This window comes from Methylobacterium sp. J-048 (assembly GCF_022829515.1).
Taxonomy (GTDB): Bacteria; Pseudomonadota; Alphaproteobacteria; order Rhizobiales; family Beijerinckiaceae; genus Methylobacterium.
Genome location: NZ_JAKSYL010000294.1, coordinates 1 through 54,682, shown reverse-complemented (window position 1 = coordinate 54,682; position 54,682 = coordinate 1). Strand labels below are relative to the sequence as shown.

The 54,682-nt window shown below is 68.1% G+C and carries 60 protein-coding genes (1 of these 60 cut by a window edge); 32 read left to right on the top strand and 28 right to left on the bottom strand.

The features are described from left to right. Positions 1 to 625, top strand: partial view of a GntR family transcriptional regulator gene (locus tag MKL09_RS30015; RefSeq protein ID WP_244025606.1) — the 3' portion only. The gene continues 47 nt to the left of window position 1, outside the view; only the last 625 of its 672 coding nucleotides appear in the window; its start codon lies beyond the left edge, outside the window; its stop codon occupies positions 623 to 625. A gap of 130 nt (positions 626 to 755) precedes the next feature. Beyond that, positions 756 to 3,731 carry a TrlF family AAA-like ATPase gene (locus MKL09_RS30010; RefSeq protein WP_244025605.1) on the top strand — a complete coding sequence of 992 codons (2,976 nt, stop codon included), beginning with the start codon at positions 756 to 758 and terminating at the stop codon, positions 3,729 to 3,731. Positions 3,732 to 3,760: 29 nt separating this feature from the next. Here the strand turns inward: MKL09_RS30010 and MKL09_RS30005 are convergent, their stop codons facing one another. After that, positions 3,761 to 4,156, bottom strand: a complete 396-nt coding sequence (locus tag MKL09_RS30005) for a cell division protein ZapA (protein WP_244025604.1) — start codon at positions 4,154 to 4,156, stop codon at positions 3,761 to 3,763. A 39-nt stretch (positions 4,157 to 4,195) separates the two neighbouring features. Then, complete coding sequence (locus tag MKL09_RS30000; RefSeq protein WP_244025603.1) at positions 4,196 to 4,483, bottom strand: DUF4164 family protein; 288 nt, start codon at positions 4,481 to 4,483, stop codon at positions 4,196 to 4,198. A gap of 502 nt (positions 4,484 to 4,985) precedes the next feature. On the opposite strand from MKL09_RS30000, the gene gap reads away from it, so the two are divergent. The 7 genes from gap to MKL09_RS29965 all read left to right on the top strand — a co-directional run bounded on the left by gap (position 4,986) and on the right by MKL09_RS29965 (position 11,043). After that, positions 4,986 to 5,990 (top strand): type I glyceraldehyde-3-phosphate dehydrogenase, encoded by a 1,005-nt coding sequence (gap, locus tag MKL09_RS29995; RefSeq protein WP_244025602.1) that lies wholly within the window; start codon positions 4,986 to 4,988, stop codon positions 5,988 to 5,990. Between the two features lie 88 nt (positions 5,991 to 6,078). Further along, a complete protein-coding gene (locus MKL09_RS29990) occupies positions 6,079 to 6,537 on the top strand; it encodes a hypothetical protein (protein ID WP_244025601.1) in 459 nt (152 codons plus the stop codon). 15 nt (positions 6,538 to 6,552) lie between these two features. Beyond that, positions 6,553 to 7,755 carry a phosphoglycerate kinase gene (locus MKL09_RS29985; RefSeq protein WP_244025600.1) on the top strand — a complete coding sequence of 401 codons (1,203 nt, stop codon included), beginning with the start codon at positions 6,553 to 6,555 and terminating at the stop codon, positions 7,753 to 7,755. Between the two features lie 115 nt (positions 7,756 to 7,870). Beyond that, positions 7,871 to 8,137 carry a hypothetical protein gene (locus tag MKL09_RS29980; RefSeq protein ID WP_244025599.1) on the top strand — a complete coding sequence of 89 codons (267 nt, stop codon included), beginning with the start codon at positions 7,871 to 7,873 and terminating at the stop codon, positions 8,135 to 8,137. A 151-nt stretch (positions 8,138 to 8,288) separates the two neighbouring features. Beyond that, positions 8,289 to 9,359, top strand: coding sequence for a class II fructose-bisphosphate aldolase (gene fba / locus MKL09_RS29975; RefSeq protein WP_244025598.1), 1,071 nt, complete (start codon positions 8,289 to 8,291; stop codon positions 9,357 to 9,359). Positions 9,360 to 9,379: 20 nt separating this feature from the next. Beyond that, positions 9,380 to 10,024, top strand: a complete 645-nt coding sequence (locus MKL09_RS29970; RefSeq protein ID WP_244025597.1) for a thiamine phosphate synthase — start codon at positions 9,380 to 9,382, stop codon at positions 10,022 to 10,024. Continuing rightward, the gene (locus tag MKL09_RS29965) at positions 10,021 to 11,043 is read left to right on the top strand and encodes a tetratricopeptide repeat protein (RefSeq protein WP_313901218.1); all 1,023 of its coding nucleotides are present in this window, start codon (positions 10,021 to 10,023) and stop codon (positions 11,041 to 11,043) included. The genes MKL09_RS29970 and MKL09_RS29965 overlap by 4 nt, the downstream gene beginning before the upstream one ends. Before the next feature lie 247 nt (positions 11,044 to 11,290). On the opposite strand, the gene MKL09_RS29960 is transcribed toward MKL09_RS29965, so the two are convergent. The 9 genes from MKL09_RS29960 to MKL09_RS32160 form a co-directional block, all read right to left on the bottom strand. Next, positions 11,291 to 11,731 carry a cupin domain-containing protein gene (locus MKL09_RS29960; RefSeq protein ID WP_279606194.1) on the bottom strand — a complete coding sequence of 147 codons (441 nt, stop codon included), beginning with the start codon at positions 11,729 to 11,731 and terminating at the stop codon, positions 11,291 to 11,293. Next, positions 11,728 to 12,138, bottom strand: a complete 411-nt coding sequence (locus MKL09_RS29955; RefSeq protein ID WP_244025596.1) for a carboxymuconolactone decarboxylase family protein — start codon at positions 12,136 to 12,138, stop codon at positions 11,728 to 11,730. The genes MKL09_RS29960 and MKL09_RS29955 overlap by 4 nt, the downstream gene beginning before the upstream one ends. A 16-nt stretch (positions 12,139 to 12,154) precedes the next feature. Further along, positions 12,155 to 12,580, bottom strand: a complete 426-nt coding sequence (locus tag MKL09_RS29950) for a DUF779 domain-containing protein (RefSeq protein WP_244025595.1) — start codon at positions 12,578 to 12,580, stop codon at positions 12,155 to 12,157. 343 nt (positions 12,581 to 12,923) lie between these two features. Next, positions 12,924 to 14,447 (bottom strand): aldehyde dehydrogenase, encoded by a 1,524-nt coding sequence (gene adh / locus MKL09_RS29945; RefSeq protein WP_244025594.1) that lies wholly within the window; start codon positions 14,445 to 14,447, stop codon positions 12,924 to 12,926. 347 nt (positions 14,448 to 14,794) lie between these two features. Next, positions 14,795 to 15,142, bottom strand: coding sequence for a DUF3325 domain-containing protein (locus MKL09_RS29940; RefSeq protein WP_244025593.1), 348 nt, complete (start codon positions 15,140 to 15,142; stop codon positions 14,795 to 14,797). Next, positions 15,139 to 16,662, bottom strand: coding sequence for a PepSY-associated TM helix domain-containing protein (locus tag MKL09_RS29935; protein ID WP_244025592.1), 1,524 nt, complete (start codon positions 16,660 to 16,662; stop codon positions 15,139 to 15,141). The genes MKL09_RS29940 and MKL09_RS29935 overlap by 4 nt, the downstream gene beginning before the upstream one ends. Next, a complete protein-coding gene (locus MKL09_RS29930) occupies positions 16,659 to 16,970 on the bottom strand; it encodes an iron transporter (RefSeq protein ID WP_244025591.1) in 312 nt (103 codons plus the stop codon). Before MKL09_RS29930 ends, MKL09_RS29935 begins: the two co-directional genes overlap by 4 nt. 275 nt (positions 16,971 to 17,245) lie before the next feature. Further along, entirely contained in the window at positions 17,246 to 17,557 is a 312-nt protein-coding gene (locus MKL09_RS29925; RefSeq protein WP_244025590.1) for a hypothetical protein, read from the bottom strand. Between the two features lie 42 nt (positions 17,558 to 17,599). Beyond that, entirely contained in the window at positions 17,600 to 18,412 is an 813-nt protein-coding gene (locus tag MKL09_RS32160; RefSeq protein WP_279606192.1) for a cold shock domain-containing protein, read from the bottom strand. A gap of 333 nt (positions 18,413 to 18,745) precedes the next feature. On the opposite strand from MKL09_RS32160, the gene MKL09_RS29910 reads away from it, so the two are divergent. The 4 genes from MKL09_RS29910 (at position 18,746) to MKL09_RS29895 (ending at position 21,936) form a co-directional block, all read left to right on the top strand. Continuing rightward, positions 18,746 to 19,219, top strand: coding sequence for a response regulator (locus tag MKL09_RS29910; RefSeq protein WP_244025589.1), 474 nt, complete (start codon positions 18,746 to 18,748; stop codon positions 19,217 to 19,219). 124 nt (positions 19,220 to 19,343) lie between these two features. Beyond that, on the top strand, positions 19,344 to 20,426 hold the full coding sequence (locus tag MKL09_RS29905) for a Ppx/GppA phosphatase family protein (protein WP_244025588.1): 1,083 nt from the start codon (positions 19,344 to 19,346) through the stop codon (positions 20,424 to 20,426). Positions 20,427 to 20,436: 10 nt separating this feature from the next. Next, positions 20,437 to 21,171 carry an RlmE family RNA methyltransferase gene (locus MKL09_RS29900; protein ID WP_244025587.1) on the top strand — a complete coding sequence of 245 codons (735 nt, stop codon included), beginning with the start codon at positions 20,437 to 20,439 and terminating at the stop codon, positions 21,169 to 21,171. A gap of 9 nt (positions 21,172 to 21,180) precedes the next feature. After that, on the top strand, positions 21,181 to 21,936 hold the full coding sequence (locus tag MKL09_RS29895) for a hypothetical protein (protein ID WP_244025586.1): 756 nt from the start codon (positions 21,181 to 21,183) through the stop codon (positions 21,934 to 21,936). Positions 21,937 to 21,998: 62 nt separating this feature from the next. Here the strand turns inward: MKL09_RS29895 and MKL09_RS29890 are convergent, their stop codons facing one another. From MKL09_RS29890 to MKL09_RS29870, 5 genes are all read right to left on the bottom strand, one after another. Beyond that, positions 21,999 to 23,165: a DUF4167 domain-containing protein gene (locus MKL09_RS29890; RefSeq protein ID WP_244025585.1), complete on the bottom strand. Its 1,167-nt coding sequence runs from the start codon at positions 23,163 to 23,165 to the stop codon at positions 21,999 to 22,001. Between the two features lie 420 nt (positions 23,166 to 23,585). Then, on the bottom strand, positions 23,586 to 24,491 hold the full coding sequence (gene prmC / locus MKL09_RS29885) for a peptide chain release factor N(5)-glutamine methyltransferase (protein ID WP_244025584.1): 906 nt from the start codon (positions 24,489 to 24,491) through the stop codon (positions 23,586 to 23,588). 8 nt (positions 24,492 to 24,499) lie between these two features. Beyond that, a complete protein-coding gene (prfA, locus tag MKL09_RS29880) occupies positions 24,500 to 25,585 on the bottom strand; it encodes a peptide chain release factor 1 (RefSeq protein WP_243962403.1) in 1,086 nt (361 codons plus the stop codon). 225 nt (positions 25,586 to 25,810) lie between these two features. Continuing rightward, positions 25,811 to 28,072: a phosphoenolpyruvate--protein phosphotransferase gene (gene ptsP / locus MKL09_RS29875; RefSeq protein ID WP_244025583.1), complete on the bottom strand. Its 2,262-nt coding sequence runs from the start codon at positions 28,070 to 28,072 to the stop codon at positions 25,811 to 25,813. A gap of 303 nt (positions 28,073 to 28,375) precedes the next feature. Further along, positions 28,376 to 29,611 (bottom strand): aspartate kinase, encoded by a 1,236-nt coding sequence (locus tag MKL09_RS29870; protein WP_244025582.1) that lies wholly within the window; start codon positions 29,609 to 29,611, stop codon positions 28,376 to 28,378. Between the two features lie 254 nt (positions 29,612 to 29,865). On the opposite strand from MKL09_RS29870, the gene ubiG reads away from it, so the two are divergent. From ubiG to MKL09_RS29840, 6 genes are all read left to right on the top strand, one after another. Next, positions 29,866 to 30,627, top strand: a complete 762-nt coding sequence (gene ubiG / locus MKL09_RS29865) for a bifunctional 2-polyprenyl-6-hydroxyphenol methylase/3-demethylubiquinol 3-O-methyltransferase UbiG (RefSeq protein ID WP_244025581.1) — start codon at positions 29,866 to 29,868, stop codon at positions 30,625 to 30,627. 47 nt (positions 30,628 to 30,674) lie between these two features. After that, entirely contained in the window at positions 30,675 to 31,247 is a 573-nt protein-coding gene (locus MKL09_RS29860) for a YbhB/YbcL family Raf kinase inhibitor-like protein (protein ID WP_244025580.1), read from the top strand. Between the two features lie 138 nt (positions 31,248 to 31,385). Continuing rightward, the gene (locus MKL09_RS29855) at positions 31,386 to 32,000 is read left to right on the top strand and encodes a PAS domain-containing protein (RefSeq protein WP_244025579.1); all 615 of its coding nucleotides are present in this window, start codon (positions 31,386 to 31,388) and stop codon (positions 31,998 to 32,000) included. Between the two features lie 166 nt (positions 32,001 to 32,166). Beyond that, entirely contained in the window at positions 32,167 to 32,292 is a 126-nt protein-coding gene (gene ykgO / locus MKL09_RS29850; protein ID WP_003601867.1) for a type B 50S ribosomal protein L36, read from the top strand. 130 nt (positions 32,293 to 32,422) lie between these two features. Next, a complete protein-coding gene (locus MKL09_RS29845) occupies positions 32,423 to 33,025 on the top strand; it encodes a tetratricopeptide repeat protein (protein ID WP_244025578.1) in 603 nt (200 codons plus the stop codon). Then, positions 33,022 to 34,032: an alpha/beta fold hydrolase gene (locus tag MKL09_RS29840; protein WP_244025577.1), complete on the top strand. Its 1,011-nt coding sequence runs from the start codon at positions 33,022 to 33,024 to the stop codon at positions 34,030 to 34,032. The genes MKL09_RS29845 and MKL09_RS29840 overlap by 4 nt, the downstream gene beginning before the upstream one ends. A gap of 3 nt (positions 34,033 to 34,035) precedes the next feature. Here the strand turns inward: MKL09_RS29840 and pyk are convergent, their stop codons facing one another. The 3 genes from pyk to MKL09_RS29825 form a co-directional block, all read right to left on the bottom strand. Then, positions 34,036 to 35,472: a pyruvate kinase gene (pyk, locus tag MKL09_RS29835; protein ID WP_244025576.1), complete on the bottom strand. Its 1,437-nt coding sequence runs from the start codon at positions 35,470 to 35,472 to the stop codon at positions 34,036 to 34,038. A 123-nt stretch (positions 35,473 to 35,595) separates the two neighbouring features. After that, complete coding sequence (locus MKL09_RS29830) at positions 35,596 to 36,021, bottom strand: DUF1036 domain-containing protein (protein ID WP_244025575.1); 426 nt, start codon at positions 36,019 to 36,021, stop codon at positions 35,596 to 35,598. A 31-nt stretch (positions 36,022 to 36,052) separates the two neighbouring features. Beyond that, positions 36,053 to 37,372 (bottom strand): glycerate kinase, encoded by a 1,320-nt coding sequence (locus tag MKL09_RS29825; protein WP_244025574.1) that lies wholly within the window; start codon positions 37,370 to 37,372, stop codon positions 36,053 to 36,055. 194 nt (positions 37,373 to 37,566) lie between these two features. On the opposite strand from MKL09_RS29825, the gene MKL09_RS29820 reads away from it, so the two are divergent. The 3 genes from MKL09_RS29820 (at position 37,567) to MKL09_RS29810 (ending at position 39,101) form a co-directional block, all read left to right on the top strand. Then, positions 37,567 to 38,331, top strand: a complete 765-nt coding sequence (locus MKL09_RS29820; RefSeq protein ID WP_244025573.1) for an N-formylglutamate amidohydrolase — start codon at positions 37,567 to 37,569, stop codon at positions 38,329 to 38,331. Positions 38,332 to 38,394: 63 nt separating this feature from the next. Continuing rightward, positions 38,395 to 38,703, top strand: a complete 309-nt coding sequence (locus MKL09_RS29815; protein ID WP_244025572.1) for a DUF1244 domain-containing protein — start codon at positions 38,395 to 38,397, stop codon at positions 38,701 to 38,703. A 101-nt stretch (positions 38,704 to 38,804) separates the two neighbouring features. Beyond that, positions 38,805 to 39,101: a DUF2312 domain-containing protein gene (locus MKL09_RS29810; protein ID WP_092039624.1), complete on the top strand. Its 297-nt coding sequence runs from the start codon at positions 38,805 to 38,807 to the stop codon at positions 39,099 to 39,101. A gap of 119 nt (positions 39,102 to 39,220) precedes the next feature. On the opposite strand, the gene MKL09_RS29805 is transcribed toward MKL09_RS29810, so the two are convergent. After that, positions 39,221 to 41,047 (bottom strand): alkaline phosphatase family protein, encoded by a 1,827-nt coding sequence (locus tag MKL09_RS29805; protein WP_244025571.1) that lies wholly within the window; start codon positions 41,045 to 41,047, stop codon positions 39,221 to 39,223. A 644-nt stretch (positions 41,048 to 41,691) separates the two neighbouring features. Next, the gene (locus MKL09_RS29800; RefSeq protein WP_244025570.1) at positions 41,692 to 42,732 is read right to left on the bottom strand and encodes an aspartate-semialdehyde dehydrogenase; all 1,041 of its coding nucleotides are present in this window, start codon (positions 42,730 to 42,732) and stop codon (positions 41,692 to 41,694) included. Between the two features lie 316 nt (positions 42,733 to 43,048). Here MKL09_RS29800 and MKL09_RS29795 point away from each other — a divergent pair, with 316 nt between their 5' ends. Together MKL09_RS29795 and MKL09_RS29790 are read left to right on the top strand one after the other, a co-directional pair. Next, positions 43,049 to 43,951 (top strand): hypothetical protein, encoded by a 903-nt coding sequence (locus MKL09_RS29795; protein WP_244025569.1) that lies wholly within the window; start codon positions 43,049 to 43,051, stop codon positions 43,949 to 43,951. Positions 43,952 to 43,994: 43 nt separating this feature from the next. Beyond that, complete coding sequence (locus MKL09_RS29790; protein WP_244025568.1) at positions 43,995 to 44,417, top strand: hypothetical protein; 423 nt, start codon at positions 43,995 to 43,997, stop codon at positions 44,415 to 44,417. A gap of 257 nt (positions 44,418 to 44,674) precedes the next feature. On the opposite strand, the gene MKL09_RS29785 is transcribed toward MKL09_RS29790, so the two are convergent. The 7 genes from MKL09_RS29785 to ruvA form a co-directional block, all read right to left on the bottom strand. Beyond that, positions 44,675 to 45,643: a hypothetical protein gene (locus MKL09_RS29785; RefSeq protein WP_244025567.1), complete on the bottom strand. Its 969-nt coding sequence runs from the start codon at positions 45,641 to 45,643 to the stop codon at positions 44,675 to 44,677. A gap of 122 nt (positions 45,644 to 45,765) precedes the next feature. Then, on the bottom strand, positions 45,766 to 46,410 hold the full coding sequence (locus tag MKL09_RS29780; RefSeq protein WP_244025566.1) for an alpha-ketoglutarate-dependent dioxygenase AlkB: 645 nt from the start codon (positions 46,408 to 46,410) through the stop codon (positions 45,766 to 45,768). Next, entirely contained in the window at positions 46,411 to 47,049 is a 639-nt protein-coding gene (locus MKL09_RS29775; protein ID WP_244025565.1) for a 2,3-bisphosphoglycerate-dependent phosphoglycerate mutase, read from the bottom strand. A 27-nt stretch (positions 47,050 to 47,076) separates the two neighbouring features. Further along, positions 47,077 to 47,874: a 4-hydroxy-tetrahydrodipicolinate reductase gene (gene dapB / locus MKL09_RS29770; RefSeq protein WP_244025564.1), complete on the bottom strand. Its 798-nt coding sequence runs from the start codon at positions 47,872 to 47,874 to the stop codon at positions 47,077 to 47,079. A 149-nt stretch (positions 47,875 to 48,023) separates the two neighbouring features. After that, complete coding sequence (bfr, locus tag MKL09_RS29765; protein ID WP_244025563.1) at positions 48,024 to 48,521, bottom strand: bacterioferritin; 498 nt, start codon at positions 48,519 to 48,521, stop codon at positions 48,024 to 48,026. A gap of 45 nt (positions 48,522 to 48,566) precedes the next feature. After that, on the bottom strand, positions 48,567 to 48,839 hold the full coding sequence (locus tag MKL09_RS29760) for a bacterioferritin-associated ferredoxin (RefSeq protein WP_244025562.1): 273 nt from the start codon (positions 48,837 to 48,839) through the stop codon (positions 48,567 to 48,569). 243 nt (positions 48,840 to 49,082) lie between these two features. Further along, positions 49,083 to 49,700 (bottom strand): Holliday junction branch migration protein RuvA, encoded by a 618-nt coding sequence (gene ruvA, locus MKL09_RS29755; RefSeq protein ID WP_244025561.1) that lies wholly within the window; start codon positions 49,698 to 49,700, stop codon positions 49,083 to 49,085. Positions 49,701 to 49,850: 150 nt separating this feature from the next. Between ruvA and MKL09_RS29750 the strand changes: the two genes are divergently transcribed. The 8 genes from MKL09_RS29750 (at position 49,851) to MKL09_RS29715 (ending at position 54,589) form a co-directional block, all read left to right on the top strand. Next, the gene (locus tag MKL09_RS29750) at positions 49,851 to 50,471 is read left to right on the top strand and encodes a YceI family protein (RefSeq protein WP_244025560.1); all 621 of its coding nucleotides are present in this window, start codon (positions 49,851 to 49,853) and stop codon (positions 50,469 to 50,471) included. A 208-nt stretch (positions 50,472 to 50,679) separates the two neighbouring features. Then, a complete protein-coding gene (locus MKL09_RS29745; protein ID WP_244025559.1) occupies positions 50,680 to 51,033 on the top strand; it encodes a hypothetical protein in 354 nt (117 codons plus the stop codon). Positions 51,034 to 51,210: 177 nt separating this feature from the next. After that, positions 51,211 to 51,525, top strand: a complete 315-nt coding sequence (rplU, locus tag MKL09_RS29740) for a 50S ribosomal protein L21 (RefSeq protein ID WP_007568206.1) — start codon at positions 51,211 to 51,213, stop codon at positions 51,523 to 51,525. A gap of 64 nt (positions 51,526 to 51,589) precedes the next feature. Continuing rightward, on the top strand, positions 51,590 to 51,856 hold the full coding sequence (gene rpmA, locus MKL09_RS29735) for a 50S ribosomal protein L27 (RefSeq protein WP_058190190.1): 267 nt from the start codon (positions 51,590 to 51,592) through the stop codon (positions 51,854 to 51,856). 185 nt (positions 51,857 to 52,041) lie between these two features. Next, a complete protein-coding gene (locus tag MKL09_RS29730; RefSeq protein WP_244025558.1) occupies positions 52,042 to 52,647 on the top strand; it encodes a GNAT family N-acetyltransferase in 606 nt (201 codons plus the stop codon). A 121-nt stretch (positions 52,648 to 52,768) separates the two neighbouring features. Continuing rightward, a complete protein-coding gene (obgE, locus tag MKL09_RS29725; protein ID WP_244025557.1) occupies positions 52,769 to 53,803 on the top strand; it encodes a GTPase ObgE in 1,035 nt (344 codons plus the stop codon). Between the two features lie 62 nt (positions 53,804 to 53,865). Then, a complete protein-coding gene (locus tag MKL09_RS29720) occupies positions 53,866 to 54,174 on the top strand; it encodes a type II toxin-antitoxin system VapB family antitoxin (protein ID WP_244025556.1) in 309 nt (102 codons plus the stop codon). Between the two features lie 10 nt (positions 54,175 to 54,184). Then, on the top strand, positions 54,185 to 54,589 hold the full coding sequence (locus tag MKL09_RS29715) for a type II toxin-antitoxin system VapC family toxin (RefSeq protein ID WP_244025555.1): 405 nt from the start codon (positions 54,185 to 54,187) through the stop codon (positions 54,587 to 54,589). Positions 54,590 to 54,682: the final 93 nt, after the last annotated feature.

The window sequence follows — 54,682 nt, the reverse complement described above, 5'->3', positions numbered from 1 at the left end:
GATCCGCAACGCGCTCACCGACGCGATCACCTCGGGCGAACTCCCGGCCGGGACGGCGCTCGACGAGCAGAACCTCGCCCAGCGCTACGGCGCCTCGCGCACCCCGGTGCGGGAGGCCCTGCGCCAGCTCGCGGCCTCGGGGCTGGTCGAGGTCCGGCCCCGCCGGGGCGTGGTGGTGGCCCGGCTGACGCCGGAGCGCATCGCCGACATGTTCGAGACCACCGCGGAAATCGAGGCGCTCTGCGCCCGGCTCGCGACCTACCGGATGACGCCGCTGGAGCGGGGCCGGCTGATGGACCTCCACGCGGATTCCGCCGCCGCCGTGGAAGCCGGGGACGTGGACGCCTACGACCGGCTCAACCGCGCCTTCCACGAGTCGCTCTACGCAGCGACCCATAACGGCTTCATGGCCGAGCAGGCCCTGGCGATCCGCGAGCGCCTGGCCGCCTTCCGCCGGACCCAGCTCCGCCACGCCGACCGGATCCGCCGGTCTTGGGACGAGCACGGCGAGATCCTTTCGGCGATTGCCGAGGGCGACGGCGAGCTGGCCGCCCGGCGGATGCGCGCGCACATGCTGCGGGCCGCGGCGGCGTTGGGGCGGTTTATTGCGGATACGGTTTCCTGAGGGGGTAATATTCTTGGCGCATGCGCCAGTTACAAGCGATACGCAAAGCGAATTTTTTCTTGCAAGTCGCGGTGCCGGCCATACAGCCGTCAAGCTTGGCGAACGTGAGGTAGTCAGGTACGCCTTGTGAATGCACCCTGCTCAAGCTCAGAATCTAAATCCTGGATCACGGTGGCAGCGGTGGGACCCGCATATTCATGCGCCCGGAACCGTACTCAATGACCAGTTCCGTGGCGACTGGAACGCATATCTCACGGCTTTAGAAAATGCCGATCCACCAATCGTTGCCATCGGCGCAACCGATTACTATTTAACTAGGACCTACAAACAAGTTGCAGACGCGAAGAAATCTGGGCGCCTTCAGTATTGTAAATTAATATTTCCTAATGTTGAGATGCGTTTGGCAGTCGGAACGGTTAAGGGCAACTGGGCAAACATTCACCTTCTTGTTAGTCCGGAAAAGGAAGATCACTTAACCGAATTGCATCGCTTTCTCGCGCGACTCACTTTTGAAGCTTTCGGAACCACATTCCCATGCACGCCTGATGAACTAATACGGCTTGGGAAGCGATCAGACTCAGCTATCAAGGATGACGAGGCCGCACTCAAAAAGGGCTGCGAACAATTTAAAGTCAATTTTACACAGTTGAAGACCGAATATAAAAAAGACAGGTGGGCTGAAGAAAATATTTTAGTGGCTGTTGCTGGTGGCGCGGATGGCACGTCTGGTATTCGAGATGCGGCGGATCAAACTCTTCGTCAAGAGATAGAGACATTTGCACATATAGTATTCTCTAGCACCCCAAGCCAACGTCCTTTTTGGCTCGGTGAGGGTATTTTGTCAGCGGATGACGTTCGCGCTCGTTATGGTTGCTTGAAGCCGTGCTTACACGGTTTGGATGCGCACACTGCAAGTAAAGTCGGCGTCCCATTTGAGGAGCGATATTCTTGGATTAAAGGCGAAGCTACCTTCGACGCCCTGCGCCATGCCTGTATTGACCCCAGCAGTCGTGCGTTTGTAGGAGCATTTCCTCCCGAGTCTGCATCTCCATCTCAAGTAATATATAGTATTGAGTTGCTTGGAGCTCCCTGGGCAAAATCGCCAGTACTGTTGTTGAACCCAGGTCTCGTCGCCATTATCGGCGCACGAGGTTCTGGAAAGACTGCCTTAGCCGATATGATCGCGGCCGGCTGCCATGCCGTTGGCGAACCTCTTAATCCGCAATCATTTTTAGTGCGCGCACGCGAAGAGTTGTCTGATACTATAGTAAAAATTACATGGGGAAACGGCAGTCAGACAACATGCAAGCTTGATGATTGCATCAGTTCAGAAGAGCTTCAATTTCCCAGAGCGAGATACCTATCCCAGCAGTTTGTCGAAGATTTATGCTCGGCAACTGGAATGACCGATGCTTTGCTTAGGGAAATTGAACGTGTAGTTTTTGAAGCCCACGATTTGTCTTCTAAGGAAAATACGGTAAGTTTTTCAGAACTTCTGGAACTAAAAGCTTCAAGATATAGGATTGCTCGTGAACGGGAGGAAGCGGCTCTAACTCTGTTATCTGGGCGCATAGGGTCTGAGCTAGAGAAGGATCGCATATGCCCTGAAGTCGATAGGCAAGCAGTCCGCGCAAGAGCGATTCTTGATTCGTATAAAAAGGATCGTGATCAATTAGTCGTCAAAGGTAGCGAAATACGAATGAAGCGCCTTGGAGAATTGACGGTTGCGGCTGAAAAAGTGCGTGGCTATTTACGCGCATTTCGGAATCGGGAGCAAGCGTTGCTAGCTCTCCGAGACGAAGTAGGCGATTTGCGACGCAATCAGGCACCAGAAAAGCTGCGCCTCTCTCAAGAGCGGTTCCGTGCGACAGGTATAGAAGGGGACGAGTGGCAGGCATTTCTGCTAGATTATAAAGGAGATGTAGATACCTCATTGGTTGAGCATATTAAAAAAGTTGAAGAACAAGTGGAAAGTTGGCGTGGAAAACCCCATGTTGCGCGAATAGATTTAGATCACCCTCTTCTGTCTGATGAGGCTGATCTCAATAGGCAGTCACTGTCTTCTCTCGAAGCAGAAATTGCGAGACTGGAAAAACTGATCAACATTGACAAAGTCGCCGCACAGAAATTTGCCGCAATATCAAGAAAGATATCAGAAGAAAACGTATCACTTCAGCGCGTCGAAGAAAAATTGAAGGATTGTCAGCAAGCTAAGGAACGTGCAGAATCCCTGATTGAAGAACGAAATTATACATATCTCCGAGTTTTTGAGGCAATTCTGAGTGAGCAAACAGTACTAGAAGAACTATATGCGCCTTTAATGGAACGTCTTGATGGCGCGACTGGTACTCTGTCCAAACTTTCTTTTTCCGTAAAGCGGGTTGCAGATGTAGCTCGCTGGGCTGAATACGCGCAGAATGAACTGTTAGATTTGAGACGTACAGGTCCATTCAGAGGAAAAGGTTCCTTACAGCAGATCGCAGAAGAATTGCTTAAGCCAGCATGGGAGACGGGTAGCGCGGAAGATATTAGAGAGGCGATGAAGCGCTTTAGATCGGAAAATCAAAACGAGTTATTATCACATTCGCGCGTCTCAAAGGCAAGCCAAGAAGATTTTCGCGCATGGCTCAAGAAATTTGCGCATTGGATATTTGATACCTCGCACATATCGATTCAGTACAGCATTGACTACGACGGGCTAGATATTCGCAAATTATCTCCAGGGACACGCGGAGTAGTCTTACTTTTACTTTATCTGGTTTTGGACAACCGTGATGATCGTCCATTGATTATCGATCAGCCGGAAGAAAATCTCGATCCTTTGTCAATCTATCAAGAGCTCGTTGGACTATTCGTGGACGCGAAGGTAAAGCGTCAGGTTATTATGGTAACGCATAATGCAAATTTGGTTATCAACACGGACGCCGACCAAATTATTGTTGCTACATCAGGGCCTCAGCCAGGTCGAGGCTTGCCATCAATTCGCTACAAGCCGGGCGGACTCGAGAATGCTGATATAAGGAAGGCCGTTTGCGATATCCTAGAAGGTGGTGACGTGGCTTTTCAGGAGCGTGCCCGACGTTTGCGTGTGACGTTGAGGCGTTGAGACGCTCCTGCTGAAACCACCACTCTGCCTCACACCACCTCCCGAGCCACCCCACTCTTCCCCACTCCGCTCCCACCAAGCGAATCCGCCAGCTTCCCAATCCGCTCGGCCGCCCGCCCGATCCCATCGGCGGCGCGCGCGGCGTCCTCGGCGCGGCTGCGCTCGGCGGCCTCGGCGGTCTTGCGCAGCGCGGCCGTCTCGGCCTCCAGGGCGGCGTGGCGGGCGCGCAGCTCGGCCAGCTCGTCGGCGATGGTCAGGGCGGCCATCACCTGCAGGCGCATGTCGCCGATCTCGCCAAAACTCTTGCGCATCTCGCCGATGCGCGTCCCAAAGCCCTCGGCCAGGCCGGTGAGATGGGCCTCCTCGCCGGCGCCGCAGGCCATGCGGTAGAGCTTTCCGTCGATGGTCACGTTGATCTGGGGCAAGGCTCGCTCCGGTGGGCGGCAGCGCGGGGAAGGGACCGGTCAGGCGCGGCCGAGCACGCCCTGGACCGTCTGGATCGCGCGGTCGAGCCGTTGGCCGACCACGCCGGTCGTGGCCTCGACATCGGCCAGATGCGCGCTCGCCGCGTCGAGGGCGGCGGCGAGCCGGGCCCGGTCCTCGTCCATCAGCGCCAACTCGGCATCCCGGTCGTCGGGCGCGGCCTCGGCCTCCAGGCGGCGGGCCACCACCGCGTCCAGGCGGGCCAGCGCGGCGTCGAGCCGGGCGAAGGCGTCGTCGATCGGGCTCGGGTCTGTGGTGTCGTCGGCCATGGGGCTCCGCGTGCCGCGCGCATCGTCCCGAACCGGGGTGGACGGCGTTCGGGATAGGGCGATGCGTCAGGGGTGCAAGTTTCGGCCGGATGCCCCCGGAATGCCAGTCCGAAATGTCGGTCCGCTTCCGCACCCGCGCGGCTCAGCAATCGCCGCCGCGCAAGCCTGTTTATTGGATGTGGGAGACGCCCGTGTTTGTCACAGGCGTGCGTTTGACAGGTCGAGGTGCCATGTTAGACAGCCGCGCGCCCTCGAAAGAGACCGCAAGAGACATGCCGGATGGCCGGTCCGTGACAGTCCCGAGACCCCTGCCGCCACCGTCGGAGCCGACGCGTGAGGGAAGCGGAGCCCGGCCTTTCCCGGCCCAGTTCATCGCAGGTTCAAATCCGCCCGCCCAGATCCGCCCCGCCCGGTCGGCCTGGACCCGGGCTGCCGAGACCGCGCCGAGGATCGTCCCCGCCGGTCCGGCGCGCGGTGAGCCGCATCAGGAAGGAGTGACGCCGTGACGAAGGTTGCCATCAACGGGTTCGGACGCATCGGCCGCAACGTCCTGCGCGCCATCGCGGAAGCCGGCCGGACCGACATCGAGGTCGTGGCGATCAACGATCTCGGCCCGGTTGAGACCAACGCCCACCTGCTCCGCTTCGATTCCGTGCACGGCCGGTTCCCCGGCGAGGTCGCGGTGGACGGCGAGTTCCTGGTGGTCAACGGCAAGCGCATCAAGGTCACGGCCGTGCGCAACCCGGCCGAGCTGCCGCACCGCGATCTCGGCGTCGACATCGCCCTGGAATGCACCGGCATCTTCACCTCGAAGGACAAGGCCAAGGCCCATCTCGACGCCGGCGCCAAGCGCGTCCTGGTCTCGGCCCCGGCCGACGGCGCCGACCTGACCGTGGTCTACGGCGTCAACCACGACAAGCTGACCGCCGAGCACCTCGTGGTCTCGAACGCCTCCTGCACCACCAACTGCCTGGCGCCGGTCGCCCAGGTGCTGGACGCGGCGGCGGGCATCGAGCGCGGCTTCATGACCACGATCCACTCCTACACCAACGACCAGCCGTCGCTGGACCAGATGCACAAGGATCTCTACCGGGGCCGCGCCGCCGCGCTGTCGATGATCCCGACCTCCACGGGCGCCGCCAAGGCGGTGGGCCTGGTCCTGCCGGAGCTGAAGGGCAAGCTCGACGGCACCGCGATCCGCGTGCCGACCCCGAACGTCTCGGCGGTGGACCTGGTGTTCACGGCCAAGCGCGCCACCTCGGTCCAGGAGATCAACGACGCGATCAAGGCCGCCGCCGCGGGCCCGCTCAAGGGCGTGCTCGGCGTGACCGACCGGCCGAACGTGTCGATCGACTTCAACCACGACCCGCATTCCTCGACCTTCCACCTCGACCAGACCAAGGTCATGGACGGCACCTTCGTGCGGATCCTGTCCTGGTACGACAACGAGTGGGGCTTCTCGAACCGCATGGCCGACACGGCCGTGGCGATGGCCAAGCTCCTCTGAAGAAACCTGCCGCCCGCCGGCCCGGAGAAGGGCGGCGGGCGTTTTGTCGAACCGAACGGCCTCACCTCGAACCAGGGATCATCCCGGGATGACCGACGCTTCGCAGGGCACGTCGAGCGGACAGGGCGCTGTCGTGACACCCGTGCCGAAACCCACCGCGCCCCCCGTGGCGGCCGCTCCGGTCTCCGCGACGCCGTCGCAGGGGCTGCCGGCCAGCCACCTGATCGACCAGCTCGCGCGCATCGAGGACAAGTGCTCGCGGATCGAGGACAAGTACGCGCGCTCCGAGGCGCTGCTGTCGCGGGTCGAGGACAAGGTCGAGAATGCCGCCAGCCGGATGAATGAATCCGCCCGGCAATCGGACCTCGCCGCCCTGCGCACCGAGATGCGCGGGCTCGCCGACCGCACCCGGCGGCTGCCCGGCACCGGCGCCCTGGTGCTCACCGCCGTGATCACCGCGGTCCTCACCGTCGTGCTGATGATCGCGGTGCAGCGCCTGAACCTCGACCGCCTGATCCCGGCGCCGGCCGCCACCACCGCCCAGTAATCGCAACAGGACCGCATGAGCGCCTTCCGCACCCTCGACGACGCCGGCGCCCTGACGGGCAAGCGCGTGCTGATGCGCGTCGATCTCAACGTGCCGATGGAGAGCGGCCGCGTCACCGACGCGACCCGCATTGAACGCGTCGTTCCGACCATCCGGGAGGTCGCCGACAAGGGCGCCAGGGTGATCCTGCTGGCTCATTTCGGCCGCCCCAAGGGCAAGCGCGAGCCGAAGGATTCTTTGGAGCCGGTGGTGCCGGCGCTGAGCCAGGCGCTCGGCCGCCCGGTCGCGTTCGCGGCCGATTGCGTCGGTGACGACGCGGCCCGGGCGGTGGCGGCCCTGAAGGACGGCGATGTTCTGCTCCTGGAGAACACACGCTACCACGCGGGCGAGGAGAAGAACGACCCGGCCTTCGCGGACGCCCTCGCGGCCAACGGCGACATCTACGTCAACGAGGCGTTCTCGGCCGCTCACCGCGCCCACGCCTCGACCGAGGGCCTGGCCCATCGCCTGCCGGCCTTCGCCGGTCGCGAGATGCAGGCCGAGCTGGAGGCCCTGACCAAGGGCCTGGAAGCGCCGCAGCGCCCGGTAATCGCGCTGGTCGGTGGCGCCAAGGTGTCGTCCAAGATCGACCTTCTGGAAAATCTCGTCGCCAAGGTCGATGCGCTGGTGATCGGCGGCGGCATGGCCAACACCTTCCTGCACGCGCAGGGAAAATCGGTCGGCAAGTCCCTCTGCGAGAAGGACCTTGCCGAGACCGCCACCCGCATCCTGGCCGCGGCGGACAAAGCCGGCTGCCGGATCATCCTGCCGGTGGACGCGGTGGCGGCGACCGAATTCAAGGCCCAGGCCCCGCATGAGACCGTGCCGGTGGATTCCGTGCCCGAGGGCAGCATGATCCTCGATGCCGGCCCGCGCTCGGTGGCCGAGATCAACGCCGCCATCGACGGCGCCAGGACCCTGGTCTGGAACGGTCCGCTCGGCGCCTTCGAGCTCGCCCCGTTCGACGCTGCCACGGTTGCCGCCGCGAAGCACGCGGCCGGGCGCACCAAGGCCGGCCAACTGGTCTCGGTGGCCGGCGGCGGCGACACCGTGGCCGCCCTCAACCACGCGGGCGTGGCCGCCGACTTCACCTACGTCTCGACTGCGGGGGGCGCCTTCCTCGAATGGCTCGAGGGCAAGGCCCTGCCGGGCGTCGAGGCGTTGCGGGCCAAGGGCTGACCAGCGCGCCGAAAACCGCGCGGCGGAGCCTCGCGTGCGCTCCTCCCGCGACTGCACGCACCTATCTATACTCCCGGCGTCGGACGGCGGGGGGCCTGAGTCGATGAGTGACAATGTGGAGAACGCGACGATCGAGATCCTGAAGGGCATTCAGGGCAGCATCGCGCAGTTGCGCAGCGAGACGCTCGCGCGCTTCGACAAGCTCGAGACGCGCATGGATCGCTTCGAAGCGCAGATCGAACGGCTTGATACGAGCATGCGCAAGGACCGGCGCAACGCTGCCGGCATGCTGGTGATGATGCGCGCGACCGCAGGCGACTTCGATGCCCGCGTCAGCGAGGTCGAAGAGCGGGTCGCGGTCCTTGAGAACAGGGCGAGCTAAGCGTCATTCACCGAACGGATAATCTGGTCGGCGTTTGACATGATGTACAGGTAAAAACCTCGGCAGACTTGCCTGTGCAAGTCCACTGAGGTTTCCGTCGCCGCGGGCGATCGGGCGGACCACCAGACGGCAAGCGGGAAGACAGACGACGATGGCACGGATCACCCTGAGGCAGCTCCTCGACCACGCGGCCGAGCACGAGTACGGCGTGCCGGCGTTCAACCTGAACAACATGGAACAGGGCCTGGCCATCATGGCGGCGGCCGATGCCACCGACTCGCCGGTGATCCTGCAGGCGAGCCGCGGCGCCCGCGCCTACGCCAACGACGTGGTGCTGGCCAAGCTGATCGACGGCCTGGTCGAGATCTACCCGCACATCCCGGTCTGCATGCATCTCGACCACGGGAACAACGAGGCGACCTGCGCCACCGCGATCCAATACGGCTTCACCTCGGTGATGATGGATGGATCGCTCAAAGCCGACGGCAAGACCCCCGCGGATTACACTTACAACGTCGAGATCACCCGCAACGTCACGAAGATGGCCCATTGGGCCGGCGTCTCGGTGGAAGGCGAGCTCGGCGTGCTCGGCTCGCTGGAGAGCGGCCAGGGCGAGGCCGAAGACGGCCACGGCGCCGAGGGCACGCTGAGCCACGACCAGCTGCTCACTGACCCGGATGAGGCGGTGAAGTTCGTGGAGGCCACTAAGGTCGACGCCCTCGCGGTCGCCATGGGCACCAGCCACGGCGCCTACAAGTTCACCCGTCAGCCCGACGGCGAGGTGCTGGCGATGAACGTGATCGAGGAGATCCACCGTCGCCTGCCGACCACCCACCTGGTGATGCACGGCTCCTCGTCGGTGCCGCAGGACCTTCAGGACATCATCAACCAGTATGGCGGCCAGATGAAGCCGACCTGGGGCGTGCCGGTGGAGGAAATCCAGCGCGGCATCAAGCACGGTGTGCGCAAGATCAACATCGACACCGACAACCGCATGGCGATGACCGGCCAGATCCGGAAGGTGCTCACCGAGAACCCGTCCGAGTTCGACCCGCGCAAGTACCTGAAGCCCGCCATGGACGCGATGACCAAGCTGTGCAAGCAGCGCTTCGAGGAGTTCGGCACCGCCGGCAAGGGCTCGAAGATCCGTCCGATCTCCGTCTCCGAGATGGCCAAGCGCTACGCCAGCGGCTCGCTCGACCCGAAGATCGGCGCGCGCTGACACGCCGGGCACCCGATCCGATGAGCAGCAAGCAGCGCCTCGCCCTCCTGGGGCCCCACGGCCTGGATGCCGATGGCATCGACGCCTTCGCGGCCGCGCTCGGCGCGGCCTGCGCGGTCGGCGATGTCGCGGCCGTGATCCTGCGGCTTGCCGCCACCGACGAGCGCGGGCTCACCGCCCGCGTGAAGCAGATCGCGCCGATCACGCAGGAGACCGGCGCGGCCCTGGTGGTGGCCTGCCCCGGCTTCACCGGCGACCTCGTCTCCGTGGCGACCCGGGGCGGCGCCGACGGCGTCCATGTCGACAAGCCGCGCGACCTGAAGGACCTGCGCGACCGCCTCCGGGACGGGCGTATCCTCGGAGCCGGCGGTCTGGAGACCAAGCACGGCGCCATGGAGGCGGGCGAGGCCGGCATCGACTACCTGATGTTCGGCGGCCTCTACCCGGACGGCGTCGCCCCCGAGGCCGAGACCGTGCTGGCGCGGGCCGAATGGTGGGCCGAGATTTTCGAGACACCCTGCATCGCTGTCGCTGCGGCCTGGGACGAGATCGGTCCGCTCGCAGCCACCGGCACCGAGTTCATCGGCTTGGAAAGCGGCGTCTGGCTGACCGAGCCCGCCGCCGTCGCGCGGGCGCAAGCCCTGCTCGAAGGGCAGGCCGCGTGAACCTCCATGTCGTGCGTTTCGCGGCTCTTCTTGTCGCGGCACTGCCGCTGCTGGCGCTCGCCGCGCCCGGGCCGCTAGACCCGGCGAAGACCGCCGCCCCGCCCGATCGGAAGACGACGCCGGAGCTTCCGAGCCCTTACACGCCGAATTATTCCCGGGGCGCCGTGCCGCCCAATACCGGCCAGCCGCCGGACCTCGCCTACGGGGCCTACCAGCGCGGCCAGTACGTCACCGCCTTCCGGGAGGCGACCAAGCGCATCGAGGCCAATCCCGAGGATGCGGCGGCGATGACGCTACTGGGCGAGCTGTACAATCAGGGTCTCGGGGTCAAGCAGAACCCGGTGAAGGCGGCCGAATGGTACCGCCTCGCCGCCGCCCAGAACGATGCCGCCGCGATGTCGTCGCTCGGCCTGATGGCGCTCGACGGCCGCGGCATGCCCAAGGACCCCAAGGCCGGCCGGCGCTGGCTGGAGCAGGCCACCGCCAACGGCTCGGCCACGGCGGCCTACAATCTCGGCCTGATCCTGATCGGCACCGGCGCAACCGCCGACGAGGCCGCCGCCGCCGCGCAGTTCCGCAAGGCGGCCGAGGCCGAGATCGGCCCGGCCCAGCACGATCTGGGCGTGCTCTACCTCCAGGGCCGCGGCGTCCCCAAGGATGCCAGCAAGGCGGCCCAATGGTTCCGGCGCGGGGCCGATAACGGCGATCTCGCCAGCGAGGTCGAGTACGCGATCCTGCTGTTCAACGGCAACGGCGTGACCAAGGACGAGCGCTCGGCCGCCCGCTACTTCCTGCACGCGGCCTCCCGCGGCAATGCGATCGCGCAGAACCGGGTCGCCCGGCTCTACGCGGTCGGCCGCGGCGTCGCAAAGAACCCGATCGAGGCCGCGGCCTGGAACCTCGCCGCCGCCGCGCAGGGCCTGTCCGACGCTTGGCTCGACCAGTCCCTGTCGGGGCTCAGCGGCGACGAGCGCACCCGCGCCGAGCGGCTGGCCAATGAGCGGAGCGAGCAGCGGTAGCTTGCAGGCGGGAAGCGTCGGGCTGGGCTTGGAGATCGGTCTCCCCCGCCCGCGCCCTCATCCTGAGGTGCCCGGCGATCGAAGATCGCTGGGCCTGGAAGGAGCCCTCCAGATGCCTCAGTGATCTCTGAAGGGCTCCTTCGAGGCCTCCGCTTTGCTTCGGCACCTCAGGATGAGGGGGGAGGTTTGGAAAACTGTTCGTGTCGACAGAAGTTGGCTCAGTTCCACCGGGCGAACAGACCTGAAGTTAACCCTCCGCCTTCGACCAATCGACCCCGGCTTCGAGCTCCGGCAGGAGCACCACGCTCTCCTGCTCGTTCGGGTCGGTCCGGGCGATCAGCGCGGTGACCGGCTCGGTCTGGCTGCGGTTGTAGGGCAGGTGCGGCACGTCTGCGGCGATGTAGACGAACTCGCCGGCCCCGGCGATCACGTGGTGCTCCAGGTGATCGCCCCAGAAGCATCCCGAGACCCCGGACAGGACGTGGATCGCGGTCTCGTGCGATTCGTGCTTGTGGGCGTGGGCGCGCTCGCCGGGCGGGATCTCCAGGAGCTGCATGTGCAGCGCCTTGGCGCCCACCGCCTCGGCCGAGATGGCCGGGCGATAGATATGCCCCTGCTTGCCGCGGAACGGGGCGCTCTCGCGCAGGACCGCCAGGCCGGGCCGTGATGTCTCGGATATGGCGCTCATGACTCCCCCACCTTGAACGCGGCATCCACCGGGATTTGCATGCCGTTGACCAGGGCGTTCGTCTGGTTGGCCATGCCGACCACCGCCAGGAACTCGCCGTGCTGCTCCGGGGTCAGGCCCTTCGCGCCCGCCGCGGCGGTGTGCGAGTGGATGCAGTAGGGGCAGCCGTTGGTGATCGAGACCGCGATGTAGACCAGTTCCTTGGTCAGCGGATCGAGGCTGCCCGGCCCCATCACGACCTTGAGGCTGGCCCAGGTCCGCTCCAGAAGGCCTGGGTCGTTGGCGAGGCCGCGCCAGAAATTGTTGATGAAGTCCGCGTTTCGGGTCGCCCGGATGTCGGCGAACACCGCCCGCACCCGCGGGTCGGCCTCCGCCTCGGCATCGCTCCAAAGCTTCACGGTCGCCATTGATCCCCTCCCCGCCTCAGAGCTTGCACGCCCCGTCGAGGGCCCGATTCTCGGCCTCGCTGAACAGGCGCGAGCGGATATGGAAGCGCTTCTCGCGGCCGTTTTCCAGCGAGAACATGCCGCCGCGCCCGGGCACCACGTCGAGGATCAGGTGGGTGTGCTTCCAGACCCCGAACTGCGACCGGCTGATGAAGAAGTCGGCGCCGCCGACGGTGCCGAGGTGGACGTCGCCGTCGCTCACAAGGAAGTCGCCGACCGGGTAGCACATCGGCGAGGACCCGTCGCAGCAGCCGCCGGACTGGTGGAACATCACCGGGCCGTACTCGCCGCGCAACTCATCGATCAGCGCAAGCGCCGTCGGGGTGGCGGTGACCCGCAGCGGCGTGCCGTCGGCGCCGACTTGCTCGGCGGTGGTGGATTCTTGCGTTGAGACCGCACTCATACTGCCCTCCCCTTCTGGTTGGTGGATATGCGTGCTGAGATCCTAATTTCTACGGCGGATCTCATTGGGGAGGCCCGTGTGCCTCCGGCTCTCCCACTCTCCCCCTCATCCTGAGGTGCGAGCGCAGCGAGCCTCGAAGGAGCCTTCCAGAAGGCTTTGCGATCCCTGGAGGGCTCCTTCGAGGCCTCCGCTTCGCTTCGGCACCTCAGGATGAGGGGGGGATTGGACGGGCGTGGCGCCCAGGATGGTGTCGCGAACCGCATCGACCCACCCCTCCCCAAACAAAAAACCCCGGCCGTGAGGCCGGGGCGAAGTCGGCTCGGAGGATGACCCGGACCGGAGCTCAGAAGAAGCCGAGCTTCTTGGCCGAGTAGCTGACCAGCATGTTCTTGGTCTGCTGGTAGTGATCGAGCATCATCTTGTGGGTCTCGCGGCCGATGCCGGACTGCTTGTAGCCGCCGAAGGCCGCGTGGGCCGGGTAGGCGTGGTAGCAGTTGGTCCAGACGCGGCCGGCCTGGATCGCCCGGCCGAAGCGATAGGCGCGGGTCCCGTCGCGGGTCCAGATGCCGGCGCCGAGGCCGTACAGGGTGTCGTTGGCGATCGCCAGCGCGTCGGCATCGTCCTTGAAGGTCGTGACCGACAGGACCGGCCCGAAGATCTCCTCCTGGAAGATCCGCATCTTGTTGTGGCCGCGGAACACCGTCGGCTGCACGTAGAAGCCCTCGGCCAGCTCGCCGTCCTTGACGTTGCGCTCGCCGCCGGTGAGCAGCTGCGCGCCTTCCTGGCGGCCGATATCGATGTAGCTGAGGATCTTCTCCATCTGCTCGCCCGAGGCCTGGGCGCCGATCATCGTGGCCGGATCCAGCGGCGAGCCCTGGGTAATCGCCTCGACCCGCTTGATCGCCCGCTCCATGAAGCGGTCGTAGATCGACTCGTGCACCAGTGCGCGGCTCGGGCAGGTGCAGACCTCGCCCTGGTTGAGGGCGAACATCGTCAGGCCTTCGAGAGCCTTGTCGAAGAAGTCGTCGTCCTCGTTGGCCACGTCGGCGAAGAAGATGTTCGGCGACTTGCCGCCCAGCTCCAGCGTCACCGGGATCAGGTTCTGCGAGGCGTATTGCATGATCAGGCGGCCGGTGGTGGTCTCACCGGTGAACGCGATCTTGGCGATGCGCGGCGAGGAGGCCAGCGGCTTGCCGGCCTCGAGGCCGAAGCCGTTGACGATGTTGATCACGCCCGGGGGCAGCAGGTCAGCCAGCAGCTCCATCACCACCAGGATCGAGGCGGGGGTCTGCTCGGCGGGCTTGAGCACCACGCAATTGCCGGCGGCGATCGCCGGGGCGAGCTTCCAGACCGCCATCAGGATCGGGAAGTTCCACGGGATGATCTGGCCGACGACGCCGAGCGGCTCGTGGAAGTGGTAGGCCACCGTGTCGTGGTCGATCTCGGAGATCGAGCCTTCCTGCGCGCGGATGCAGCCGGCGAAGTAGCGGAAATGGTCGATCGCCAGGGGGATGTCGGCGTTGGTCGTCTCGCGGATCGGCTTGCCGTTGTCCCAGGTCTCGGCGAGCGCGATCAGATCGAGGTTTTCCTCCATCCGGTCGGCCAGCTTGTTGAGGATGCGGGCGCGCTCGGCCGGGGCGGTGCGGCCCCAGGATTCCTTGGCCGCGTGGGCGGCGTCGAGGGCCTTGTCGACGTCGGAGGCGTCGGAGCGGGCGACCTCGCAGATCACTTTGCCGGTGATCGGCGACGTGTTCTCGAAATAGCGGCCGGCAGTCGGGGCGACCCACTGGCCGCCGATGAAGTTGTCGTAGCGGGCCGAGAAGGGCGACTTTGTGCGGGCGTCGCCAAGGAATTCCGGCTTGTTCATGGCTGTGTTCCCTCCATAGGCCCCGGCCTCGCGAACCGCGGCTCTTGGGCTGAAGCTGGTACACGGACCGCCGGTTGTTTCGACTTGGTCCGGTTCGTCTCGGATGGCAGCCAATGGCTTTTGGCCTGCCGAATCAAGGTGGACTTTTGGCCAGTGCGCGAGTGACGCGATCCTACGCCCTCCCGATCAGGATCGCGAGGGGACAATTCTGGGACGCTCCGAAAACGGCCGCTGCCGGCGCAAGTACGACCGGAATGCCGCGGGTGGCCAGCGGGGGCTCGACCAACACTTTTGCATTGTTCTGATTGCAAGGCGCTGACCTTGACGGTTAGCTTCGCGGCCGATTCTCAGGAGCCCATCGCGAACGGCAGGGCGATCATCGCCAGCGGCAGCGCCGCGATGGCGGCCGCCCGCAGCCAGGCCGGCCGGTAGGACATCACGGCGACTACCAGCAGCGCCGCCCCGGTCAGGCCCCCGATCCATTGCACCGGCCCGAAATTCCAGCCGCTGCAGGCGATCGAGGCGGCCAGCGACACGGCGAGCCCCGACCAACCAGCCGCGCGCAGGCTCCGGAAGCGGCTGCGCGGCGCGGGTACGCGGAACACCGCGCGGTGATGCCGGTCCATGCTGAGCGCCAGGGCGGCGAAGCTGGAAAAGCTGAGGGTGAGGCTCAGCGCCAACGCGGCGGAGGTCACGCTTCGACCGCCCCGGCCAGGTTCGGATGGCTCGCCCGCACACGGCTCGGCCGCTTGGCCGCCAGGCGCGCGCCGAGGGCAAGCAGGACGGCCACCGCCAGCATCGCCGCATCGAACCCAAGGAACCGGGCCTGAGCGACGGTCAGCGCGTCGATGATCGGGATCGCCAGGAAGGCGACCGCCGCCACCGCGAGGGAAGTCGGCCACGCCCTGGCCCGCGGATACAGGGCCGCCGCGATGGCGGCGAGGATCCAGGCCGCGAAGAAGCCGCGCACCTCCCAATCCGCCCGAGCCGCGAGATCGTGCGGCAGCAGGCGGTTGGCCAGGAAATAGGCCGCCAGCCCCGTCGGGAGCCCGGCGATCGTGCCGAGGTTCAGCACGCGCACCAGACGCAGGCCGAAGCCCGCCGGGTCGGCGCCCTTCGGCGCCCGCGCGACGGTCCAGAGCACGAGGCCGGAGGCGATGGTCGCCGCGCCCATGAGGCCGCACAGGAAGAACAGCACCCGCAGGGGCGCGGCGGCGAAATGCGCCTCGTGCAGCCCGACCATCACGGCGCCGGTGCGGGTCGCCGCTCCGACATCGCCGCTGCGCGAGAGTTCGGCGCCGGTATCGCCGGCATAGAGGATCTGCGGATGAAGATGCGCGAGACCGGGCGGCTCCTCGAAGAACGCCGTGACGCTCGATGCCGCGTCGCCCGGCATCGTCACCAGGACCACCTCGGGGGCCTCGCCGTGAGCGGCGATCGCGCGCGCCACGATGTCGCCGAGCGGCATCAGGGCTCCCGGCTGGCCCGCAGCCTCGCGCGCCGCCATCATGATCCCGGCTTCGGTATAGTAGGCCTGGACATCATGCTGATAGGCCGCCTGCACGCCCCAGGGCATCAGCAGCGGCCCGAGCTCGATCAGGCCGGTATAGACGATCATCAGGTGGAACGGCAGCGCCAGCACGCCGACGACGTTGTGGGCATCGAGCCAACCGCGCTGCGCGGACTTGTCCCGCCGGAAGGTGAAAAAGTCCGCGAAGATGCGCCGATGGGTGACGATCCCGGTGATCAGCGAGATCAGCAGGATCATCGCGCAGATCCCCACGATCCAACGGCCCCAGACCGGCGGCAGGCTCAGCTCGAAATGGAAGCGGTAGAGGAAGTCGCCCCCCTTGGTGTCGCGCGCCTGCGACCGCTCGCCGGTGGCGGGATCGAGGAGCGCGTGGTGATACGGCCCGGCCGGGTTGTTCCACCAATACACCTCGGTGGCGGGATTCTCCGCTGTCGGGAGTCTGACTGACCAGCCCAGCGCATCCGGCATCTGCCGCCCGAGATAGGCGGCGGCGCGGGTGGCCGCGGCGGCCGGATCGGCCGTGGGCTCGGTCAGTTCGGGCCGCATCCATTCCGAGATCTGGGGACGGTAATAGGTCGCCGTCCCGGTGACGAAGATCGCAAACAGCACCCAGCCGACCACGAGGCCGGACCAGGTGTGCAGCCACGCCATCGATTGCCGGACGCTTTTCCCGGGCCGGCTCATGGAGCCATCGCCGTGGTGAATGCCCCGGCCAGCCACAGGCCTGTCCCCAGAAGCACCGCAATCAGCCCGAGGACCAGCGCCGCATGCAACAGGGTCCGCGCCGCGAACACCCAGATCACCGCGCCGGCCATGATCGCGAAGCTCGCCAGCGTTCCGGTCGAGACCGCCTCTGAGCGCGGCATCGGCAGGATCAGCGCCAGCAGGGCGGCCGACAACGCCGCGACCCCGTAACCGCCGACAGAAGCCAGCACCACCCGCCCGGCAACCGCAAGGCGGTAGGTCAATCCCGGCATGGAGCGGGCGCTCATGGCGCGATCTCCCGGATTCGTGATCTCATAGGGCGGCCTAGCAGCGGCCGACGGGACCTCGCAACGGCTATGTTTGGGAATGATTCCAGTGTGGCGAGAGCCGCTTAAGGGTTGTCGCCGTGCCGCGCCCCGGCCGGATCGCAGCCTCGCCAGCTCGTGTCACAACCACAGATCTCAATGCGCAGCGGCCCCCCGGACGGAGGCGTCCGGACACCCCAGAATTTCCGGGCCAGCATAGCGAGCCGGGATGGCTTCGCTGCCTGTCAGCCCAGATCTCAGCGTTTGTCCGCGGTGCCGGGGCCGCGCCGGTCGGACCGCCGCAGGGCCAGCGCGGCATCGCGCGCGCTCGGGGGCAGGTCGGGATTGGCATCGGTTCGGATGGGATCCGGTGCATGCGCACCCTCCCGCCGGCCGCGATCCCGGCCCCAGGCGTAGCCGGCATTGGGCCCGGCATAGAAGCCCGTGAAATCTTCGGCCCGCGCGGCGGTGCTCGCGAGGACGAGCAGGAGCATCGGCATCGATACGCGGCGCATGACGGTTCCGAAACGCGAGAAGGCGGCGGCTCCGATCGGAGCCGCCGCCTTCAAGAATCCTCAGGGATCGCGGCAGGAAGACGGCCGCGGAACCGATCAATCTTCGACGTTGATGCTCGAAGCCTCACGGCCCTTCTGACCCTCGACGACGCCGAGGGTGACCTGCTGGCCTTCGGCCAGTGATTCGAGACCGGCGCGAGACAGGGCCGAGCGGTGGACGAACACGTCCTTGCCGCCGTCATTGACCGAGACGAAGCCGAAGCCCTTCGCGGGATCGTACCACTTCACGGTGCCGCTCATCTCGACCGAGGGGCCAGAGGCGGCACGGCCGCCGCCACCGCCACCCGCACCATAGCCGCCGCCGGCACCGCCGCCGTAGCCGCCGCCACCACCACCGTAGCCGCCTGCGCCACCGCCACCGCCACCGAAGCGGTCGCCGCCGAAGCCGCCGGTGCGCGGACGCAGCTCGCGCCGGGGCGCGGGCGCTTCAGCCGTGGAGGTGTCGACGCTGGTGACGCTCGTGACCTGCGGGCCCTTCTGACCCTGCGCCGTGGTGACCGTCAGCCGGGTACCCGGCATCAGGTCGGCGTGGCCGGCAGCCTCGACGGCACGGATGTGGAGGAAGGCATCGCCCGAGCCATCGCCGAGTTCGACGAAGCCGAAGCCCTTCTCCTTGTTGAACCATTTGACCGTCGCGTCACGCTCCGGCCCGGTTGCCACCGGTGCAGCGCTTGGGCCGCCGCGGGGCGGACCACGGTCGAAACCGCCGCCGCCGAAACCGCCACCACCGCCACCGAAACCACCACCGCCGTATCCGCCGCTGGGGGGAGCCTGATCAGGCCATCTCGGCTCGCCAGCCTCGTCGAAGCCGCGCTTCTGCGGCCCCCTGAAATCACGACCACGTCCCATCGAAAGCTCGCAAAAACCGTCCGCCGCCCTGGTCTCGAATACCGCGTGCGCGCCATCCCAGACAGCCCACGCCCCGCACTATCATTACCCCCGGTCGCGGTAACCAAGAATAACGCCCCAGTCCTGACGCAATCGGGCCTTGACCGCAAGGACCTTCTTGGCCAACACGCGCCGGTTTCGTTACTTTCTTGCGGCAAACAACGCAGAACGACGATCCGGCTCGATCTGCCATTCGCCCTGCGGGCACCGGCATCGGCGCATCCCCGAGGGCGTTAGCGAAACGCAAAGGCTGTTCGGCTAGACTCGCGGCGCGCCCCGCAACGGCACCCGGCCATGATCGCGACCCCGACATTCCCCGATCTCTCGGCCCTCGTGGTCGACGAGAGTCTCTACATTCGGCGAATCGTGCGCGACATGCTCATGCGCGTCGGCATCAAGCGCGTGCTGGAAGCGCCGGACGGCGCCGAGGCGCTGGGCGTGCTGGCCGAGAGCAAGCCCGACATCAGCATCATCGACTGGGACCTGTCGATCCTGTCGGGGGAAGAGTTCATCCGGCTCGCGCGCACGCCGTCGACCTCGCCCTGCCCAACCATCCCGATCATCCTGATGCTCGCCCAGCCGCGCCGGAACGTGGTCGACCGCGCGGTGGCGCTCGGGGTCAACGAGATCATCGCCAAGCCGTTCTCGCCCAAAACCCTGTGGTCGCGCCTCGACGAGGTGATCAACCGGCCCCGCCCCTATTCCCAGGTCAAGAGCCTGCTGCGGCCGATCCCGCGCCGGACCAGCGCCATGAAAGCCGTCGCTTGAAGGCCGTCGCCTGAGTACGGTCTCGATCCGACGTTGCAGTTCCCGACCGACCCTGTAGGGTCTCTCGTCAAGAATGGCCGAGCGCAACGCTCCAGGCCGACACGAAGGACCGACGGCCGCGCCGATGAGGGACGAGACCGCCGCGGCCGCGCCGTTCCGCCCGTCGACCGGCGCAGCGCCGCTCCAGAGTCCGGCCCCGCTGCCGGGCCGTGACCGTCGTCGCGTCGCCTATGCGGCGCTGGACCTCGGCACCAACAATTGCCGCCTGCTGATCGCCGAGCCGACCTTCAGCGGCTTCCGGGTGATCGACGCCTTCTCGCGCATCGTCCGGCTCGGCGAGGGTCTGGGCACCTCCGACCGGCTCAACGACGCGGCGATCGAGCGGACCGTCGAGGCCCTGCGCATCTGCCGGACCAAGATGCAGACCCGGGGCGTCAGGCGGGCCAAGGTGATCGCCACGGAGGCCTGCCGCCTGGCGGTGAACGGGGCCGCCTTCGTCGAGCGCGTCCGCCGCGGCGTCGGCCTGGATCTCGAGATCGTCGATCGGCAGACGGAGGCCTATCTGGCGGTGACCGGCTGCGCGGCGCTCGCCGACCCGGATGCCGAATCCGTCGTGATCTTCGATATCGGCGGCGGCTCCACCGAGATCGCCTGGCTCGACGGCGAGGCCGCCAACCCGTCCACAGATCCGACCCTGCGGATCCGCGCCTGGGACTCCCTGCCCGTCGGCGTGGTCACCCTGGCCGAGCGCCATGGCGGCGCCGAGGTGACCCGACGGATGTTCGAGGGCATGGTCGAGGAGGTGGCGGAAAAACTGTCCGCCTTTGCGATCCGCGCGGCGGCGGCGGCCACCGCCCCGCATTTCCACCTGCTCGGCACCTCCGGCACGGTGACGACGATCGCCGCCATGCACCTGCGGCTGGTCCGCTACGAGCGGCGGCGGGTGGACGGCCTGTGGATGAGCGACCACGAAGTCTCGACCGCCATCGACGACCTGCTCGATACCCGCCTGGAGCAGCGGGCCGACAATCCCTGCATCGGACGCGACCGCGCCGATCTGGTACTGGCGGGCTGCGCGATCCTGGAGGCGATCCGGCGGGCCTTCCCGTCCGAGCGCCTGCGCATCGCCGACCGGGGCCTGCGCGAAGGATTGCTGATGAACATGATGCGGGAGGACGGCGTCTGGAACCGGAAGGCCGTTCGATGAGGATCCGGCGATGACCGACCGGCGCGGCGGCGCGGGCTCCACCGGGGGCGTGCGCGGCGAACTGAAACAGCGGGTGAAAACCGGCCGCGGGCGGACCCTGTCGCAGAAGCGCTGGCTGGAGCGTCAGCTCAACGATCCGTACGTGGCTCGGGCCAAGCGCGAGGGCTACCGCTCCCGGGCGGCCTACAAGCTCATCGAGATCGACGAGCGCTACAAGCTGCTGAAGCCGGGCCAGCGGGTGGTCGATCTGGGTGCGGCGCCCGGCGGCTGGTCGCAGGTGGCCGCGCGGATCGTCGGAGCCACCGGCCGCGTCGTGGGCATCGACCTGCTCGAGATCGAGCCCATGGCGGGAGTCGAGTTCATCACCTTGGACTTCCTCGATCCCGAGGCGCCGACGCAGCTCACCACGCTGCTCGGCGGCCCGGCCGACCTCGTCCTGTCCGACATGGCCGCCAACGCCACCGGCCACAAGAAGACCGACCACCTGCGGATCATCGGGCTGGCCGAGACCGCGGCCGAGTTCGCCCGCGAGATCCTGGGCCCGGGCGGCGCCTATCTGGCCAAGGTGCTGCAGGGCGGCACCGAGAACGCGCTGCTGGCCGACCTGAAGCGCGACTTCACGGCCGTCCGCCACGTGAAGCCCGCGGCGAGCCGCTCCGATTCGAGCGAACTCTACGTGCTGGCCACCGGCTATCGCAGTGCCGCAGCCCGGGCCGCCGCGGCGGCGGCGGCTGACGAGGCCTGAGCCCCTGCGGTGCTGGTCGCGTGGGCGCTGTCGCTGGTCAATCCCGCGCCGTTGCGCCTGCGCCGCCGCGGCTATGTCCGCCAGAGCGGCTTGCTCCATGCCCGGTCCCGCCGCTGCCGCGCGGCCTGGGCGCCGCACTTGACGCGGGCGCGCGGCGCGATCGTCGCCGCCGCGGAGGCGACCGCCAAGCGCGGCTCGGTGGTGGTGCTCGGCTCCGGCCTCCTCGACGACGTGCCGCTCGACGCGCTGGCAAACCTGTTCGACCGGGTGATTCTGGTCGATGCCGTGCATCCCTGGCCGGCGCGGCTCGCCGCGCGGCGGTACGGCAACGTCGCCTGCGTGACCGCCGAGATCAGCGCCGGCCTGACCGGTGGCGATCTCCCGGACATCTGCACGGATGCCGACCTGATCGTCTCGGCCAATCTCCTGTCGCAACTGCCGATCGTGCCGATCGACGCCTACGAGGCCAAGGGCCGCGAGGCGCCGCTGCGGCTCGGCACGCAGATCGTCGAGACCCATCTCGCCGCCCTCGATCGGCTGGCAGCCGGGACCGGGCGGATCTGCCTGATCACCGATACGGTGCAGCGCGAGGAGGACCGGGCCGGCCGGGTCACCGACCGCCTCGACCTGATCTTCGGCGTGGCGCTGCCGCCGCCGGCCGAGGCCTGGGATTGGGAGATCGCCCCCTTCGGTGAGATCGACCGGCGCCGGCGGCTGATCCATCGGGTCCATGCCTATCCGGATTGGCGGGCCGCCCGGCGTTAAAAAAAACCGCCCCGGCTTCCCGGGGCGGCTTGATCACTTTCATCGGACCGTGACGCGCCCGATCACTCGGTCGGCGCGTCCTCGGCGGACGAGCGTGCCTCGCCCTCTTCCGGGGCGATGCCCTCGAAGCGCGGCCGGCGACGGCGACGCGGCTTGACGGGCGTCTCCTCGGCGGCGGCCTCGGGCGCCGGTGCCGCCGGCTGCTCAACGGGCGTCGTCGCGGCCACGGGGCGGGGCGGCGTCATCAGGAAGGCCGGCAAGCTCGCCGGATCCTCGGCGGTGACCGGGGCTGGGACCGCCTCACGACGGCGCTCGCGACGAGGCGCAGGCTCGGCCTGCCGCGGCGTCTCGGTGCGGGGGGCCACCTCACTCCGGGGCTCGGCCCGACGCGGCTGGCGCTGCTGCTCGTCCGACCGAACCTCCTGCCGGCTGTCCTGCTGCCGGGGCTCCTGCTGGCGAGCCTCCGGCCGCGCGTTGTCGGAACGCCCGGACTCGTAGCGGTTCTGGTCGCCGCGGGAATCCTGCCGGCTGTCCTGCCGGTAATCCTGGCGGCCGTAATCCTGGCGCCCATCCTGACGGCCGTCTTGCCGACTATCTTGCCGGTTTTCCTGACGGTTGTCCTGGCGATCCTGCCGGTAGTCCGGCCGCTGATAGTCCTGGCGCGGGGAATCCTGCCGCTGCCCATCCTGGCGGGACGAGTCCTGCCGCTGGTAGTCCTGCCGGGGCTGGTCCTGGCGCCGGTAATCCTGCCGGCCGTTGTTGTCGAAGCGGCGCTGGTCCCGGTTCTGGTTCTGGAACCTGTCGCGGCCCTGCTGCTGACGGCCGTCCTGCTGGTTCAGGTCCTGGCGCATCTCGTAGGGCTGAGGCTGCTGGCCGGGATCGCCGTCGTCGTAGCCGTTATAGGCGTGGCCGTTCTGTCCCGAGCCGTTGCCCTGGCCCTCGTCGTCACCCTCGTCCATGTCGTCGTCGTAGGCACGGCTGGCATATCCGCCGGTATTGGCCGGTCGGGTCTGCTCCTGGGCGCCGGAGACGATCCGGAAGTAGTGTTCACCGTGCTGGAAATAGTTCTCCGCCGCCACGGGGTCGCCGGCCGCCTGCGCATCGCGGGCGAGCTGGGCGTACTTGTCGGCGATGTGCTGCGCGGTGCCGCGGATTTTGACGTCTGGGCCGTTGGATTCGTACGAGCGCGTCAGCGGGTTCGGACCTTTCGGCCGGTTGCGGCCGCGCATCCGTCGATTCTGGTTTGGTCTCATCGGTCTTCAGTGACCCTCGTTCACGCAAACGACAGTTCTTCGGGGCGTCCGGCGTCGATCTTGAGACGCGCTCCGGCCAAATGCACCCGGTGAAGCCGCGCGTCCGACCGCTCCGCGGTCCGCGCGCCTGCCTGACCATCCCTCGCACCGCGCGTCCGGGCCAGACGCCAGAAACCAGTCGATTGTCAGGTTCGAGTGCTGTCGGACCGCCGCGCAATCGCACGCGCGCTCCAGTCCAACGGTACGGGGGATCAGCGAACCAACCGGCGACCAGAGATCATCGCCGACCTTATAGGAGTCCGTCTTAACGAACCGTTCGCGATCTTCAAGCGGACTCTAGCGTTCCCAAAGAGATGCAACAAGCATTTTCTCGACGCACCGATCGTCGGTCCCGAGTTAGGCATCCGTGTGGCCCGAAGAAAGATCGGGCGAAAGACTGAATCGGAGCACCCGGTCGTGTCCAGCAAGGTCTTGGGTTAGGCCGCGATCCGCGAAGCCGGCGGCGTGCGCGAGGCTGCGGACGGGCGCCGCCTGATCGTAGCCGATCTCGAACAGGAGCGTCCCGCCCGGTGCGAGCAGGGCATTGGTGCGTACGCCCTCCAGGATCCGCCGGTAGGCAGCGAGCCCGTCCGGGCCGCCGGCGAGGGCCGCGCGCGGGTCATGCGCACGCACGTCCCGGTCGAGGTGCTGGATCAGTCCATCCGCGATGTAGGGTGGGTTCGAGACCACGAGGTCGAAGCTGTCGGCGAGGGGATCGCACCAATCCCCCGCCACGAAGGCGGACCGGCTATCGACCGCGTTCGTCACCGCGTTGTGCCGGGCCATGCGCAGGGCGCCCGGCGCGCGGTCGAGCCCGACTCCGAAGGCGTGCGGAAGCTCGCTCAGGAGCGCCACCAGGATGCAGCCGGAGCCGGTGCCGAGGTCGAGGCAGCGCAATGGCGCCGCCCGGTCCGGTACGGCGGCGAGTGCCGCCTCCACCAGGATTTCCGTGTCGGGGCGCGGGACCAGCGTCTCCGGCGCCAGACGGAACGGCAACCCCCAGAACTCCCAGGCACCGAGAATGCGGGCCACCGGCTCGCCCGACAGCCGCCGCGTCAGGGCCGCATCGAGGCCGGCCGCTTCGTCCGCGCCGAGAATTTTTTCGCCGTCGAGCAGGAGGTCGCGGGTCTCCAAGCCGAGGAGGCCCAGCATCAGGAAGCGCGCGTCGCCCGCGGCCTCCGCGATGCCGCCCGCGCTCAGCAGGGTCGTGCACCGGCGCATGGCCGCCCGGCGCGACAGGCCCTGACTGGTTTCTGCCGTCACGGCGCTGCTCAGGCCATACCCTCCGAGGCCAGGAGCTCGGCCTGGTGCTCGGTGATCAGGGCATCGACGACCTCATCCAGTGCCGTGCCGGCCATCACTTCTTCCAGCTTGTACAGGGTCAGGTTGATGCGGTGGTCGGTCACCCGGCCCTGCGGGAAGTTGTAGGTGCGGATCCGCTCGCTGCGGTCGCCGGACCCGACCTGCGCCCGCCGGTCGGCGGCCCGCGCCGAATCCTTGGCGGTCCGCTCGGCATCGTAGAGCCGGGCGCGCAGCAGCGACATGGCGCGGGCGCGGTTCTTATGCTGCGAGCGCTCCTCCTGGACGAACACCACGATGCCGGTGGGCAGGTGGGTGATGCGGATCGCCGACTCGGTTTTGTTGACGTGCTGGCCGCCGGCGCCCTGGGCGCGCATCGTATCGATCTTCAGGTCAGCATCGTTGACCACGATATCGACCTCCTCGGCCTCCGGCAGCACCGCCACGGTGGCCGCCGAGGTGTGGATGCGCCCCTGCGTCTCGGTGTTCGGCACCCGCTGCACCCGATGGGCGCCGCTCTCGAACTTGAGGCGCGCGAACACGCCCTTGCCCTTCACCTCGGCCACGACCTCGCGGAAGCCGCCGACCGTGCCCTCGCTCTCGGAGATCACCTCGACCCGCCAGCCCTTCGACTCGGCGTATTTCGCGTACATCCGGAACAGGTCGCCGGCGAACAGGGCCGCCTCGTCGCCGCCGGTGCCGGCGCGGACTTCCAGGATCGCGCTCTTCTCGTCGGCGGCATCCTTGGGCAGCAGCATCAGCTGGAGCGCCCGGTGGGCCTCCTCGAGCCGCTCCTGGGCCTCCGGCTTCTCGTCGGCCGCGAGCGCGCGCATCTCCGAGTCGGTGCCCGGCTCGTCGATCATCGCCTCGAGGTCCGCGAGATTCGCGAGCGCCGCCCGGTAGACGCGGATCGCGTCCACCACGGGATCGAGGTCGGACAGCTCGCGGGAGAGCTGGATCACGGTCTCGGATTCACCCTCGCCGGTGGCGAGCTGCGCGGTGACGAATTCGTGCCGCGCCAGGATGGCGTCGAGGCGCTCGGTGGGAAAGGGGATCATTGCCCGTGTTTCTGCAGGTTTTTGCGCGCGGCGTTCCGGGCCGGGCGGGGTCTCGTTTCAGGGGTCGGAGCGCGGGATCGGAAGGCTGACCGACGCTTCAAGAAAGCTCCCCCTACCGCGACCCGGCTTCGCTTCGAGAGCCGAAGCCACGGCGCATCGACCTAAAATCGTCGCGGCCTTGCCGTACAACCCCGGCCGAACCTTCGGCAAGGGTCGCCTCGCCGGTTAGATAGGTATGCCGTGGGCATGTGCGAAGGCGGTGAGCGCCGGGCGCAGGGAATCGCCGTCATGCATCCGGGCCATCTCGGCGTCGATCAGCTCGGTGATGGCGCCGGCATCGAGGCTCAGCACCATCGCCTTGACCGGACCGATCGCGGCCGGCGACATCGACAGGCTGCGGTAGCCCAGCCCGATCAGCGCCATCGCGTCGAGCGGCCGGCCGCCGATCTCGCCGCAGACCGTCACCGGGCAGCCGGCGGCGTTGGCCCGCTCGGCGATCAGGCGGAACGCCCGCAGCGCCGCGACGCAGAGCGGATCGAACCGGTCGGCGACCCGGCGGTTCTCCCGATCGACCGCGAACAGGAACTGCATCAGGTCGTTCGAGCCCACCGACAGGAAGTCCGCCTCCCGGGCGATCTCGTCGATCTGGAACAGCAGCGAGGGCACCTCGACCATCGCGCCGAGACGGCACTCGGTGGGAAGCTGGTAGCCGTGGCGGCGCAGATAGGCCTTCTCGCGCTCGACGATGCCGCGGGCGCGCACGAACTCGTCCACGGTGGCGACCATCGGGAACATGATCTTGAGCGGGTCGCCGTCGGCGGCCTTCAGGAGGGCGCGCAGCTGCATCCGCAGCAAGGCCGGGCGGTCGAGGCCGATCCGGATCGCCCGCCAGCCGAGGGCCGGGTTCTCCTCCTCGAGCTTGGCCATGTAGGGCAGGATCTTGTCGCCGCCGATGTCGAGGGTCCGGACCGTCACGGGCTTGCCGGCCGAGGCCGCGAACACCTTGCGGTAGAGCTCCTGCTGCTCCGCCGCCGACGGCATGCGCTGGGCGACCATGAACTGCAATTCGGTGCGGAACAGGCCGACGCCCTCGGCACCGGTCTCGTGCAGGTGGCTGAAATCGACCAGCAGGCCGGCATTGAGGTTCAGGCCGACCCGCACCCCGTCCCGGGTCTGGGCCGGGACGTCGCGCAGGGCCCGGTACTGCTCCTGCCGGCGGGCGCGCAGCCGCACCATCTCGGCATAGGCCGCCTCGACCTCGGGACCCGGCCGGACATGGATCTCGCCGGCCACGCCATCGACGATGATCGCGTCCCCGGCATCGCACAGGGCCGAGGCGTTCTCGACCTCGCCCACCGCCGGGATGCCGAGCGCCCGGGCGACGATGGCGACGTGGCTGGTCGGACCGCCCTCCTCCAGGACGATGCCGCGCAGGGTCGAGGAATCGTAGTCGAGCAGCGCCGCTGGGCCCATGGTCCGCGCCACCAGGATGGCGTTCTCCGGCAGGACGACGGTGCCGCCCGCCTCCGGCCCGGTCAACGTGCGCAGCAGCCGGTTGGCGAGGTCGTCGAGATCGTGCAGGCGCTCGCGCAGATACGGATCGGACTGGCGCATCATCCGGGCGCGGTTGTCCGACTGCACCCGCTCCACTGCCGCCTCGGCGGTCAACCCGGAGGCCACGGCCTCGCGCATCCGTCGGAGCCAGCCCTTGTCGTGGGCGAACATCCGGACGGTCTCCAGCACCTCACGCGATTCGGCGGTGCCGATCCGGTCGCCGCGCTCGACCAGCGCGTCGATGGCCGAGCGGACCTCCTCGATCGCCGCGTCGAGCCGCTCGACCTCGCGCTCGACATTCTCGGCGATCAGCGTCTTCACCACGACGCGGGGCTCGTGGAGTACGACGTGCCCCAGCCCGATGCCGTCGGCCAGCGCGATACCCCGGACGACCACCGGGCGGCGGGCAGCGGTGCCGGCATCGGGGGCCAGGCCCTCCAGTTCGCCGGAGGCGATCATCTCCGAGAGCACCATCGCGGTGGTCTGGAGCGCCTCGATCTCCTCCTCGGAATAGACCCGGTAGGTCTGGTTCTGGACGGTGAGGACGCCGAGCGTGTTGCCGGCCCGCAGCAGCGGCACGCCCAGGAAGGCGTGATAGGCCTCTTCCCCCGTCTCCGGCCGGTAGGAGAAGGCCGGATGGTTCTGGGCGTCCGACAGGGACAGCGGCTCGGCAGTCCGGGCGATCAGGCCGACGAGGCCCTCGTCGGCGTGCATCCGCGTCAGGTGCACCGCCTCGCGGTTCAGACCTTCCGTGGCGAACAATTCGAGGGTGTTGTCGTCCCGCAGGACGTAGACCGAGCAGACCTCGGCCACCACGTTGGCGGCGATCAGGACGACGATGCGGTCGAGGCGCGCCTGGGGACTGACCGGCTCCGCCATCGCTTCGCGGAGGCGGCGCAGCAGCAGGCGCGGGCCTCCGGGCGCAGCGGGCATCGGTTCGTCGTTCCAACGTCGGCGAGTGGCCTTGGCGTCGACCACCCTGCAACCTTGGCGCCACCATCGCAACGGCCGGCGCCCGATGGACCGTGCCGCATGCCCCAGAGCACCTCTGGGATCGGCGGAAAGGCCCGTGACTGTTCTAGTTCAAGACACCCGATCCGCTCCCGGAACCCCGCCCGATCACCCTGCGATCGGACACGATTCCAGGCCCTTAGCCAAGCCCTTGTTTCAGCGCGCTCGACCGCCGAACCGGTCGCCGTCCGGGCCGCAAGCGCTCTAAACTGGACCCTTTCAGGCTCAGGCCTGATCCAGGCCGTATAGCGAGTGAAGCGTGCGCACGGCAAGCTCCGTATAAGCCGCGTCGATCAGCACGGAGAACTTGATCTCCGAGGTGGTGATCGCGCGGATGTTGATGCCCTTCTCGGCCAGAGCCCGGAACGCCTTGGCGGCGACACCCGCGTGGCTGCGCATCCCGACGCCGATCGCCGAGACCTTGACCACGTCGGTGGCCCCCTCGATCTGCGCATAGCCGATCTGCGGGCTGGCCTGGTCGAGGATCGCGCGGGTGCGCTCGTACTCGGCCGCCGGCACCGTGAAGGTCATGTCGGTGGTGGACTGGTCGCCCGACACGGTCTGGATGATCATGTCGACGTTGATGTTCGCGTCCGCCAGCGGCCCGAAGATGGCGGCGGCCACGCCGGGGCTGTCCTTGACCCGGCGCAGGGTGATCTGCGCCTCGTCCCGGGAGAACGCGATCCCGGTGATGATCTGCTGTTCCACGATGTCGTCCTCGTCGCAGATGAGGGTGCCAGGACGCGCGGCGTCCGGCGGATCGAAGGAGGACCGGACCGTGGTCGGCACCCGGTGGACCATGGCGAGTTCCACCGAGCGGACCTGCAGCACCTTGGCGCCGAGCGACGCCATCTCCAGCATTTCCTCGAAGGTCACGCGCTCCATGCGTCGGGCCTTCGGCACGATGCGCGGATCGGTGGTGTAGACCCCGTCCACGTCCGTGTAGATGTCGCAGCGCTCGGCCTGGATCGCGGCCGCCACGGCCACCGCCGAGGTGTCCGAGCCGCCGCGCCCGAGGGTGGTCACCCGGCCGGTCTCGGCATGGATGCCCTGGAAGCCGGCGATCACCGCGACCTCGCCCTTGGCGAAGCCCGCTTCGAGGTTCTTCGGGTTGATCTCGGCGATGCGGGCCGAGCCGTGCGCGTCCGAGGTGACCACGGGGATCTGCCAGCCCTGCCAGGAGCGGGCCTTGATCCCGTCCTTCTGCAGGGCGACCGCCAGGAGGCCCGCGGTCACCAGCTCGCCCGAGGCGACGACCGCGTCGTACTCGCGCGGGTCGTAGAGTGGGTTGGCGTCCTTGACCCAATCGACCAGCTCGTTGGTCTTGCCGGACATGGCCGACACGATCACGGCGACCTCGTAGCCGGCCGCGACCTCGCGGGCGACGTGGCGCGCCACGTTGCGGATGCGCTCGACATTGGCGACGGAGGTGCCGCCGAATTTCATCACCAGACGGGGCATGATGGTACTTCGCGGGTTCCCGGCGCCTGGAGAGGGACCGCCCTGGCGGGTCCCGGACAGTGCCCGGCGGGTACAAGCGGCTCGGCAGGGTGTCAACAACCGGCCAAGCATGGCGCGGGCGCGCCGCGGCGACGGCCGTAGGGGAGGCGTGCTATGGCGGCCCCGACAGGTCCCGCCGACAGCCCCGACCCGGATCGCTCGTCGAGCGCCGGGCATTGCCCGGGCTTGGACGGCCTCTTCTGAACGGAACGCGCATGGACAGGGCAGCCACGAACCTCGGAACGGATGGTTTCGTCGATCGCGGCGAAGTCGCGCGGTTCGACGCGCTCGCCGCCACCTGGTGGGACGATGCCGGACCGATGCGGGTGCTGCACCGCTTCAACCCGGTGCGGCTGACCTATATCCGTGACGCGCTGTGCCGGCGTTTCGGCCGGGATCCGCAGACGCCGTTTCCCCTCGACGGGCTGACGATCTGCGATGTCGGCTGCGGCGGCGGCGTCCTGTCGGAGCCCTTGGCCCGGCTCGGCGCCAAGGTGACCGGCCTGGATCCCGCGGAGCAGAACATCGCGGTCGCCCGTGCCCATGCCAAGGCTGCCGGCGTGCCGGTGGAGTACCGCGGCGAGACCATCGAGACGGTGGTCGCGTCCGGCCAGAGCTTCGACGCCGTGCTGATCATGGAGGTGGTCGAGCACGTCTCGGACATGCCGGCCTTCGTGCGCACCGCCTGCGCGGCGGTGAAGCCCGGCGGGATGCTGTTCGGGGCGACCCTCAACCGGACGCTGCGCTCCTTCGGGCTGGCCATCGTCGGCGCCGAGTACGTGCTCGGCTGGCTGCCGCGGGGCACGCACGATTGGGAGAAGTTCGTGACGCCGGACGAGTTCGGCCGCGCCATCCGGATCGGCGGGCTCGACGTCACCGATACGATCGGCGTCGCCTACAATCCCCTGACCGACGGCTGGCGAACCAGCCGCGACAAGGCGGTGAACTACATGGTCGCGGCCGAGCGCCACGCCTGAACCGGAGCCTCCCCGCGCGGTTGAGACCGCAGCGGAGATTCTGAACGATGCTCGAAAAGATTCCCCACGCGGTCGGCGAGGCCCTGTCCGGCCTCAAGGCCGGGATCGAGAAGACCGCCTATGATGCGGACTTCGCGGACGTCCCGGAGACGCTGGTTCTGACAAGCCCCGCCTTCGCGGATGGGACCGACATTCCGGCGCGCTTCACCGCGGACGGGCCCGGGACCTCGCCGCCCCTAGCCTGGAGCGGCCTGCCGGACGGGACGGCCGCCCTGGTCCTCCTGGTCGAAGATGCCGGCAGCCCGACGCCGCAACCGCTCGTTCACCTCATCGTGTGGAACTTGTCGATCGCCACCGTCGCGCTCGACGAGGGGGCGTTGCCAAGTCCGGACTCGCCGGTGGATAGGACAGGGCTGGGCAAGAACAGCTTCCTGCGTGCCGCATGGCTTCCGCCCGATCCGCCCAGCGGTCACGGCCGCCATGCCTACGTTTTCCAGCTCTACGCCCTCGGCAAGGCTCTCACCTTGCCCGACAACCCCGGCCGGGGTGCCCTCCTCGCAGCGATGCAGGGGCAGGTGGTGGGCAAGGGCCGGCTCATCGGCACGTATGCTCGTGCCTGAAGCCGGCGCGGCCCGGCAGAACGATCGGCCGGCGACCAAGGGGTGTCGTGTTGTACGGTCGTTCGCCTCGCGTTACCGTGCTGAATACATGCGGTATCCGCGGGTAAACACTTTCACTGAGTTTCGGAGACAGAAACCGTGGGCGTCGATGGGCGGCTGAAGCGGCGAGACACCAAAAGCGTCGCGCGCGCACTCGCAGCCTCGAATGTCGGGACCTGGGAGTGGCGGATCGCCGACGACGTCGTGCGCTGCGACTCCGTTGCCGCGACGATGCTGGGCATTCCCCGGGCGGCGACCGGACGCGGCACGACCTACGCCCTGTTCTTCGAGCGGATCCATCCGCAGGACCGGCCGCGCATCGCAGCGATCGTGCAGAACCTCCAACGCCAAGGCGGCCTGTACATCGCGCAGTACCGTACCGTGCTCGCGCCCGACGACGTCCGCTGGGTCCTGGCCCGCGGCCGCTTCGTCATGGGCTCGGACGGGCTGGTGACTGAGGCGCACGGCATCGTCATCGACGTGACCGAGAGCAGCCGGGACGGTTTTCTCGACGAGGCGACCTTCTGCGCGATCGATCCCCCCGGGGGCATCGATCGCGTGGCCGAACTGGCCCTCGCGCTGTTCACCGTGGCCGAGGGCCTGGGGGAAGCGGATTTCGCGCGGCTGAAACCGCTCATGGATGCGCTGTTGCACGAGATCGGGCGGCAGCTGGTGGGAAGCCCCGCGGTGCCGGCTGCCGACAGCATCCATTGAGGTCCCGCGCCTGCGACGCCTTGCCTTGCGGTGGCGAATCCTGATATGGCGGCGCCATCCCGCGATGCGTGTGCCGTGATCGCTGGACGCGACCTTCGCGTCCTGCCTCGTGACCACGTTCCCGATCCCCCGTGAATGGACGGCCCCACCCGGGCTCGAGAAACCGATGAAGATCCGTAATTCCCTCAAGTCCCTGCGCGGCCGTCACCGCGACAACCAGCTCGTGCGCCGCAAGGGCCGGGTCTACGTGATCAACAAGACCCAGAAGCGCTTCAAGGCCCGCCAGGGCTGAAGCCTGCGGCCCGGCTTCGGTCGGGCTCAGCGCCGCGAAAGCAGCCGCACCCGTTCGGGTCGCGGCTGCTTTCGCGTGCGCGGCACAGCGGCACGTTGACGAGGCCCGTACCCGCGCACACTCTGGCGCGATGATGCCGACCCGCCTCCGCGCCGCCTTGATCTGCCTGCCAGTCCTCGTGTCGGCCGCCGCGGCGGCTCCGGATGCGGGCCGGTCCGGCCGCCCGGCACCCGAGGCGAAACCGGCGCCGAAACCCGTGAGCCTCGACGACCTGTTCGCGCGTCTGCGTGCCAGCGAGGATCCGGCCGAGGCGAAAGGCATCGCCAAGCTGATCGAGCGCCGCCTCGACGCTTCCGGCAGCCCGACCGCGGATCTGCTCACCGACCGCGCCCGGCAGGCCGTCGCGTCTCACGACTTCCCCCTGGCGGCCGAGTTGATGGATCGGGTCACCGCCCTGGAGCCCAACTGGTCCGAGGGCTGGAACCGCCGCGCCACCGTGTTCTGGCTGCTGACCGACAAGGACGACGCCCTGGCCGACCTGCGCCGGGCCTTGGTGCTGGAGCCGCGCCACTTCGAGGCCTGGGCCGCCATGGGGCGGATCTACGAATCCCTGGAGGACAAGGCCCGGGCGCTCGCGGCCTTCCGGCGGGCCCAGGCGCTCTATCCCAAGATGGAAAAGATCGGCGAGGCGGTCGACCGCCTCGCTCCGGAGGTTGACGGCCGCGACCTGTGAGCCGCGTGGCCGGACTCCTCCTCACGCTCCTCGCCCTCCCCTTCGCGATTCTGGGTCTGGTCCTCGCGCTCGGCGCGGTGGCGAGCCTCGTCATCGCCCTGCGGGTTGGGGCAGAGAATCCGCCGGCCGGGCCCTTCGTCGAGGTCGCCGGAGGTCGCGTCGCGACGATCCAGGCCGGGCCGGCCGACGGCCCCCCGGTGATCCTGCTGCACGGGGCCTCGGCCAACGCCTCGGACCCGATGGAAGGCTTCGGGCGCCGTCTCGCCGAGAAGGGCTTCCACGTCATTGCCTTCGACCGGCCGGGCTTCGGCTGGAGCGACCGCATCGACGGGAGTGAGGCCGCCGCGCCGGCCGTCCAGGCCCGGATCATCGCCGAGGCGCTGGAGACGATGGGCGTCGGGCCGGCGATCGTGTTTGGCCATTCCTGGGCCGGCGCCCTGGCGCTCGCGCTCGCCCTCGATCATCCGGAGCGGGTCTCGGGGCTGGTCCTGGCGGCCCCCGTCGCCATGCCGATGCCGGCGCGGATGCTGGTGCTGCCGTGGTACTGGCGCCTCGCGCTCAAGCCGCCGGTGACGTGGCTGCTGAGCCGCACCATCGGTCCGCCGCTCGCCCAATATTATCTGCCCGAGACGGCCAAGCGGGTCTTCCTGCCCCAGCAGGCCACCCCCGGATACGTGCAGGCCGTCCGCGCCGCCCTGGTGCTACGCCCCGGAACCCTGCTCGCCAACGTGCAGGATCTCGTCGGCCTGCCCGCCGCTCTGGCGGCGCAGAGCCCGCGCTACGGCGCCCTCCGCGTCCCGACCCTGGTGATTGCGGGCGAGGCCGATCCGATCGTCCGCAGCGAGAACCAGGCGATCCCGCTGGCAAAGGCGATCCCCGGTGCCCGGCTGGTGCTCCTGCCGGGAATTGGCCACATGCTCCACTTCGTGGCCGCGGAGCGCCTGACCGACGAGATCGCTCGGTTCGCCGGCGAGCGGCGCGAGGCCGCGCCGCTCGTGAAAGAGTAGCTTTTATGCCTTCTCGGCGTGTTCCCGGGTGATGAAGGTGAGCCGCACGAGGTTCGTCGCCCCGGGCGTCCCGAAGGGCAGGCCCGCCACCACGATCACCCGGTCGCCCACCGCGGCGAACTTTTCACGGACCGCGAACTTGGCGGCGCGGAACGACATGTCGTCCACGTCGCTGGCATCCTTGGTGACGATCGGGTGCGTGCCCCAGGCGAGCGCGAGGCGCCGGGCGGTCTCGCGCCGCGGCGTCAGGGCGATCACCGTGGCGTTCGGGCGCTCGCGCGACAGGCGCAGGGCGGTCGAGCCCGAGTTGGTCCAAGCCATGATCGCATCGAGGTTCAGGGCGTCGACCATTTGGTGCGCGGCGGCCGCGATGGCGTCGGCGGCGGTCTCGTCCGGGGTCGCGCTCTGCGCCCGGATGATCGACCAGTAGACCGCGTCGCGTTCCACCTGCTCGGCGATGCGGTTCATGGTCTCGACCGCGCCGACCGGGAAGGCACCAGAGGCGCTCTCGGCGGAGAGCATCACGGCGTCCGCACCCTCGTAGACGGCGGTCGCCACGTCCGAGACCTCGGCGCGGGTCGGGACCGGCGCCGTGATCATCGATTCGAGCATCTGGGTCGCCACCACCACCGGCTTGCCGAAGCGACGGGCGCTGCGGGTGATCCGCTTCTGCACGCCGGGCACCTGCTCCAGCGGCATCTCCACGCCGAGATCGCCGCGGGCGACCATCAGGCCGTCCGAGATCTCGATGATCTCGTCGAGCCGGGTCAGGGCCTGCGGCTTCTCGATCTTGGCCATCACCAGGGCGCGGCCGGCGCAGACTTTCTTGACCTCGGCGACGTCCTCGGGCCGTTGCACGAAGGAGACGGCGATCCAGTCGGCCCCGGCATTCAGGCCGGCATCGAGGTCGGCCCGGTCCTTCTCGGTCATCGCCGGCACCGGGATCACCGTATGGGGCAGCGACACGCCCTTGCGGTTCGAGATCTTGCCGCCGACCTCGACGCGGGTCACGGCCCGGTTCTCCGAGGTCTCGAGAACGGTCAGCCGCAGCTTGCCGTCGTCGAGCAGGATCGCGTGGCCGGCCTCCAGGGCCTCCAGGATCTCCGGATGCGGCAGGTGGCAGCGGCTGGCATCGCCGGGCGTCGGGTTGCCATCGAGCACGAAGGTCGCGCCGGTCTCGATCATCACGGCGCCCTCCGCGAAGGTGCCGAGCCGGAGCTTCGGCCCCTGCAGGTCGACCAGGATGCCGATCGGGTGCTTGGCCTCGCGCTCGATCGCCCGGATCACCTCGACCTTCTCGGGCAGTTTTTCGCGGGGGAGATGGCTCATGTTGAGCCGGAACACGTCCACGCCCGCCCGGAACAGGCGTTCAATCATCTCCGGCGAATCCGAGGCCGGCCCGAGGGTGGCGACGATCTTGGTGCGGCGCGAGCGTTTCAAGCGGGATCCTCCGGGTGTTCCGCCGCGTCTGCGCGCGGTGGGCCCGCGGCGGCGTCGGTTCGGTTCGTTGGGTGGCGGTGTAGGCATCCCGCCCGGGGCAGCGTCAAGGGCGCGATGGCGCCCTCACGGCTTGGCCGGCGCGTCCGCCCGGTTGGGATCGGTGAGCTGGATGGTCCAGCTCTTCTGCTCGCCGGTATCGACCTCGAAGAAGCCGTTCCGGTCGTAGCTGCGGGCGAGGCAATCCTCGACGCCGCGGATCGTGAACTCCGAATCGCGGGTGCACATCAGCGAGCGCCCGCTCCACTCGCCGCCGCGCGTGTAGTCGACCGCGAACACGTAGTAGAACCGCGCCGCTAGCGCGCCCTTGAGCAGGGTCTCGCAGGCCTTCGGCGCCAGATCCCACCAGCCCTCCGTCACCCAGCCCTGCGGGTCCCGGTAGCCCAGCGAGATGCCGACCTTGCTGGCAGTCTGGTTGCACAGGCGCAGGTCAGCCTTGGCGGGGGCGACGCCGAGAAGCGCGACGCCGATCCCCAGGACCACCGACAGCATGAGCGGCGATGCCGCTCCGCTCCTGAAAAAACTACCCGACGAGGATGATGCGGCAATCGTTGACATTGGTACGGGTCGGGCCGGGGTTCACGAGGTCGCCAAGGGCCGCGAAGAACGCGGTCGAGTCGTTCTGCGCCAGCATCGCGGCCGGGTCGAGGCCGGCGGCGCGGGCGCGTTCCAGGGTGGTCGGGTCGACCAGGCCGCCGGCCGGGTCGGTGGCGAGGCCGCGCCCGCCATCGGTCCCGTCGGTGTCGGCGCTGATCCCGAAGATGCCCGGCTCGCCGTCGAGCGCCACCGCGAGTGCCAGGGCGTATTCCTGGTTCGGGCCGCCATGGCCCTCGCCCCGGATCGTCACGGTGAGCTCGCCCCCCGAGATCAGCGCCACGCGCTGGCCGGCGGCCTTGTAGCGCTTGGCCTCGCTGGCATGCACGGCGGCGACCTCCCGGGCCTCGCCTTCGAGGTCGGCGCCCAGCATGATCGGCTCGTAGCCTGCCTCACGGGCCGCCGCCGCGGCGGCCTCCAGGGCGTCGATCGGCCGGGCGATGATATGGTACTCGGCCCGGGCGAAGGCGGGATCGCCGGCCTTCGGCGTCTCGTTGTTCGGGTCGTTCAGCAGCCGGATCGCCGTTTCCGGCAGCGGGATGCCCCGGCGCTCGCAGATCGCGCGGGCATCGGCCAGGGTCGAGGGGTCGGGCACGGTCGGGCCCGAGGCGATCACCGCCGGATCGTCGAAGGGCACGTCCGAGATGGCGAGCGTCAGGATCCGCCGGGCGTTGCGGGCGGCCATGGCGAGTCGCCCGCCCTTGATCCGCGAGATGTGCTTGCGGACGGTGTTGATCTCGCCGATCGGCGCGCCGGAGCGCAGCATCGCCCGGGTGATCGCCTGCTTCTCGGCGAGCGTCAGCTCCCCGGCGGGGGCGATCCAGTTGGCCGAGCCGCCGCCCGAGAGCAGCACCAGCACCTCGTCGTCGGGACCCGCCTCGGTGGCAAGCCGCAGGGCCTCCCGGGTCGCGGCGATGCCGGCCTCGTCGGGAACCGGGTGGCCGGCCTCGACCATATGGATGCCCGGCGCGTCCTGCCCGTAGCCGTGGCGCGCCACGGCGAGGCCGACGATCCGGTCGTCGCCGAGCCCATGCTGCTGCCGGTAGAACCGGCTCGCCACCGCGGACATGCTCCCCGCCGCCTTGCCGGCCGCCAGGATGATCAGGCGCCCGGGGCTCGGCGCCGGCAGGTGCGCCGGCAGACACAGGTCCGGATGGGCGGCGCGGATGCCCGCATACAGCAGGGTCTCGAGGAGCGCGCGCTGCTGCAGGATGGCGGGATCGGCGATGGGCGGGACGGTCTCGGGCATGGCGTCGGACGGGCTCCTCACTACAGGTTCTTGCGTGCGATCCCCGCCCATTCGTTGGTGGGCGGCGGGCCCGTTTCTTGCCGTGAGCGCACGTTGTTTGGTAGGCATCTGGCCTTGTCAGGTGATCTGCCCGAGCCGCCGCCCCACGGCAAGCGCGATCGGCGCCGTCCCACAGATCCAACCCTCGGAGCCCCGTGACCCGTCCGGAGATAGAACCGCGCGCCCCGGCCCCGCACCCGTGCGAAATCATCTCGGGTGATCCGGCCTGCGGCCTCGTCATCGCCTGCGACCACGCCTCGAATTTCGTGCCCCCCGACATCGCGCTCGGCGTGCCGGACTCGGAGTTCAGCCGGCACATCGCCTACGATATCGGCGCGGCGGCGGTGACCCGGGGGCTCGCGGCCCGGTTGAACGTGCCGGCGATCCTGACCAATTTCTCCCGCCTGATCATCGACCCGAACCGCGGCCGTTCCGATCCGACCCTGTTGATGCGCCTCTCCGACGGCGCGGTGGTGCCGGGCAACGCCCGGATCGACGAGGCCGGCAAGCAGGCCCGGATCGCGCGATTCTATGCGCCGTTCGATGCCGCGATCGACGAGGCCGTCGCGGCCGCAGAGGCCGCCGGGCGCCCCCCGGCGATCCTGACCATGCACAGCTTCACGCCCTATTGGCGCGGCATCGCCCGGCCCTGGCAGGTCGGCATCCTGTACGACCGGGACGCGCGCTTCGCCCGTCCGCTGATCGAGGCCCTGGAGGCCGATCCGGCCGGGCTCACGGTCGGCGACAACCAGCCCTATGGCGGCGGCCTGCCGGGCGACACGATCGACCGCCACGCCACCGCCCGCGGCCTGCCCAACGCCCTGGTGGAGATCCGCCAGGACCTCATCGCTGGCGAGGCCGGCCAGGAGGAATGGGCCGAGCGCTTCGCCCGCATCCTGCGTCCGCTGATCGCGGCTTGATCGGGACACGGCCGATCCCGAGATCCGTGCGATCCTATCCTCAACCGGAAAGCGTTTCCCGCGATGCCCGAGATCGACCCGCCGACCCAGACCGAACTCGAAGCCGCGGTGTTCCGCCGGCTCGTGTCGCATCTGCGCAACCGCACCGACGTGCAGAACATCGACCTGATGAACCTGGCGGGGTTCTGCCGGAACTGCCTGTCGAACTGGCTCAAGGATGCCGCCGACGAAAAGGGCGTGCCGCTCACCAAGGACGAGAGCCGCGAGGCCGTCTACGGGATGCCCTACAGCGACTGGAAGGCGAAGCACCAGACCGAGGCGAGCCCCGAGCAGCAGGCGGGTTTTTCGGCTTCGCAGGCCAAGGATCACTGACCGGGCGAGACGGGCGGCGAGAATCGGCTAAGCTTCCGGTAAGTTCGGCCCGTTAACCACCGGTCCAGGGCGCAACCGCGCCGCGCATCCCGGAGAGCCCCATGAACGCCCATTCGATGCCCACCGCGACAGCCCAGCGGCCCGGCGGCGACGTCTCGTCGTCCGAGGGCGTGGCCGCCGACGAGCTGAAGCAGTTCATCGAGCGGCTGGAGCGCCTCGAAGAGGAGAAGGCCGGCATCATGGGCGACATCAAGGAGGTGTTCGCCGAATTGAAGGGCCGCGGCTTCGACGCGAAGGCCGTGCGCACGATCATCCGGATCCGCAAGCAGGACCACAGCGAGCGCCAAGAGCAGGAGGCGATCCTCGAGCTCTACATGCAGGCCCTCGGCATGGCGTAGCCACAGCCGCCGTCGAGCCGGATATCGGGTCGGCGGATGGAGCTAGATCTGGACACGAAAAGGGCCGTACCTCACTGGGTACGGCCCTTCGCTCATTGAAGGGGTGCTTCGGTCGGAGGTCAGTGCCCGCCCGCGGCGTGCGTCTCCTCGACCAGACCCAGCGTCCGGCCCGGATATCCGGCCGCGTCGAAATACCGGGTCTCGCCGACAGTCTGATAGTTCAGGACCGTGACGATGCCGGCGGCGTCCGGCTCAGAGCGGCGGATATGCTTCTGGGCCGCCGGCCGTGCGCCGTTCACCATCGCCTCGGTCAGCACGCGGCCGACGAGCTTACCCTTGTTGGGGATGTCGAGGTCGAGGATCCGCGCGATGGTCTTGCCGAGATCGGCATTGCTCGCCGGAATGTCGCTTTCCAAACCGCCCCGGAAGCTCGGGCCGACTGCGCCCATGACGTTGCGGGTGTCGGAGCGCCCGAAGCTGCCGTGCATGCCCTGACCCTGCTGCAGGGTGGTGTCCGACACCTCGACGCCGCAGGTGGTGGGATCGGCGCAGCCCGTGGTGAAGCTGCGGAAGTTCACCACGATCGCCGGCATCGGGGTCAGCGCCGACCCGTCGAGGGCGATGGACGAGAGCGGCAAGGTCCCGGGGATCGCGCCGAGCGCGTCGCTGACGAACAGCCCGCTGACGTAATCCTGGCGGGACAGAGCCTCAACGACCTTGCGAGCCAGCGCCTTGTCGCTGTTCGGCACGTAGACGAGGTCCGAGCCGCCATTGGCCGCCACCACCACGTCGGGCTTGACCGGATCGGAGCCGATCAGGCCGTTGGCCCGGCTCGGGAAGGACCCGGCCTCGACCTTCGCGCCCTTCGCGTCCGGGTCGAACAGGGTCAGGCCGAGATCGTGCGCCAGGTCGATGGCGAGAAAGCCCGGCGGCAATTGCCGAGCCGGGACGCCCTTGTAGGAGTCCGAGGCCGCGGGGCTCGTGGCGCTCTCTTTGGAGATCGTCGAGAAGCCGTGATCCGAAGTGAGGACCACATCGGTGGTGTCGGCCAGCCCCTGCTCGCGCAGGGCGGCCAGGAGGGCGGCGAGGTTGTCGTCGGCGTTGCGGATCGCGGCCAGGCTCGTCGGCCCGTTGATGCCGGGCACCAGCCGCCCGAGACTGTCGCCGTGGTTGTGCTGCGACCCATCCGGATCGCGCGACCAGAACACCAGCACGAACGGCTTCTGCCGGGCCTTGAACAGCGGCAGCACCGCCTTGGTCGCAACGGACGCGAAATAGGCTTGCTGCTCGACATTGGCCGCCACCGTGCCGGGCGTCTCGGCGGTGCCGGCCTGGCCGTTCGCGCCCCGGGTCGGCGCCTGATCCGGCAGGTTGACCTCCTTCAGGCGGGCGCGGAACGCGTCGCCCAGCGGGATGCCGCCGGCCCGGCCGGTGCTGTCGTCGATGTGGATGTTGTCCTGGCCCGAGCGCTCGGTGTGGTCGAAGACCAGGGACGGGCCGAGCTTGCCGATGCTGGCGGTGGAGAAGCCTTTGGCCCGGGCGGCCTTCAGGATCGTTTCCTCGTTGAGGTAGTTGCCGGCGAAATGCTCGTCGACGTCGCCGAGCACCGGGTCGCTCTCCAGGAACGGGGTCAGGCTGTCTCCGGCGCCGGGCACCTGGAAGGCGGTGTAGATCGTGTTCCCGAACTGGCCGGTATCGCCGAGCATGTGGCCGGTCGCCATGGCGGTGGCGTTCGGCATGGTGAAGGTCGGGAACATCGAGTGCGTGTTGGTGAAGCGCACGCCGGTCTTCATCAGCCGGTCCATGGTCGGCGCGTTCTGCGGGTTCACCATCCCGGCCCTGAGGCCGTCTGCGACGAACAGGATGACGTTGTGAGGCCGCGTCTCGGCGCGTGCGGCGCTGGAAGCGCACAATCCGACGAGGCAGGCAACGATGACGCGACGCATAACCAGAATCTCCGACCGATCCGGGCAGCGGCGTGGCCGGGGAACATTACAGTGCTGTGACAGGCGGGCGTCGGGTGGCGCCGCCGGATGTACGTCCTGGCGTCGGACCTGGATGCGCGCGACTGCTTGTCGAAACGATCAGCGCCTGAGAAACCGCAACGAACACACAGGATAGGCCGTCTTCTGGGTATTCGCAGACAACCGGATTACCGGAGACATTCCCGCATGTCTTGCCACCCGCACCGTCATTGCGAGCGCAGCGAAGCAACCCAGTGCGGCGCGCAATCTCCGACCGTAGCGTGTCCCTGGGTCGCTTCGCTGCGCTCGCGATGATGGTGAAGGCCGCTGTGCACGCTCCCATCGGCGATCGATATGTGAGCGTTTTTGACCGGCCTTTCCCATCCTCGGCCTCATCCTGAGGCGACGGAGCGTAGCGGAGGCCTCGAAGGAGCCCTCCAGCCAGCCGCGCGATCCCTGGAGGGCTCCTTCGAGGCTGCTGCGCAGCACCTCAGGATGAGGGGAGAGATTGGGATCTCCATCGGCAGAACCATCATTCGACTGTGAGCGTGCGATCAATCAGGCTCTGAAACGAAAACGGCCGCGATCTTCCGATCGCGGCCGCCCCGTATCGTTATGCCGCTCTGTCACGCCGCCTTGGGCTTGGCCCGGTTGAGCAGCTTGCGGTTCACCAGCACCTCGGCGATCTGCACCGTGTTGAGCGCAGCGCCCTTGCGCAGGTTGTCCGACACGCACCAGAAGTTCAGGCCGTTCTCGATGGTCGCGTCCTCGCGGATGCGCGAGATGTAGGTGGCGTCCTCGCCCGCCGCCTCGTGCGGGGTCATGTAGCCGCCGTTCTCGCGCTTATCGATCACCAGAATGCCCGGCGCCGAACGCAGGATCTCGGTGGCCCGCTCGGCCGAGAGCGGACGCTCGAACTCGACGTTCACCGCCTCCGCATGCCCGATGAAGACCGGCACGCGGACCGCGGTGGCGGTCAGCTTGATCTTCGGGTCGAGCATCTTCTTGGTCTCGGCGACCATCTTCCACTCTTCCTTCGTGTAGCCATCCTCCATGAACACATCGATGTGGGGGATGACGTTGAAGGCGATCCGCTTGGTGAACTTGCCGCCTTCCTTGATGTCGCCGGCGGTGAACACGGCGCGGGTCTGGTTGAACAGCTCGTCCATCGCCTCCTTGCCGGCGCCGGAGACCGACTGGTAGGTCGAGACCACGACGCGCTTGATCGTGGCCGCCTCGTGCAGCGGCTTGAGGGCGACGACCAACTGGGCAGTCGAGCAGTTCGGGTTGGCGATGATGTTGCGCTTGGTGAAGCCCACGATCGCGTCGGCATTCACCTCGGGCACGATCAGCGGCACGTCCGCGTCGTAGCGGAACGCCGACGAGTTATCGATCACCACGCAGCCCTGCTGGCCGATGCGCGGCGACCACTCCTTGGAGGTCTCGCCGCCCGCCGACATCAAGCAGATGTCGGTGTCGGAGAAGTCGTAGGTGTCGAGGGCTTTGACCTTGAGCGTTTTGTCGCCGAAGGAAACTTCCTGACCCTGGCTGCGGCGCGAGGCCAGCGCCACGACCTCGTCGGCGGGGAAGGCCCGCTCGGCCAGGATATCCAGCATCTCACGGCCCACGTTGCCCGTGGCGCCTACGATGGCGACCTTGTAACCCATCTCTCGTCTCCGCGCGGAAAACCCCGACCGATCCGGGTGCCGCGCTCATGCCAGCAAACTCGGCCGAAGACTCGTTCGCGCCGAAGGGGCGCCCGCCAAACGGACGCGGCCGCGAACCCGCACGAGGTGGGGGCAACGGCCTCTGCGAGCAAGGCGCCGAAGGGACGAGGCTGTCAAGGCCGGCGCGGCCGCGGCAAGGATCGATTCACCCTGCGGCGGGAATGCCGGGCATGACGCCCGATTGGGGGGTGGTGATCAACCCGGCGCGGCGATGATCGGGGGCGGCCGAAGCAAGCGGCCGTCCGCACGGGACATCATGCAGACCGACGATCCGAGCACAGGGGCGGGGCGCGTTCCCGGAACGCCCGAGGGGCGGCGCAAGCTGTCGCTCGTCGGCCTCGGCCTGCGCCTCGTCGTCGCCTCGGCGATGATCGCCGGGCTCTGCCTGTATGCCCGGAAGCCTCTATCCGTGCCGCCGGTGACGGAGCGGATCGAGACGCCGTTCGTGCCTTCGACCCCGGCGCCGAAAGCGCCTGTCGCCGCAACACCGGCCCGGTTCGGGCTCGCCGAGCCCGGTCTCGACCCGGTTCTGGTCGCGGCTGCGCGGATCGATCCGGCCACCGGCCTGCGGGAGGACGCGCTGGCGCGAGGCGCGTTCGAGGCGCTCGACGCGCCGGCGCTCCGGGTGACGCTGACCCGCGGCGACGCGGCCGGCGTCGCGCCCGGCCTGTTCATCCTGCTGGCCCGGCGGGCGGCCACCGACGGACCCGCCCTGGCGGTGATCCGGACCGGGCCGGGTGGCCGGATCGCCACGAAATTCGGCGCCGTGGAGATTCTGGAGGTCACCCTCGGCGGTCCGGCACGGCGAACCTGCACGGGCTTCGTCAGCCGCGAGAAACTGTTCCGGCTCGACGGCTGGCTCTGCGCGCCGCTCGGACATCCCCCCGGGGCGCGAACGCTCGCCTGCATGATCGACGCCCTGAGCCTCGACGACCCTGCGGATCCAGACGCCAGCGCAGCCTTCGCGGCACCGCGTACCGACCGCGGATGTACAGTTACGACGGTCGCGGACGCCTCCGATCCGACCGGCTCGATCGGTCGTCGCAGGGCGCACACGAAAAAATGGGGCCACAATACGGCAAATCGCCGAAGCTCGGCCATTTCCGCGGAACCACAGCCCCACTCAAGCGTCGTTCTATCAAAGGCGGCGAACTGTTAAGCTTCGGTCGCCATACTGATGGCACTCACAGACAAGGTTGGCCATGCGCTCGCTTAAGATCGCTCTTCTCGGCGTCGTCGCCGCCACCGGCTTCGGCGCCCTGGCGTCCATGCCCGCCCAGGCTCAGGATGGTTTCGGTCCGGGTCGCGTCTACAGCGTCGGCCGTCCGCTCCCGATCCGCGTCCGTCCGCGCAGCTGGCTCGACGCCGGCAACGTGCCGCTGACCTCGAACGTTCCGGGCGCCGGCGGTTCGCGCAATCCGGCCCTCAACCCCTACCTGATCGCTGCTTCGAACCAGCTGACCCCGGTCTACGGCCGCAACGACCGGTTCGACAGCGGCCAGCTGCCCGATCCGATCACCAACGGCCCGTTCATCGGTGCGCGTTCCTCGGCAGTCCGGAATGTCGATCTGTCCTTCGTCGACCGGATCGACCCGACCTCGCCGCTCTACGGCCGCCCCTACTAAGCCGAACGCAAGATCTGGATTGTTGGAAAGCGCGGTCCTCTGGGGCCGCGTTTTTTGTTTGTTTGGGGACTTTCCCACTCACCGCCTCATCCTGAGGTGCGAGCGAAGGGCGCCTCGAAGGAGCTCTCCAGCCAGCCATGCGATCCCTAGAACCCTCCTTCGAGGCCCGGCGATCGTCGATCGCCGGGCACCTCAGGATGAGGGGAGAGGCTGGGATATCAGGATGACCGCCGCTGCCTGCATCGCCACCGCGCGATCTACTTCACCTGCACGCTGTCGACGACTTCGCGAAACTTCGCGAGCACGCCGGTGCGCTGATCCTCACGCACGACCCCGAGGGCACGCAGGTACCCATCCGGGTTGAACCGGATGGTCTGTGAGACGACGACGGGCACATTGGTCGGCATGTCGACGGCTCGGGCCACGATCTCATGCCAGTCGACGCCGTTGGACCGGTAGCTCTGCGCCCGCTCGATCACGAAATCCTTCATGGTCTGGTTCGAGGCCAGGGCTGCCCGGGCGAAGCTGTCGCGCTGCTCGGCGGTGGGCGGCTGCTGCACCGCCTGGGCCAGAACCAGGATCGGCTGCTCCAGGTTCTGCATCTGGTCTTTCGGCCCCGCGGTCAGCAGGACGGAATTGCCCGCCAGCACGCGCACCGGGCGGAAGCCGGCTAGGTCGCCGATGCGGAACGGCAGCGCCTCGACCTGCTGGTCGAGGGTCAGGGCCGGACGCAGGGTGACGCCGGTCACCAGCTTGCGCATCGTCTCCTCGGTCTCCGCATCCGGGAGCGCCTGGGCGATGATCAGCCCGGTCACGGTGGGCGTACCGATGACCAGGATCCACTTCCGGACCGCGGGCGCTGTCGTGTTGGGATCGGCGGGCTGCTCGCCGGTATAGAGCATCCCCTCGTTGTCGCCGATCTTGACCTCTTCGCGCTTCTCCACAGCGAAGCCCTGGCTCAGCAGGTTGGCGTCGGTGAAGCCGCTGACGAGTTCCGCGAAAGCGTTCGGCGGCAATTCGACCACCGACACGGTGGCGCCGCCCTCCTTGCGCTCGAAACCGGAAAAGCGCCGCGACGGCGACATGTCGGACGGCGGTTCGAAACCGAAGCGGGACCCCGGCGGGTAGACCGGATCGGCCGCGGAAGCCGCGGACCCGAGCCCGGCCATCAGGACGGCCAGGGACAGAACCCGCCCAAGACGCAGCATCAGGTTACGCACCAGCATCGGAAACCGGTTCTCCTTGAGCGAAGGCCCCGCGGGCTCGCCTTAAGCGATGGGTCCGACGGCCGGCAGCCGGTGTCAAGCGCCTGTGCGATCAGGAGATCGGGAGATCCGCGGCCCTACCGTCACGCCGCAGGGGCGCGGACTCGGCGCAGCGTCAGATTGCAGCGCCCGCCATCCGGCAGGAAGCCCGGCAGTGGATTCTCGGCGAGCAGGTCGTGCTCCGGATAGAGGCGGTCGACCCCGTGATGGATCAGGCGCGAGGCGCCGCCGATCACGAGCGCGTCGCCGGGATGAAGCCAGACCGAGCGGGTCGGGTCCGAGCGCCGAAGGCCGCCGTAGCGAAACAACGCTGCCGTACCCAGCGACAGGGAGACGACCGGGGCGGAGAGATCGGCCTCGTCGCGATCCTGATGGAGGCCCATGCGCGAGTCTGGGGCGTAGAGGTTGATCAGGCAGGCTTCCGGTGGCGCCGGAAACGCCGCCAACGCATCCCAGGCGGCCAGGGCGGTCGGCGGGATCGCGGGCCAAGGCTCGCCGGTCTCGGGGTAAGTCGGCTGGTAGCGGTAGCCGCTTCGGTCGGACACCCAGCCGAGCGGCCCGGCATTCGACATTCGCACCGAGAACGGCTTCCCGGTGCGCGGCATGCATGGAATGAAGGGCGGCGCGGACGCCAGGACTGCCGCAACCTCGGCGGCGAGGCGCGCGCGGGCTACCGGATCGAGAAAGCCCGGGTGGTGGATCAGCCCCGGCGCGAGTTCGGTCACCAATCAGCCGCCTACTTCGTTGTCGCGAGCCAGAATCTGCTTGGAGCCGACCGTGGTGTCGGCGGCGAGCCGGTAGACCAGCGGCACGCCGGTCTTGATCTCCAGGCTGGCGATGGCGTCAGGGCCGAGGTGATCGAGCACCATCACCAGGGAGCGCAGGGAATTGCCGTGCGCCGCAACGAGCACACGCTGCCCGGCCATCACGCGCGGCAGGATCGTCTCGATGTAGTAGGGCAGCACCCGGGCGGCGGTGTCCTTGAGGCTCTCGCCGCCGGGGGGCCGCACGTCGTAGGAGCGCCGCCAGAGATGGACCTGCTCCTCGCCCCATTTGGCGCGGGCATCGTCCTTGTTGAGCCCCGCGAGGTCGCCGTAATCGCGCTCGTTCAGCGCTTGTGACCGCACCACCTCGAGATCCGAGAGACCCATCGCTTCCAGCATCAGCGCGCACGTGCGCTGGGCCCGGACGAGCTCGGAGGTGAAGGCGATGTCGAACCCGTAGTCCGCGCGCTTCAGGGCGCCGCCGGCCGCTCGCGCCTCCTCGACCCCGCGGTCGGTGAGGTCGGGATCGCGCCAGCCGGTGAACAGGTTCTTGAGGTTCCACTCGCTCTGGCCGTGGCGAGCGAGGACGAGCAGGCGCTCCATCGGCGGATCTTATCCCTTGCTGTTCGTCTAGAGCCCGAGCACGTCCGTCATGGAGTAGAGCCCGGGCGGCTTCGGGTGAGCCCACAGTGCGGCCTTCACCGCTCCCACGGCGAACAGCCCCCGATCTGCGGCGTGGTGGCTGATGGTCAGGGACTCGCCGGCTCCGGCGAAGATCACGCTGTGGTCGCCGACCACGGAGCCGCCCCGCAGGGTGGCGAAACCGATATCGCCCGGCCGGCGCGCGCCGGTATGCCCGTCCCGGGTCGAGACCCGCACGTCCTTGAGGTCGACGCCGCGCCCCTCCGCGGCGGCCTCGCCGAGCAGCAGCGCGGTGCCGGAGGGCGCATCCACCTTCATGCGATGGTGCATCTCGGCGATCTCGATATCGAACTCGTCGCCCAGCGCTTTGGCGACCCGGCGCACCAGCTCCGCCATCAGGTTGATGCCGAGCGACATGTTGCCCGAGCGCACGATACGGGCGTGGTAGGCGGCGGCTTGCAACTTGGCGAGGTCGTCGTCGGACAGGCCGGTCGTCCCGACCACGTGGACGATGCGGGCCTGGGCAGCCAGCTCGGCTAATTGCACGGTGGCGGCGGGGGCGGTGAAGTCGAGGACGCCGTCGGCGGTGGCGAAAGCCCTCAGCGGGTCATCGGTGATGGGGACGTCGAGGGGCGGGAGCCCGGCGAGCACGCCGGCATCCTGCCCGAGGACCGGCGAGCCCTCGCGCTCGATCGCCGCCGTGAGGGTGCAGCCCTCGGCCTCGGCCACCGCCCGCACCAGCATCCGCCCCATGCGCCCGTCCGCGCCGACCACCACGAGCCGCATTCACGTTGATCCTCTGTCGTTCCGTCCCGGGCGAGCCTGGCCGATGTCAGGCGCGCCATCAATGGGCCGGACCGTCGGTTCGCGATCGTGCCACCTGCAGGCTCCCGCATCGTCTCTCAAGGAGCCCGACGCGGAAGCCCGCTATAAGCTCAGTCCTTCTCGGGGGCGATCGCTTCGAGGCCGCCGATATGCTTCTGCGCGTAGAGCGGCAGACCGACCTGCCTGATCAGCTCGAGCTGGGTCTCGAGGAAGTCGATATGGCCTTCCTCGTCCTCGGCGAGCTGCTCGAACAGATTCTTCGACACGCGCTCGTTGATCGACTCGCAGTACTGCGCGGCTTCGAGATAGAGGCTGCGCGCGCCGTTCTCGGCGGCGAGATCGCACTCGATGATCTCCTGCACATTCTGGCCGATTCGCAGAGGCTCCAGCTCCTGCAGGTTCGGGAAGCCGTCGAGGAACAGGATCCGGTCCACGAACCGATCCGCGTGATTCATCTCCTCGATCGACTCCTTGCGCCAGAACTTGGCGAGATCGATATACCCCCAGTCATTGAGCATCCGGAAATGCAGCCAGTACTGACTAACGGCAGTCAGCTCGCTCTTCAGGCCGCGATTTAGGTACTCGATGACCTTGGTGTCGCCCTTCATGGCCCCCGTACTCCCAACAGCTATTCTGGCGGGGGGGCCATGGCGTCACGCCGAAATCCCGTCCTCCGCAGTTTGGAATAAAACCAAACTGCAAGCGCTGGCGCAAGCCGTGGAGCATTCATGGCTGCCTTGATCGCCCGCGGCTTCACTCAGCGCGTTGCGCATGATCTCACGGATTGTTCGCGCGCAGCGCCCGCATTTCGGGCTGCAGCCGAGGCACGCGTAAACCTGCGCCGGGGTGCGGGGACAGCCCGGGCCGGGCGACAGGCAGCTGCGCACTGCGCCATCGGACAGGACGTTGCAAGAACAGACGATCATGCGCGCTGCAGAACCCGTCTTCCTCGGGCCCAGCCCGACCATGTCGAGCGAGGCATTTCGGACCCACCAGATTAGAACGACTGAAAAGTAGAAGACTTTTCAAGGCCTTACTGGTCATCGGGGAGATGGCAGCTCGTTGGCGCCTGGTCAAGGCGGCGCAAATCACAGGGACTCGATCGAATCGTTCACGTCCGGTCGCGCGCGGGCTTCCGAGCATCGAAAGTCGGCGCGGGATGCCCGGACTCAGCGCGCGAGTTCGCGCAGGCCCAACCGAATCAGCACCTTGGCCTCGGCGCCCTCCTCGGCGCCCTTCAGCGCCGCCGCGATGGCGGAAGCGGCCTGCACCTGTGGGTAGCCGAGATTCACCAGCGCCGAGATCGCGTCGGCCACCGGACGCGGCGCGGCCCCCTCCTCGACAGCGCCAGCGAGCGCGAGCAGCGCCGGGTCGACCGGAGCGAAGGCGGGGGCCTTGTCCTTCAGTTCGGCGGTCAGCCGGGCCGCCAGCCGCGGCCCGACGCCTGGCGCCCGGCTGATCGTGCCCTTGTCGCCGGTGGCGATGGCGCTCGCCAGGGCGTCGGGTTCCAGCACCGACAGGATCGCCAGCGCGACCCGCGCGCCGACGCCCTGCACGGTTTGGAGCAGGCGGAACCACTCCCGCTCCGCATCCGAGCGGAAACCGTAGAGCCGGATCATGTCTTCGCGGACATAGGTCTCGATCGACAGCTCCGCAGCCTCGCCGACCTTGGGCAGGCGCTGGAGCGTGCGCGCCGAGCAATGCGCGATGTAGCCGACGCCGGAAACGTCGAGGATCACGAAATCCTCGCCGAACGAATCCACCACGCCCCTGAGCTTGCCGATCATTCTGTGCCCGTCCGCTGTCGGGGCGATGCCTATAGAAGCGCGGGCACCTCCGCCAGACGCGCTTGAGCGTGGAAGCGCTTCGTGAAATCAGGGGCCGCGACGGCCGGGCTCGACCCTGATCAGGGTCGCCGGACACGTGGGGAAACGACCATGCGCGCGCCCATTCTCGCTCTGATCGGCCTGCTGTGCGTCGGCCACGCCCGGGCGGCGGACGAGCCGGCCGCTGCGGCGCCGAGCAAGGATCCGACCCAGGTCCGACCGGGCGCCTATGTCCTCGATCCGGATCACGGCAAGGTCACGTGGTCGGTCAGCCATCTCGGCTACTCGACTTATTACGGCCAGTTCACCGGCCTGACCGGCAAGCTCGACCTCGACCCGAAGGCGCCGGACAAGAGCCGCCTGGAGGTCACCGTGCCGCTCGCCGGAATCATCACCGGCAGCGCGCGCCTGAACGAGCATCTGGCCGGGCCGGACTTCTTCGACACGACCAAGTTCCCCAGCGCCACCTTCACGGCCACCGCGGTGGAGCCGACCAGCCCGACCACCGCGCGGATCACCGGCGACCTGACCCTGCGCGGTGTCACCCGGCCGCTGGCGATCGATGCCACCTTCAACCAGGCCGGCATCCACCCGGTGGACCAGCGCTACACCGTTGGATTCGACGGGCGCGCCGTGGTGAAGCGGTCGGATTTCGGCGTCAACGCCTACCTGCCGGCGCTCGGCGACGAGGTGTCCCTGCGCATCGAGGGCGAGTTCAAGGCTGCGCCTTAAGCCGCGCGCTCAGTGCCGTCGGCTCGGTGAGATCACGCGACCAAACGCGCTCCGAGATGGCGCGAGATCACGAGCCGGTATAGGCAGCCGGGAACGCGCTCTCAGGACGGAAGGATCGTCGAAAATGGCCAAGCCTGTCGTCGATGGCGCGCCGGTCACACCGGTGGAGGCCTGAACATTGCGCGGTGCTTGGCTAATCTGGATTCTGATGCTCGCCGGACCCGCCTGCGCGCAGACGCCCGCGCCGTTCGCGCCGGCAGTTGTGCCCTCTTCTCCTCTCGACAACTACGCCGAGGCGGCGGCGACCACGATCATCGCCGAGCAGGCCTGCCCGGGCATCCAGGTGAAGGCCGGGCAGCTCACGACCCTACGGCTCGCCACCAAGGTCGCGGCAGCGCAGGAGGCGACCCTGCAGGAGAAGCTGCGGACCCGGGCCACGCAGGTCCGGCAACAGCTCGCTGCCGACGGGCGGGAGGCGTGGTGCGCACAGGCGCTGGCCGCGTTCGGCCCACAGGGCAGCGTCTCCAAGGGCATTCTTGCCACCGGCGCGCCGATCCGCTGATCCCGTCCAGGATTGACACGGGGCCACCCCGCCCCTACTGACCCGGCATGGCGCGCGGCCTCCTCGACGAGGTCCGCGCGTTTCGCGTTGTCCGGGTCCGCCCGTGCAATGACTTCAAACAAGAAGCCGGTCCAGGGGCAGCCGCCCCGGAGGCCGTTCGAGAACACGAGAGCAACGATGTTCGCAGTCATCAAGACGGGCGGCAAGCAGTACCGCGTCGCCGCCAACGACACCATCACCATCGCCACCCTGCCGGGCGAGGCCGGTGAAACCGTGACCTTCGGTGAGGTCCTCCTGTTCGCCGATGGTGCAGGCGCCACCCAGGTCGGCGCGCCGACCCTGTCGGGCATCAGCGTCACGGGCGAGATCGTGAGCCACGGCCGCGACAAGAAGGTGATCGCCTTCAAGAAGCGCCGCCGCCAGAACTCGCGCCGCAAGCGCGGTCACCGCCAGCACCACACCGTGGTGCGCATCACCGGCATCTCCGCGTGATCGAGCGCGGGCCCCAGGCGAGGCCCGCGATCCGCGCGACCCACACGCATTCGGAGCAGATCCCATGGCACACAAGAAAGCAGGCGGCTCGTCCCGCAACGGCCGCGATTCGGAAGGCCGGCGCCTCGGCGTCAAGAAGTTCGGCTCGGAAGCCGTGATTCCGGGCAACATCATCGTGCGCCAGCGCGGCACCAAATGGCATCCCGGCAGCAATGTCGGCATGGGCAAGGACCACACGCTGTTCGCGCTGGTACCGGGCCATGTCCGCTTCGAGACGCGCCGCGGGCGCGCCTTCGTGGCCGTAACCCCGCTGGCCCTGGCCGCGGAATAACAGGCGGGCGCCCGAACGGCGAAGCTGGCGTCCCGCCCGGTGTCCCACACCGGACCGGAGACGTCGATGCCGAGCCCCTGACGGGACGGATCGGACGGAACACCGGGGAGGATGGGGCACCATCCTCCCCTTCGTCGTCTTGAGGCGGTGCACCGAAGCCGGGAGCGCCGCCCTGCGAGGGCACGATGTTCCCCGATCTCACCCGCGACGACGTCTTCCGGATCGAAACGCGCCGGCTGTGGCTGCGTTGGCCGACGGCGAAGGACAAGGACGCGATCCTCAAGCTCGCCGGCGAGCGGGCGGTGGCCGAGATGACCGCTCGGATCCCGCACCCGCTCGACCGGCACGCCGTCGACGCGTTCCTGCTCAAGACGCGTGGCGCCAACAGCGCCGGAACCGGCCTGACGCTGGCGCTCGCCGAGCGTCAGGCCCCGGCAAACCTGATCGGCCTGGTCGGGATCTCGCGTGGCAGCGGGACCCCGCATCTCGGCTACTGGCTCGGCCAGCCCTGGTGGGGCAACGGTCTGATGGGCGAGGCGGCGCGGGCCCTGGTCCATGCCTATTTCGCCTATGCGGGCGGGGACCGGCTCGAAGCCTCCGCGCTGCCGGCGAACCCGGCCTCCCGGCGAGTTCTGGAAAAGGTCGGATTCCGGGTGACCGGGCGCGGTCCACGCCCCTGCCCGGCCCGCGGCGGCGACCGCGAGGTCGATCTGTTCGGCCTGGACCGGGGCGACTGGGCGGACCGTGCGGGCGCATTCGACCCAACGGCGGAACTCGCGGCGGCGTCCTGATGCACGGCGTTCCAGCCTCTCCGGACGGAGGGGCCGGGCGCGGCGTCGAACAGTCCGGCGCATCCCCTATATTCTTCGACGACTCCCGGGTTGCCGAGGCCAAACAGCGACGAGATGCACCGTGAAATTCCTCGATGAAGCCAAAGTCTATGTCCGCTCCGGCGACGGCGGTCCCGGCTGCGTCGCGTTCCGGCGCGAGAAGTTCATCGAGTTCGGCGGCCCGAACGGCGGCGATGGCGGCCGCGGCGGCGACGTCTGGGTGGAGTGCGTCGAGGGCCTCAACACCCTGATCGACTACCGCTACCAGCAGCACTTCAAGGCCAAGAAGGGCGAGCACGGCATGGGCTCGAACTGCCACGGCGCCAACGGCGCCGACGTGGTGCTGAAGGTGCCCGCCGGCACCCAGATCTTCGCCGAGGATGGCGAGACGCTGGTCGCCGACCTCACCGAGGTCGGCCAGAAGATCCGGCTGGCCAAGGGCGGCAATGGCGGCTTCGGCAACGCCTACTTCACCACCTCGACCAACCGCGCACCGAAGCACGCCAATCCGGGCCTGGAAGGCCAGGAGATGTGGATCTGGCTGCGGCTCAAGCTGATCGCCGATGCCGGCTTGGTCGGCCTGCCCAACGCCGGCAAATCGACCTTCCTGGCGAGCGTGACGGCGGCCAAGCCGAAGATCGCCGATTATCCGTTCACGACCCTGCATCCGGGCCTGGGCGTGGTGCGCTCGGACAACCGCGAATTCGTGCTCGCCGACATTCCCGGCCTGATCGAGGGCGCCCACGAGGGCGTCGGGCTCGGCGACAAGTTCCTGGCCCATGTCGAGCGCTGCCGGGTGCTGCTGCACCTGGTCGACGGCACCACCGAGCATGCCGGCAAGACCTACAAGCTCGTCCGCGGCGAGATCGAGGCCTACGGCAACGGACTGGCCGACAAGCCCGAGATCGTGGCGCTTTCGAAGGCCGACGCGCTGGATGCCGAGACGCTCAAGAGCCAGGTCGCCAAGCTGAAGCGCGCCGCCGGTCGCGCGCCGTTGGTCCTGTCCTCGGCGAGCCGCAAGGGCGTCCCGGAGGCACTCCGGGCGATCCGGAGCGAGATCGACGCGAGCATGGCCGCTGAGGCGGACGCCCGGCCGGTCGTGGCTTGGCAGCCCTGAGTGACGGGGCGCAGACCTTCTGATAAGCTTTTCCCAGTTCGCCCGCTTACTTGGTGGTAGCGATGAGTGAAGCGCTGATCGTGGAGAATGACGAGGCCCTAGTCCTCGCCCGCGAACTCGCCGAGCGGCGCGGGACTTCGGTTGACGCGGCTGTCATCGAGGCCTTGCGTGGCTCTCTGGCTCGAGCCACCCCGGAAAAGCAGTCGGTCCTCAATCCGGTTGATTTGGTGCCGCTTGAAGAGATGACTTCGGAGCAACGCGACCGTTACGAACGCCTCCGTGCGCTCAGCGAGAAATACGCCGTCTATCGCCGGCCGGGCGCGACCTCAGATCATAGCGAATTTTACGACGAGCATGGCCTTCCGATCTGACGAGCCCGGGATGATCGCGATCGATTCCTCCGCCATCGTTGCGATCTTACTGGCTGAGATCGAAGCAAAAATTTTTTGGCACATCATCGCGCAGGAGGAGGTTCTTATCGGCGCCCCGACCCTGTGCGAAACACACATGGTGCTTGAAAGCCGATTACGCAGTCACGCGGGTCAGGCCATCGAAGACTTCATTGCCGATGGCGCGATCAGAATTGCAGCTTTTGACAGGGTCATGTCTCAGGCGGCCATTGATGCCTTCAGGCTCTATGGCAAAGGCCGTGGCCACCCGGCGAAACTGAACCTCGGCGATTGTCTGTCCTACGCCGTCGCCAAGGTCCATGCCGTGCCGCTTCTGTTCAAAGGAAACGACTTCATCCACACCGATCTGGTGCCTGCCTACAATCCGGCGTCCTGATTACGACACGACTCGATCTCGGCCCTTGTCCAAGGCCGCGGTGTACCGCTGTTCAACCGCGCCGACATCGTCCAAACCGCACCGCGTGACCCG

Bases quoted from the DNA above. Each gene is read 5' to 3' on its own strand.
- MKL09_RS30010 (WP_244025605.1), top strand. From the start codon at position 756: ATGCACCCTGCTCAAGCTCAGAATCTAAATCCTGGATCACGGTGGCAG.
- MKL09_RS30000 (WP_244025603.1), bottom strand. From the start codon at position 4,483: ATGGCCGACGACACCACAGACCCGAGCCCGATCGACGACGCCTTCGCC.
- MKL09_RS29990 (WP_244025601.1), top strand. From the start codon at position 6,079: ATGACCGACGCTTCGCAGGGCACGTCGAGCGGACAGGGCGCTGTCGTG.
- MKL09_RS29985 (WP_244025600.1), top strand. From the start codon at position 6,553: ATGAGCGCCTTCCGCACCCTCGACGACGCCGGCGCCCTGACGGGCAAG.
- fba (WP_244025598.1), top strand. From the start codon at position 8,289: ATGGCACGGATCACCCTGAGGCAGCTCCTCGACCACGCGGCCGAGCAC.
- MKL09_RS29970 (WP_244025597.1), top strand. From the start codon at position 9,380: ATGAGCAGCAAGCAGCGCCTCGCCCTCCTGGGGCCCCACGGCCTGGAT.
- MKL09_RS29960 (WP_279606194.1), bottom strand. From the start codon at position 11,731: ATGAGCGCCATATCCGAGACATCACGGCCCGGCCTGGCGGTCCTGCGC.
- MKL09_RS29955 (WP_244025596.1), bottom strand. From the start codon at position 12,138: ATGGCGACCGTGAAGCTTTGGAGCGATGCCGAGGCGGAGGCCGACCCG.
- MKL09_RS29950 (WP_244025595.1), bottom strand. From the start codon at position 12,580: ATGAGTGCGGTCTCAACGCAAGAATCCACCACCGCCGAGCAAGTCGGC.
- adh (WP_244025594.1), bottom strand. From the start codon at position 14,447: ATGAACAAGCCGGAATTCCTTGGCGACGCCCGCACAAAGTCGCCCTTC.
- MKL09_RS29935 (WP_244025592.1), bottom strand. From the start codon at position 16,662: ATGAGCCGGCCCGGGAAAAGCGTCCGGCAATCGATGGCGTGGCTGCAC.
- MKL09_RS29930 (WP_244025591.1), bottom strand. From the start codon at position 16,970: ATGAGCGCCCGCTCCATGCCGGGATTGACCTACCGCCTTGCGGTTGCC.
- MKL09_RS32160 (WP_279606192.1), bottom strand. From the start codon at position 18,412: ATGGGACGTGGTCGTGATTTCAGGGGGCCGCAGAAGCGCGGCTTCGAC.
- MKL09_RS29910 (WP_244025589.1), top strand. From the start codon at position 18,746: ATGATCGCGACCCCGACATTCCCCGATCTCTCGGCCCTCGTGGTCGAC.
- MKL09_RS29905 (WP_244025588.1), top strand. From the start codon at position 19,344: ATGAGGGACGAGACCGCCGCGGCCGCGCCGTTCCGCCCGTCGACCGGC.
- MKL09_RS29900 (WP_244025587.1), top strand. From the start codon at position 20,437: ATGACCGACCGGCGCGGCGGCGCGGGCTCCACCGGGGGCGTGCGCGGC.
- MKL09_RS29890 (WP_244025585.1), bottom strand. From the start codon at position 23,165: ATGCGCGGCCGCAACCGGCCGAAAGGTCCGAACCCGCTGACGCGCTCG.
- prfA (WP_243962403.1), bottom strand. From the start codon at position 25,585: ATGATCCCCTTTCCCACCGAGCGCCTCGACGCCATCCTGGCGCGGCAC.
- ptsP (WP_244025583.1), bottom strand. From the start codon at position 28,072: ATGCCCGCTGCGCCCGGAGGCCCGCGCCTGCTGCTGCGCCGCCTCCGC.
- MKL09_RS29870 (WP_244025582.1), bottom strand. From the start codon at position 29,611: ATGCCCCGTCTGGTGATGAAATTCGGCGGCACCTCCGTCGCCAATGTC.
- ubiG (WP_244025581.1), top strand. From the start codon at position 29,866: ATGGACAGGGCAGCCACGAACCTCGGAACGGATGGTTTCGTCGATCGC.
- MKL09_RS29860 (WP_244025580.1), top strand. From the start codon at position 30,675: ATGCTCGAAAAGATTCCCCACGCGGTCGGCGAGGCCCTGTCCGGCCTC.
- ykgO (WP_003601867.1), top strand. From the start codon at position 32,167: ATGAAGATCCGTAATTCCCTCAAGTCCCTGCGCGGCCGTCACCGCGAC.
- MKL09_RS29845 (WP_244025578.1), top strand. From the start codon at position 32,423: ATGATGCCGACCCGCCTCCGCGCCGCCTTGATCTGCCTGCCAGTCCTC.
- MKL09_RS29830 (WP_244025575.1), bottom strand. From the start codon at position 36,021: ATGCTGTCGGTGGTCCTGGGGATCGGCGTCGCGCTTCTCGGCGTCGCC.
- MKL09_RS29825 (WP_244025574.1), bottom strand. From the start codon at position 37,372: ATGCCCGAGACCGTCCCGCCCATCGCCGATCCCGCCATCCTGCAGCAG.
- MKL09_RS29815 (WP_244025572.1), top strand. From the start codon at position 38,395: ATGCCCGAGATCGACCCGCCGACCCAGACCGAACTCGAAGCCGCGGTG.
- MKL09_RS29810 (WP_092039624.1), top strand. From the start codon at position 38,805: ATGAACGCCCATTCGATGCCCACCGCGACAGCCCAGCGGCCCGGCGGC.
- MKL09_RS29805 (WP_244025571.1), bottom strand. From the start codon at position 41,047: ATGCGTCGCGTCATCGTTGCCTGCCTCGTCGGATTGTGCGCTTCCAGC.
- MKL09_RS29800 (WP_244025570.1), bottom strand. From the start codon at position 42,732: ATGGGTTACAAGGTCGCCATCGTAGGCGCCACGGGCAACGTGGGCCGT.
- MKL09_RS29795 (WP_244025569.1), top strand. From the start codon at position 43,049: ATGCAGACCGACGATCCGAGCACAGGGGCGGGGCGCGTTCCCGGAACG.
- MKL09_RS29790 (WP_244025568.1), top strand. From the start codon at position 43,995: ATGCGCTCGCTTAAGATCGCTCTTCTCGGCGTCGTCGCCGCCACCGGC.
- MKL09_RS29785 (WP_244025567.1), bottom strand. From the start codon at position 45,643: ATGCTGGTGCGTAACCTGATGCTGCGTCTTGGGCGGGTTCTGTCCCTG.
- MKL09_RS29775 (WP_244025565.1), bottom strand. From the start codon at position 47,049: ATGGAGCGCCTGCTCGTCCTCGCTCGCCACGGCCAGAGCGAGTGGAAC.
- dapB (WP_244025564.1), bottom strand. From the start codon at position 47,874: ATGCGGCTCGTGGTGGTCGGCGCGGACGGGCGCATGGGGCGGATGCTG.
- bfr (WP_244025563.1), bottom strand. From the start codon at position 48,521: ATGAAGGGCGACACCAAGGTCATCGAGTACCTAAATCGCGGCCTGAAG.
- MKL09_RS29760 (WP_244025562.1), bottom strand. From the start codon at position 48,839: ATGATCGTCTGTTCTTGCAACGTCCTGTCCGATGGCGCAGTGCGCAGC.
- ruvA (WP_244025561.1), bottom strand. From the start codon at position 49,700: ATGATCGGCAAGCTCAGGGGCGTGGTGGATTCGTTCGGCGAGGATTTC.
- MKL09_RS29750 (WP_244025560.1), top strand. From the start codon at position 49,851: ATGCGCGCGCCCATTCTCGCTCTGATCGGCCTGCTGTGCGTCGGCCAC.
- MKL09_RS29745 (WP_244025559.1), top strand. From the start codon at position 50,680: ATGCTCGCCGGACCCGCCTGCGCGCAGACGCCCGCGCCGTTCGCGCCG.
- rplU (WP_007568206.1), top strand. From the start codon at position 51,211: ATGTTCGCAGTCATCAAGACGGGCGGCAAGCAGTACCGCGTCGCCGCC.
- rpmA (WP_058190190.1), top strand. From the start codon at position 51,590: ATGGCACACAAGAAAGCAGGCGGCTCGTCCCGCAACGGCCGCGATTCG.
- MKL09_RS29730 (WP_244025558.1), top strand. From the start codon at position 52,042: ATGTTCCCCGATCTCACCCGCGACGACGTCTTCCGGATCGAAACGCGC.
- MKL09_RS29720 (WP_244025556.1), top strand. From the start codon at position 53,866: ATGAGTGAAGCGCTGATCGTGGAGAATGACGAGGCCCTAGTCCTCGCC.
- MKL09_RS29715 (WP_244025555.1), top strand. From the start codon at position 54,185: ATGATCGCGATCGATTCCTCCGCCATCGTTGCGATCTTACTGGCTGAG.